General features: G+C 65.9%; 55 protein-coding genes (2 of these 55 only partly in view). 36 read left to right on the forward strand and 19 right to left on the reverse strand.

Annotated features, from left to right (window positions below):
- Positions 1-291, reverse strand: partial view of a cyclopropane-fatty-acyl-phospholipid synthase family protein gene (locus ASF43_RS22260; RefSeq protein WP_056185911.1) — the 5' portion only. It extends 981 nt beyond the left edge of the window; only the first 291 of its 1272 coding nucleotides appear in the window; it begins with the start codon at positions 289-291; its stop codon lies beyond the left edge, outside the window.
- A 125-nt stretch (positions 292-416) separates the two neighbouring features.
- Between ASF43_RS22260 and ASF43_RS22265 the strand changes: the two genes are divergently transcribed.
- The 6 genes from ASF43_RS22265 to ASF43_RS22290 all read left to right on the forward strand — a co-directional run bounded on the left by ASF43_RS22265 (position 417) and on the right by ASF43_RS22290 (position 7423).
- Positions 417-2798: a bifunctional salicylyl-CoA 5-hydroxylase/oxidoreductase gene (locus ASF43_RS22265; protein WP_056185914.1), complete on the forward strand. Its 2382-nt coding sequence runs from the start codon at positions 417-419 to the stop codon at positions 2796-2798.
- 1 nt (position 2799) lies between these two features.
- Positions 2800-3276, forward strand: a complete 477-nt coding sequence (locus ASF43_RS22270) for a MarR family winged helix-turn-helix transcriptional regulator (protein ID WP_056185917.1) — start codon at positions 2800-2802, stop codon at positions 3274-3276.
- The gene (locus tag ASF43_RS22275; RefSeq protein ID WP_056185920.1) at positions 3273-4127 is read left to right on the forward strand and encodes an enoyl-CoA hydratase family protein; all 855 of its coding nucleotides are present in this window, start codon (positions 3273-3275) and stop codon (positions 4125-4127) included. The genes ASF43_RS22270 and ASF43_RS22275 overlap by 4 nt, the downstream gene beginning before the upstream one ends.
- A 92-nt stretch (positions 4128-4219) precedes the next feature.
- Entirely contained in the window at positions 4220-5395 is a 1176-nt protein-coding gene (locus ASF43_RS22280) for an acyl-CoA dehydrogenase family protein (protein WP_056185922.1), read from the forward strand.
- A 4-nt stretch (positions 5396-5399) separates the two neighbouring features.
- The gene (locus ASF43_RS22285; RefSeq protein WP_056185925.1) at positions 5400-7034 is read left to right on the forward strand and encodes an AMP-binding protein; all 1635 of its coding nucleotides are present in this window, start codon (positions 5400-5402) and stop codon (positions 7032-7034) included.
- A complete protein-coding gene (locus ASF43_RS22290) occupies positions 7031-7423 on the forward strand; it encodes a RidA family protein (RefSeq protein ID WP_056185931.1) in 393 nt (130 codons plus the stop codon). Before ASF43_RS22285 ends, ASF43_RS22290 begins: the two co-directional genes overlap by 4 nt.
- Before the next feature lie 40 nt (positions 7424-7463).
- Here ASF43_RS22290 and ASF43_RS22295 read toward each other — a convergent pair whose 3' ends face one another.
- Positions 7464-9014 (reverse strand): gamma-glutamyltransferase family protein, encoded by a 1551-nt coding sequence (locus ASF43_RS22295; protein WP_056185933.1) that lies wholly within the window; start codon positions 9012-9014, stop codon positions 7464-7466.
- Positions 9015-9180: 166 nt separating this feature from the next.
- Between ASF43_RS22295 and ASF43_RS22300 the strand changes: the two genes are divergently transcribed.
- On the forward strand, positions 9181-10290 hold the full coding sequence (locus ASF43_RS22300; RefSeq protein ID WP_235578335.1) for an aminopeptidase: 1110 nt from the start codon (positions 9181-9183) through the stop codon (positions 10288-10290).
- A gap of 30 nt (positions 10291-10320) precedes the next feature.
- Here ASF43_RS22300 and ASF43_RS22305 read toward each other — a convergent pair whose 3' ends face one another.
- The 6 genes from ASF43_RS22305 to ASF43_RS22330 form a co-directional block, all read right to left on the reverse strand.
- A complete protein-coding gene (locus tag ASF43_RS22305) occupies positions 10321-10575 on the reverse strand; it encodes an acyl-CoA-binding protein (RefSeq protein WP_056185936.1) in 255 nt (84 codons plus the stop codon).
- 44 nt (positions 10576-10619) lie between these two features.
- Positions 10620-11063 carry a hemerythrin domain-containing protein gene (locus ASF43_RS22310; RefSeq protein ID WP_056186613.1) on the reverse strand — a complete coding sequence of 148 codons (444 nt, stop codon included), beginning with the start codon at positions 11061-11063 and terminating at the stop codon, positions 10620-10622.
- A 125-nt stretch (positions 11064-11188) separates the two neighbouring features.
- On the reverse strand, positions 11189-11962 hold the full coding sequence (locus ASF43_RS22315; protein ID WP_056185938.1) for a hypothetical protein: 774 nt from the start codon (positions 11960-11962) through the stop codon (positions 11189-11191).
- Positions 11963-11991: 29 nt separating this feature from the next.
- A complete protein-coding gene (locus ASF43_RS22320) occupies positions 11992-12666 on the reverse strand; it encodes a TetR/AcrR family transcriptional regulator (RefSeq protein WP_056185941.1) in 675 nt (224 codons plus the stop codon).
- Positions 12667-12737: 71 nt separating this feature from the next.
- Complete coding sequence (locus ASF43_RS22325) at positions 12738-13145, reverse strand: hypothetical protein (protein ID WP_056185945.1); 408 nt, start codon at positions 13143-13145, stop codon at positions 12738-12740.
- Between the two features lie 19 nt (positions 13146-13164).
- Positions 13165-13698 (reverse strand): phasin family protein, encoded by a 534-nt coding sequence (locus ASF43_RS22330; protein WP_056185948.1) that lies wholly within the window; start codon positions 13696-13698, stop codon positions 13165-13167.
- Positions 13699-13821: 123 nt separating this feature from the next.
- Between ASF43_RS22330 and rfbB the strand changes: the two genes are divergently transcribed.
- From rfbB to ASF43_RS30080, 13 genes are all read left to right on the forward strand, one after another.
- Complete coding sequence (gene rfbB / locus ASF43_RS22335) at positions 13822-14892, forward strand: dTDP-glucose 4,6-dehydratase (RefSeq protein ID WP_056185951.1); 1071 nt, start codon at positions 13822-13824, stop codon at positions 14890-14892.
- Positions 14889-15803 (forward strand): dTDP-4-dehydrorhamnose reductase, encoded by a 915-nt coding sequence (rfbD, locus tag ASF43_RS22340; RefSeq protein ID WP_056185953.1) that lies wholly within the window; start codon positions 14889-14891, stop codon positions 15801-15803. The genes rfbB and rfbD overlap by 4 nt, the downstream gene beginning before the upstream one ends.
- Complete coding sequence (gene rfbA, locus ASF43_RS22345) at positions 15800-16687, forward strand: glucose-1-phosphate thymidylyltransferase RfbA (RefSeq protein ID WP_056185957.1); 888 nt, start codon at positions 15800-15802, stop codon at positions 16685-16687. The genes rfbD and rfbA overlap by 4 nt, the downstream gene beginning before the upstream one ends.
- Positions 16684-17232: a dTDP-4-dehydrorhamnose 3,5-epimerase gene (gene rfbC, locus ASF43_RS22350; RefSeq protein ID WP_056185960.1), complete on the forward strand. Its 549-nt coding sequence runs from the start codon at positions 16684-16686 to the stop codon at positions 17230-17232. Before rfbA ends, rfbC begins: the two co-directional genes overlap by 4 nt.
- A gap of 77 nt (positions 17233-17309) precedes the next feature.
- Positions 17310-18059, forward strand: a complete 750-nt coding sequence (locus ASF43_RS22355; RefSeq protein WP_082498077.1) for an ABC transporter permease — start codon at positions 17310-17312, stop codon at positions 18057-18059.
- A complete protein-coding gene (locus tag ASF43_RS30050; protein ID WP_082498078.1) occupies positions 18049-19410 on the forward strand; it encodes an ABC transporter ATP-binding protein in 1362 nt (453 codons plus the stop codon). The genes ASF43_RS22355 and ASF43_RS30050 overlap by 11 nt, the downstream gene beginning before the upstream one ends.
- Before the next feature lie 11 nt (positions 19411-19421).
- Positions 19422-20459 carry an acyltransferase gene (locus ASF43_RS30055; RefSeq protein ID WP_082498079.1) on the forward strand — a complete coding sequence of 346 codons (1038 nt, stop codon included), beginning with the start codon at positions 19422-19424 and terminating at the stop codon, positions 20457-20459.
- A 21-nt stretch (positions 20460-20480) separates the two neighbouring features.
- A complete protein-coding gene (locus ASF43_RS30060; RefSeq protein ID WP_082498080.1) occupies positions 20481-21569 on the forward strand; it encodes an NAD(P)-dependent oxidoreductase in 1089 nt (362 codons plus the stop codon).
- A gap of 1 nt (position 21570) precedes the next feature.
- Positions 21571-22464 carry a glycosyltransferase gene (locus tag ASF43_RS22360; RefSeq protein WP_056185962.1) on the forward strand — a complete coding sequence of 298 codons (894 nt, stop codon included), beginning with the start codon at positions 21571-21573 and terminating at the stop codon, positions 22462-22464.
- Positions 22464-24374 carry a methyltransferase domain-containing protein gene (locus tag ASF43_RS30065; protein ID WP_162241845.1) on the forward strand — a complete coding sequence of 637 codons (1911 nt, stop codon included), beginning with the start codon at positions 22464-22466 and terminating at the stop codon, positions 24372-24374. Before ASF43_RS22360 ends, ASF43_RS30065 begins: the two co-directional genes overlap by 1 nt.
- Before the next feature lie 37 nt (positions 24375-24411).
- Positions 24412-25305, forward strand: coding sequence for a glycosyltransferase family 2 protein (locus ASF43_RS30070; RefSeq protein ID WP_235578336.1), 894 nt, complete (start codon positions 24412-24414; stop codon positions 25303-25305).
- On the forward strand, positions 25244-26467 hold the full coding sequence (locus ASF43_RS30075; protein WP_162241846.1) for a glycosyltransferase family A protein: 1224 nt from the start codon (positions 25244-25246) through the stop codon (positions 26465-26467). Before ASF43_RS30070 ends, ASF43_RS30075 begins: the two co-directional genes overlap by 62 nt.
- On the forward strand, positions 26448-27488 hold the full coding sequence (locus ASF43_RS30080) for a glycosyltransferase family 2 protein (protein WP_082498083.1): 1041 nt from the start codon (positions 26448-26450) through the stop codon (positions 27486-27488). Before ASF43_RS30075 ends, ASF43_RS30080 begins: the two co-directional genes overlap by 20 nt.
- A 529-nt stretch (positions 27489-28017) precedes the next feature.
- Here ASF43_RS30080 and ASF43_RS30085 read toward each other — a convergent pair.
- Positions 28018-28755, reverse strand: coding sequence for a glycosyltransferase (locus ASF43_RS30085; RefSeq protein ID WP_235578337.1), 738 nt, complete (start codon positions 28753-28755; stop codon positions 28018-28020).
- Positions 28756-28810: 55 nt separating this feature from the next.
- Between ASF43_RS30085 and ASF43_RS22375 the strand changes: the two genes are divergently transcribed.
- From ASF43_RS22375 to ASF43_RS22430, 12 genes are all read left to right on the forward strand, one after another.
- Complete coding sequence (locus tag ASF43_RS22375) at positions 28811-29911, forward strand: glycosyltransferase family 4 protein (protein ID WP_056185969.1); 1101 nt, start codon at positions 28811-28813, stop codon at positions 29909-29911.
- 47 nt (positions 29912-29958) lie between these two features.
- Positions 29959-30864 (forward strand): acetylglutamate kinase, encoded by a 906-nt coding sequence (gene argB / locus ASF43_RS22380; RefSeq protein ID WP_056185972.1) that lies wholly within the window; start codon positions 29959-29961, stop codon positions 30862-30864.
- 16 nt (positions 30865-30880) lie between these two features.
- Entirely contained in the window at positions 30881-31570 is a 690-nt protein-coding gene (slmA, locus tag ASF43_RS22385; protein WP_056185975.1) for a nucleoid occlusion factor SlmA, read from the forward strand.
- A 163-nt stretch (positions 31571-31733) separates the two neighbouring features.
- On the forward strand, positions 31734-33884 hold the full coding sequence (locus ASF43_RS22390; RefSeq protein ID WP_056185978.1) for an Ig-like domain-containing protein: 2151 nt from the start codon (positions 31734-31736) through the stop codon (positions 33882-33884).
- A 110-nt stretch (positions 33885-33994) separates the two neighbouring features.
- A complete protein-coding gene (locus ASF43_RS22395; protein WP_056185981.1) occupies positions 33995-35023 on the forward strand; it encodes an AraC family transcriptional regulator in 1029 nt (342 codons plus the stop codon).
- Between the two features lie 161 nt (positions 35024-35184).
- Positions 35185-36006, forward strand: coding sequence for an SDR family NAD(P)-dependent oxidoreductase (locus tag ASF43_RS22400; RefSeq protein ID WP_056185984.1), 822 nt, complete (start codon positions 35185-35187; stop codon positions 36004-36006).
- Entirely contained in the window at positions 36006-37163 is a 1158-nt protein-coding gene (locus ASF43_RS22405; protein WP_056186622.1) for an acyl-CoA dehydrogenase family protein, read from the forward strand. The genes ASF43_RS22400 and ASF43_RS22405 overlap by 1 nt, the downstream gene beginning before the upstream one ends.
- A 24-nt stretch (positions 37164-37187) precedes the next feature.
- Complete coding sequence (locus ASF43_RS22410; protein WP_056185987.1) at positions 37188-38846, forward strand: long-chain-fatty-acid--CoA ligase; 1659 nt, start codon at positions 37188-37190, stop codon at positions 38844-38846.
- A gap of 27 nt (positions 38847-38873) precedes the next feature.
- On the forward strand, positions 38874-39848 hold the full coding sequence (locus tag ASF43_RS22415; RefSeq protein WP_056185989.1) for a tripartite tricarboxylate transporter substrate binding protein: 975 nt from the start codon (positions 38874-38876) through the stop codon (positions 39846-39848).
- A 10-nt stretch (positions 39849-39858) separates the two neighbouring features.
- Positions 39859-40656: an SDR family oxidoreductase gene (locus ASF43_RS22420; protein WP_056185993.1), complete on the forward strand. Its 798-nt coding sequence runs from the start codon at positions 39859-39861 to the stop codon at positions 40654-40656.
- A gap of 161 nt (positions 40657-40817) precedes the next feature.
- Positions 40818-41594, forward strand: a complete 777-nt coding sequence (locus tag ASF43_RS22425) for an enoyl-CoA hydratase/isomerase family protein (RefSeq protein ID WP_056185995.1) — start codon at positions 40818-40820, stop codon at positions 41592-41594.
- A gap of 233 nt (positions 41595-41827) precedes the next feature.
- Positions 41828-42862 carry an RNA methyltransferase gene (locus ASF43_RS22430; protein ID WP_056185998.1) on the forward strand — a complete coding sequence of 345 codons (1035 nt, stop codon included), beginning with the start codon at positions 41828-41830 and terminating at the stop codon, positions 42860-42862.
- 58 nt (positions 42863-42920) lie between these two features.
- Here the strand turns inward: ASF43_RS22430 and ASF43_RS22435 are convergent, their stop codons facing one another.
- The 8 genes from ASF43_RS22435 to ASF43_RS22470 form a co-directional block, all read right to left on the reverse strand.
- On the reverse strand, positions 42921-43238 hold the full coding sequence (locus ASF43_RS22435) for a type II toxin-antitoxin system RelE/ParE family toxin (RefSeq protein ID WP_056186001.1): 318 nt from the start codon (positions 43236-43238) through the stop codon (positions 42921-42923).
- Complete coding sequence (locus tag ASF43_RS22440) at positions 43235-43504, reverse strand: type II toxin-antitoxin system ParD family antitoxin (RefSeq protein WP_056186002.1); 270 nt, start codon at positions 43502-43504, stop codon at positions 43235-43237. Before ASF43_RS22440 ends, ASF43_RS22435 begins: the two co-directional genes overlap by 4 nt.
- A gap of 90 nt (positions 43505-43594) precedes the next feature.
- The gene (locus tag ASF43_RS22445) at positions 43595-44656 is read right to left on the reverse strand and encodes a malate/lactate/ureidoglycolate dehydrogenase (protein ID WP_056186005.1); all 1062 of its coding nucleotides are present in this window, start codon (positions 44654-44656) and stop codon (positions 43595-43597) included.
- Positions 44657-44666: 10 nt separating this feature from the next.
- Positions 44667-46193: a UxaA family hydrolase gene (locus ASF43_RS22450; protein WP_056186009.1), complete on the reverse strand. Its 1527-nt coding sequence runs from the start codon at positions 46191-46193 to the stop codon at positions 44667-44669.
- Between the two features lie 34 nt (positions 46194-46227).
- Complete coding sequence (locus ASF43_RS22455; RefSeq protein ID WP_056186013.1) at positions 46228-47622, reverse strand: TRAP transporter large permease; 1395 nt, start codon at positions 47620-47622, stop codon at positions 46228-46230.
- Positions 47623-47628: 6 nt separating this feature from the next.
- The gene (locus ASF43_RS22460; protein ID WP_056186015.1) at positions 47629-48186 is read right to left on the reverse strand and encodes a TRAP transporter small permease; all 558 of its coding nucleotides are present in this window, start codon (positions 48184-48186) and stop codon (positions 47629-47631) included.
- 46 nt (positions 48187-48232) lie between these two features.
- Positions 48233-49231 carry a sialic acid TRAP transporter substrate-binding protein SiaP gene (locus ASF43_RS22465; RefSeq protein WP_056186019.1) on the reverse strand — a complete coding sequence of 333 codons (999 nt, stop codon included), beginning with the start codon at positions 49229-49231 and terminating at the stop codon, positions 48233-48235.
- A 26-nt stretch (positions 49232-49257) separates the two neighbouring features.
- Positions 49258-49965: a FadR/GntR family transcriptional regulator gene (locus ASF43_RS22470; protein ID WP_056186021.1), complete on the reverse strand. Its 708-nt coding sequence runs from the start codon at positions 49963-49965 to the stop codon at positions 49258-49260.
- A 109-nt stretch (positions 49966-50074) separates the two neighbouring features.
- Between ASF43_RS22470 and ASF43_RS22475 the strand changes: the two genes are divergently transcribed.
- From ASF43_RS22475 to ASF43_RS22490, 4 genes are all read left to right on the forward strand, one after another.
- Positions 50075-50833 (forward strand): SDR family oxidoreductase, encoded by a 759-nt coding sequence (locus tag ASF43_RS22475; protein WP_056186024.1) that lies wholly within the window; start codon positions 50075-50077, stop codon positions 50831-50833.
- Entirely contained in the window at positions 50830-51576 is a 747-nt protein-coding gene (locus ASF43_RS22480) for an SDR family NAD(P)-dependent oxidoreductase (protein ID WP_056186026.1), read from the forward strand. The genes ASF43_RS22475 and ASF43_RS22480 overlap by 4 nt, the downstream gene beginning before the upstream one ends.
- A 168-nt stretch (positions 51577-51744) precedes the next feature.
- Positions 51745-52596, forward strand: coding sequence for a fumarylacetoacetate hydrolase family protein (locus ASF43_RS22485; RefSeq protein WP_056186029.1), 852 nt, complete (start codon positions 51745-51747; stop codon positions 52594-52596).
- Between the two features lie 353 nt (positions 52597-52949).
- Positions 52950-54395: a hypothetical protein gene (locus ASF43_RS22490; protein WP_162241847.1), complete on the forward strand. Its 1446-nt coding sequence runs from the start codon at positions 52950-52952 to the stop codon at positions 54393-54395.
- A 3-nt stretch (positions 54396-54398) separates the two neighbouring features.
- Here the strand turns inward: ASF43_RS22490 and ASF43_RS22495 are convergent, their stop codons facing one another.
- Both ASF43_RS22495 and ASF43_RS22500 read right to left on the reverse strand, forming a co-directional pair.
- Positions 54399-55082 (reverse strand): glutathione S-transferase family protein, encoded by a 684-nt coding sequence (locus ASF43_RS22495; RefSeq protein WP_056186035.1) that lies wholly within the window; start codon positions 55080-55082, stop codon positions 54399-54401.
- 105 nt (positions 55083-55187) lie between these two features.
- A protein-coding gene (locus ASF43_RS22500) for a tripartite tricarboxylate transporter substrate binding protein (RefSeq protein ID WP_056186038.1) crosses the window boundary here: on the reverse strand, positions 55188-56092 show its 3' portion. It continues 76 nt past the right edge of the window; 905 of the gene's 981 nt are visible here — the last part of the coding sequence; the start codon falls outside the window, past its right edge; it ends in the stop codon at positions 55188-55190.

The following is a 56092-nucleotide window of genomic DNA, read 5'->3' on the forward strand; positions in this document are numbered from 1 at the left end:
CCACCAGCGCGAGGAGCTGGCGCGGCCCGGGTGGCCCGGCAGCAGCCGGGCCGCCACCTCCATGAGGTCGCGCATGCGGCCCTGCAACTGCACGCGGCTTTCGACGAAATCCTCGGCCAGGCGGCCGATCTGACCGCTCGCCATGGTGGCCAGGCTGGACCAGTCCTGGAACGACAGCGTGACGGCGGCCGCAGGGGCGCCCACGCGTTCCCCGGCGGGCAACTGCAGCGCCACCGGGACCGGAAGCCCTTGCAGCCGGGCCTCGATCTGGGGGATGAGGAGATTGCGCATGCAACAAATTCTTGTCAAACGACAAAGACCCCGTCAAGACATGGGCCGTCGGGGAAAGCCCCCACTGCAGCGCCACCGGGTTCGCCGCCTTGACAGTATTTGATTGAAGCCTAAACTATTTCGTCATGAACATCCTGTGCATCGGCGGCGGTCCCGCGGGCCTGTACTTCGGCCTTCTCATGAAGCTGCAGAACCCCGGCCACCGGGTCACGGTGCTGGAGCGCAACCGGCCCTACGACACCTTCGGCTGGGGCGTGGTGCTGTCGGACCAGACGCTGGCCAACCTGCGCGCGGCCGACCCGGTGACGGCCCAGCGCATCGGCGAGCACTTCCACCACTGGGACGACATCGAGGTCTTCTTCAAGGGCCGCAGCGTGCGTTCGGGCGGCCACGGCTTTTGCGGCATCGGCCGCAAGCGGCTGCTCAACATCCTGCAGGACCGCTGCGCCGAGCTCGGTGTCGAACTCGTCTTCGAAACCGATGTGAGCGACGACCAGGACGCCGCACGCCGCCACGGCGCCGACCTGGTCATCGCCTGCGACGGCCTGAACAGCCGCGTGCGCCAGCGCTATGCCGACGTCTACCAGCCCGACGTGGACCTGCGCGCCTGCCGCTTCGTGTGGCTCGGCACGCACAAGCGCTTCGACGCGTTCACGTTCGCGTTCGAAGAGACCGAGCACGGCTGGTTCCAGGCCCATGCCTACCAGTTCGATGCCGACACCTCCACCTTCATCGTGGAGACGCCCGAGTCCGTCTGGAAGGCGCACGGCCTGGACCGCATGGAGCAGCCCGAGGCCATCGCTTTTTGCGAAAAGCTCTTCGCGCGCTACCTCGACGGCGAGAAGCTGATCAGCAATGCCGGCCACCTGCGCGGCTCGGCGATCTGGATCCGCTTCCCGCGCGTGGTCTGCAACACCTGGGTGCACCGCGTGGACATCGACGGCCGCGCCGTGCCCGTGGTGCTGATGGGCGATGCCGCGCACACGGCGCACTTTTCGATCGGCAGCGGCACCAAGCTGGCGCTGGAAGACGCGATCGACCTGGCCAACGCCTTCGCCGCCGAGCCGCAGCCCGATGCCGCGCTGGCCGCCTACGAGGCGCGCCGCAGCGTGGAGGTGCTGAAGATCCAGAACGCCGCGCGCAATTCCACCGAGTGGTTCGAGAACGTGGCGCGCTACAGCGGCATGGAGGTCGAGCAGTTCGCCTACTCGCTGCTCACGCGCTCGCAGCGCATCAGCCACGAGAACCTGCGGCTGCGCGACGCGCGCTGGTTGCGCGGCTACGAGGCCTGGCTGGCCACGCGCCTGCCGGCACCGCGTGCCGATGGCGCGCCCGCTGCGCTCGACACGGCCGCCCGGTTGCCCATGCTGCTGCCGCTGACGCTGCGCGGCCTTACGCTGAAAAACCGCATCGTCGTCTCGCCCATGGCCACCTACAGCGCCATCGACGGCGTGCCGCAGGACTTCCACCTCGTGCACCTGGGCGCCCGTGCGCTGGGCGGCGCGGGGCTGGTGTTCGTCGAGATGACCAGCCCCACGCCCGAAGGCCGCATCACGCCCGGCTGCCCCGGCCTGTGGAACGCGGCGCAGCAATCGGCGTTCACGCGCATCGTCGACTTCGTGCACGGCAACGGCAGTGCCGCCATCGGCCTGCAGCTGGGCCACAGCGGCCCCAAGGGCTCGACCCAGCTGGGCTGGGAGGCGATGGACGAGCCCCTGCCCGAGGGCAACTGGCCGCTGCTGGCCGCCAGCGCCGTGCCCTACGGCCAGCAGAACCAGGTGCCGCGCGCCATGACGCGCGCCGACATGGACGTGCTGCGCGAGCAGTTCGTCGAGTCCACGCGCCGCGCCGCGGCGGCCGGCTTCGACTGGCTGGAGCTGCACTGCGCACACGGCTATCTGCTGTCCAGCTTCATCACGCCGCTGACCAATCGGCGCACCGACGACTACGGCGGCAGTTTGGAGAACCGCCTGCGCTACCCGCTCGAAGTGTTCGCCGCCATGCGCGCCGTGTGGCCGGCCGAGCGGCCCATGAGCGTGCGCATCTCCGCGCACGACTGGGCCGAGGGCGGCCACACGGGCGACGACGGCGTGGCCGTGGCGCGGCTGTTCCATGCGGCTGGCTGCGACATGATCGACGTGTCCTCGGGCCAGACCACGCGCGCCGCCAGGCCCGTGTACGGCCGCATGTACCAGACGCCTTTCGCCGACCGCATCCGCAACGAGGTCGGCATCCGCACCATCGCGGTGGGCGCCATCAGCGAGGCCGACCAGGCCAACAGCATCATCGCCGCGGGCCGCGCCGACCTGTGCGCCGTGGCCCGCCCGCACCTGGCCGACCCGGCCTGGACGCTGCACGAGGTGGCGCGGCTGCAGGCCGACCCACGCGCCAACCACAGCGGCGCCGAGTGGCCGCGCCAGTACCTGAGCGGGCGCGACCAGATGCTGCGCGAGCTGGCGAAACAACAGCAGATGGCGGCCGCGGCGCAAGCCGAAGAAGAAAGCTGACATGGACCTCGAAGCCCGCGCCCACAGCGAACACCCGGACGAGTTGCGCCTGTGGCTGCGCCTGTTGACCTGCACGCAGCAGATCGAGCGCCAGGTGCGCGCCGGCCTGCGCGACCAGTTCGACACCACGCTGCCGCGCTTCGACCTGATGGCGCAGCTGGAGCGCGCCCCCGAGGGCATGAAGATGAACGAGCTGTCGCGCCGCATGATGGTGACGGGCGGCAACGTGACCGGCATCACCGACCAGCTCGTGACCGAGGGCCTGGTCGAGCGCATGGAAGTGGAGGGCGACCGCCGCGCCTACCGCGTGCGCCTGACGGCCAAGGGCCGCAGCCAGTTCCACGCCATGGCGCAGCGCCACGAGCAATGGATCGTGGACGCGTTCTCGGCCCTGGGCGTGCGCGACATCGCCACGCTGCACCGGCTGCTGGGCAAGGTCAAGCAGCACACGCTGAACAATTTCCTGGAGACCTCATGAAGCATTACATCGGCGCGGGCAATCCCATGCGCGCACAGTTCGACGCCAAGGCCGGCTACGTGGCCGCGCATTTCGCCTGGCAGTTCGAGGGCGGCGTTGGCACCATCACGCTGAACCGGCCCGAGCGCAAGAACCCGCTGACCTTCGACTCGTACGCCGAGCTGCGTGACCTGTTCCATGCGCTGCGCTTCGCCACCGACGTGAAGGCGATCGTCGTCACGGGCGAGGGCGGCAACTTCTGCTCGGGCGGCGACGTGCACGACATCATCGGTCCGCTCACGAAGATGACCATGCCCGAGCTGCTGGAGTTCACGCGCATGACCGGCGATCTCGTCAAGACCATGCGCAACTGCCCGCAGCCCATCATCGGCGCCATCGACGGCATCTGCGCCGGTGCCGGCGCCATGATGGCGCTGGCCTGTGACCTGCGCTACGGCAGCGAGGCGACGAAGACGGCCTTCCTGTTCACGCGCGTGGGCCTGGCCGGCGCCGACATGGGGGCCTGCGCGCTGCTGCCGCGCGTGATTGGCCAGGGCCGCGCGTCCGAGCTGCTGTTCACGGGCCGCGCGATGACGGCGGCCGAAGGCCTGGCCTGGGGCTTCTTCAACGCATTGCATGGCCGCGAGGAGCTGCTCGCCAGGGCCCAGGCCATGGCGCAGGAACTGGCGGCCGGCCCGACCTTCGCCCACGGCATGACCAAGACCATGCTGCAGCAGGAATGGGCCATGACCATCGAGCAGGCCATCGAGGCCGAGGCCCAGGCCCAGGCCATCTGCATGCAGACCGAAGACTTCAAGCGGGCCTACGAAGCCTTTGCCGCCAAGCAGAAGCCGCAGTTCGCGGGGGACTGATATGAAACGACCCCCACGCTTCCCCGCTTCGCGCGGTCCGCTGCCCCCCGAGGGGGTGCGTCAATGCCTCCGGGCGGCCGGGCGGCACTGACATGCAGCCGTCTACCGAACACCTGTCGCTGCCGTTCTTCGCGGCCGAGCACCGCGCGCTGGCCGATGCGCTGCTGCCCTGGGCCGCCGCGCAAGAGGTCGACGAGGCCGACGACCGCGCCGCCTGCCGCGACTGGGTGGCGCTGCTGGGGCAGGGCGGCTTCCTGCGCTACTGCGTGCCGCAGGCCTTCGGTGGCGCGCTGGAGCGGCTGGATTCGCGCGCGCTTGTCGTGCTGCGCGAGACGCTGGCCTTCCACTCGCCGCTGGCCGATTTTGCGTTCGCCATGCAGGGCCTGGGCAGCGGTGCGATCACGCTGGCCGGCTCGCCCGCGCAGCAGGCCCAGTACCTCGGCGCCGTTGCGCGCGGCGAGAAGATCGCGGCCTTCGCGCTCAGCGAGGCCGAGGCTGGCTCCGACGTCGCCGCCATGGCCACGCGCGCCGTGCCCGATGGCGAGGGCTGGCAGCTGGACGGCGCCAAGACCTGGATCAGCAACGGCGGCATTGCCGACTTCTATTGCGTGTTCGCCAAGACCGAGCCGCAGGCCGGCACGCGCGGCATCACGGCGTTCGTCGTCGATGCCGATGCGCGCGGGCTGGACACCAGCGAGCACATTGCCGTGATGGCGCCGCACCCGCTGGCCACACTGCGCTTTGAGGCCTGCGGCGTGCCGGCCGCGGCGCAGCTGGGCGAGCTGAACGGCGGCTTCAAGCTCGCCATGCGCACGTTGGACATCTTCCGCGCCTCGGTGGCCGCTGCGGCACTGGGCTTCGCGCGCCGCGCGTTGGCCGAGGCGGTCGCCCATGCCAAGGGCCGCAAGATGTTCGGCCAGACCTTGGCGGACTTTCAGCTCACGCAGGCCCGCCTCGGCGAGATGGCGGCGCTCGTGGAGGCTGCTGCCCAGCTGACGTACCGGGCAGCCTGGATGCGCGACGTGGCCGGCCTGGGCACGCCTGCGCTGGCCCGCGCCTATACGGCCGCCGCCGCCATGGCCAAGATGACGGCCACCGAGAACGCCCAGCGCGTGATCGACATGGCGCTGCAGATGCACGGCGGCCTGGGCGTGAAGGTGGGCACCAAGGTCGAGAGCCTGTACCGCGACATTCGCTCGCTGCGCATCTACGAAGGCGCGACCGAGGTGCAGCAGCTCATCATCGGCAAGTCCGTCTTGCAGGGGTAGCACCATGGCAGCCATTCCCTCACGTGGCACCAGCGCCCAGGTCGACCGCTTCGTGCACGACCGCCTGCCGCCAGCCGCGCAGTGGCCGCAGATGCGCTACGACCTGCCCGAACTGCAACTGCCCGATCAGCTGAACCTGGTCGAGGAGCTGCTGGACAAGGCCGCCGACAAGCCTTGGGCCGACCGGCCTTTGCTGCGCTCGCCGGCCCGCACCCTGAGCTACCGCGCCACGCGCGTGGAGGTCGACCGCATCGCCCAGGTGCTGGTCGAGGACCTGCGCCTGGTGCCCGGCAACCGCGTGCTGCTGCGCGGCGGCAATTCGGTGGAGATGGCGCTGGCCTGGCTGGCCGTTGTGAAGGCCGGGCTGATCGCCGTGGCGACCATGCCGCTGCTGCGCGCCAAGGAGCTGGGCGACATCGTCGAGAAGGCGCAACCCGTCGCCGCGCTGTGCGAGGCCCGGTTGCTCGACGAGTTGCACGCCGCGCAGGCGCAGCACCCGGTGCTGGCGCATGTCCTGGCGTTCCACGCGCCCGGTGACGACACCAGCCTGGAAGCGCGCGCCGCGCGTAAGGCAGGCCAGTTCACGGCCTGCCCCACGGCCGCCGACGACATCGCGCTTCTGGCGTTCACTTCCGGCACCACGGGCAAGCCCAAGGCACCCGTCACCAGCCACCGGGAGGTCATCGCCATGTGCAACTGCTGGCCGCGCCATGTGCTCAAGGCCCGGCCCGAGGACATCGTGATGGGCTCGCCGCCGCTGGCTTTCACGTTCGGCCTGGGGGGCCTGCTGGTCTTCCCGATGTGGGCGGGGGCCAGTGTCTACTTTCCCGACATCCCCTACACACCCGAAGCCATGGTGCGGCTGATCCGGGAGGTGGGCGCCACCATCGTTTACACCGCGCCCACGTTCTACCGGCAGATGGCACCGTTCGCCAAGGCGTTGGGCCTGCCGTCCTTGCGCACCACGGTCAGCGCCGGTGAGGCATTGCCCGACGCCACGCGCCAGCTCTGGAAGGAGGCCACCGGCATCGAGATGCTGGACGGGATCGGCGGCACCGAGGTGTTCCACATCTACATCTCTGCGCCGCCCGACGAGGTGCGGCGTGGCGCCATCGGCAAGGTGGTGCCGGGCTTCACGGCCAGGATCCTCGACGACGAGGGCCGCGAACTGCCGCGGGGCCAGGTCGGCAAGCTGGCGCTGGTCGGCCCGGTGGGCTGCCGCTACCTGGACGACGCGCGACAGACGAGCTATGTGAAGGACGGCTGGAACTACCCTGGCGATGCCTTCGTGCAGGACGAGGACGGCTACTTCTTCTACCAGTCGCGTGCCGACGACATGATCATCACGGCCGGCTACAACGTCGGCGGCCCCGAGGTCGAGGACGCCTTGCTGCAGCACCCGGCCGTGGCCGAATGCGGCGTGATCGGCAAGCCCGACGCCGAACGCGGCATGCTGGTCAAGGCATTCTGCGTGCTCAAGCCGGGCCATGTGGGCGATGCGGCGATGGTGCGGGCACTGCAGGACCATGTGAAGGCCCACATCGCGCCGTTCAAATACCCGCGCGAGATCGCGTTCGTGGCCAGCCTGCCGCGCACCGAGACCGGCAAATTGCAACGCTTCAAACTCAAACAGCTATGAAACTCCTGCAACCACCGGGCTGGACGGCGCCCAAGGGTTATGCCAACGGCGTCGCCGCGCGCGGCACCATGGTGTTCGTCGGCGGCCAGATCGGCTGGAACGCGCAGCAGCAGTTCGAGACCGACGACTTCATCGCGCAGACCGGCCAGGCGCTGCGCAATGTCGTCGACGTGCTGCGCGAGGCTGGCGCCGGGCCCGAGCACATGGTGCGCATGACCTGGTACGTGACCGACCGCGTGGAATACAACAGCCGCCTGCCCGAGCTCGGCAAGGTCTACCGCGAGGCCATGGGCCGCAACTTCCCGGCCATGACCTGCGTGCAGGTCAGCGGGCTCATGGAGGCGCGCGCCAAGGTGGAGATCGAAGTCACGGCGGTGGTGCCGGACTGACAAAAACGTCCGGCCGCGCGCAGTTTGTCAGCGCCCCGCGCTACCAGGCCACGGCATGGGCCTGGCGGCGCAGGTCGGCCACGGCCTCCAGCCCGCCCAGCGGGTGGGCACGGACGGCCTTGACCGAGCCGAAGCACAGCTCCTGCGCCACGTTCTCGACGACCTCCAGGCCCTGGCCGCGCAGCGCGGGCGCCACGGCCGGGTCCATGCCGGGCTCCAGGAGCACGCCGCCCTCGGGGTTCAGGCTCCAGCGCGGGCGGCCCGCGATCTCGCCCAGCGTCGCCTCGGTCTCCAGCGCGCCGCTGGCGAACTGCACACCGCAGGTGGTCTGGTTCACGCCGCCGGGCGACACGGCCGCCAGCTCGGCGCGGTTGCCGTGGACCACGATGTAGGGGCTCAGCGTGTGGGCCGGCCGGATCAGTGGCTGCACGCTGTTCGGCATGCCGGGCTGGGCGACGAAATCGGACATGCGGTTGTTCAGCAACACGCCGGTGCCCGGGTCCACGCAGCCCGAACCCAGGGGCTGGAACACGCTTTGCAGCAGGGCCACGGCATTGCCCTCGACATCCATGGCGACGAAGCCGGACGCATCGGCCGGCATGGCGGCACCCGCATGCGGCCCAGGCGCGGGGCCGGGGCTCAGGTGGCGCTCGCCCAGGTCGAAGTCGGCCGGCATCAGCCGCTTGCGGGCCGGGTCGCCGATGCGCGACCGGTAGCGGTGCAGCACGGCGATGGCGCGCATCACATCGGCGTCGGCAGTCTCGGCCCCACGCGCGGCGCGGGCGGTGGCGCGCAGGTTGAGCTGGCGCAGCATCAGCACGCTGACTGCATTGGGCGGCGCGACATGCACCTCGCGGCCGGCGTACCGCGTGTGCCAGCTCTGCCACCAGTCGGCCTGGGCACGGGCCAGGTCCTCCTGGCCAAGCCAGCCGCCGTGCTCGGCGCAGAAGGCGGCCAGGCTGCGTGCGACCCAGCCGCCGAAAAAGCCGTCCTCGCCGTTCCTGGCAATGGTCTGCAGCACCTCGGCCATGCGCGGCTGGCGCATGGGCTGCCCGGCCGCCAGCAGCTGCCCCTTGCGGCAGAAGCTGTCGGTGAAGCCGGGCTGGGCCGAGACGGCGGGATCGGCCAGGGCCAGATTGCGCGCCAGCTCTTCCGACGTGCCGATGCCACCGTCGGCCGCCGCGATGGCCGGTGCCAGCAACTGGCCCCAGGGCAGGCGGCCGAAGCGCTCGTGGGCACGTGCCCACAGCCGCACCAGGGTCGGCGTCACCGCAGCCTGCACGCCATGGCGCGGCATCACGCCCGCGTCTGCCAGCGCCTGGGCCGGCGTGGCAGCCGGCGCGCGGCCCGTGCCGTTCAGCACCTGCACCTGGTGCGAGGTGGCGTCGAAGTACAGCAACATGCCGCAGCCGCCCAGCGAACTCGCGTGCGGCTGCGTGACTGTCAACATTGCCGACGCCGCGATCATGGCGTCGATCAGCGAGCCGCCCTGTTCCACGACCCGCTGCGCGGTCAAGGTCGACAGGTGGTGGCCGCTGGCGATTGCCGTCAGGCGGCCATACTGGCTCTTGGGGCGGCCGTGGCTGGACATGTCAGGACCACCGCATCGAAAAGGAGTTGAAAAACCGCTGCATGCCCGGCTTGGACGCACGGCGGCAGCCTTGGTTCACCGATGGAGAAAGATTCGCAGCAGGCATGTGCGAAGCACAGCAACCTGCGTGCCAGAACGGCTGGCCAAGCTCCGTAAACTCGCCTCCGTGCCACATCCTTCCATCCGTACCTGGGCCACGACCGCGCGCGCGGCAGGGGCATCGTTGGTGCTGCTGTGCGTGTCGGGCTGTGCCGACATGTCCTACTACTGGCAGTCCGCGCGCGGGCACCTGCAGCTCATGCACGCAGCGCGGCCGATCCAGGACTGGCTGGACGACGCCAAGGCGCCGCCCGAGCTCAAGCGCCAGCTCGAGCTCGCGCGCCGTCTGCGTGCGTTTGCCGTGGATGCCCTGCATCTGCCCGATAACGCGAGCTACCACCGCTACGCCGACCTGGGCCGGCGCGCCGCCGTGTGGAATGCGATCGCGGCACCGCCGTACTCGCTCAAGCTCAAGACCTGGTGCTTCCCGTTCACCGGCTGCATCGGCTACCGCGGCTACTTCGACGAGCGCGAGGCGCAGGCCCTGGCGGCGCAGTTGCGCAGCGACGGGCTGGAAGCCAGCGTCTACGGCGTGCCGGCCTATTCCACGCTGGGCTGGATGAACTGGCTCGGCGGCGACCCGCTGCTGAACACCTTCATCCAATACCCCGAGGGCGAGCTGGCCCGCATGCTGTTCCATGAGCTGGCGCACCAGATGGTGTACGTGCAGGACGACACGCAGTTCAACGAATCCTTCGCGACGGCGGTCGAGCGTCTGGGCAGCGCGCAGTGGCTGGCCACGCACGCCAGTGAGGCCGCCCGGGTCGAGTACGCGCGCTTCGACAGCCGGCGCCGCGAGTTCCGCGCCTTGATGCTGGCCACGCGTAAACAGCTCGAGGCCGTGTATGCCGACGGCGCCAATGCCCAGCCCATGGCCGAGCGCAAGGCGCAGGTGATGGAGGCGTTCCGCACCGATTACGCGCTGCTCAAGCGTGAGCGCTGGCAGGGCTTCGCGGGCTATGACGCCTACGTGGAGCGGGTCAACAACGCCAGCTTTGGCGTGCAGGCAGCCTACGACGGGCTGGTGCCGGCCTTCGAAGCGCTGTTCGAACGTGAAGGCCGCGACTGGCCGCGCTTTTATGCCGCCGTGCGGTCGCTGGCTGCGCGGTCCAAGGCAGAGCGTGACCTGGCCCTCGGCTTGCTCGCGCCGCTCTCCGGGCCTGCAGCGGGGACCTGAGCGGCGCATCGAGGGTTCGGGGTGCCGGCGCTATTCGAGCGCGGACACGGCGTCGATGTACTGCTGCATGGCGTCTTCGCCCGACATGCCCTGCAGCTTGTTCCAGGCGTCCCACTTGGCACGGCCCACCATGTCGGAGAAGCCGGGCTTGGGCGCCTTGTTGTCGCCGGCACTGGCCTGCTTGTACAGCCCGTAGAGCCGCAGCAACGTGGCGTTGTCGGGGCGCTGGCTCAGCTGTTGCGACTGGTGGACGGCGGCCTGGAAGGCGGTCTGGAGTTCGGACATGGCGGGCTCTTGTGGTGGGTGGCGTGGTGCTTGCGCGCCAGCTTTCAGGCCTGGACGCGCTGGGTCGTGAATTCTGCCTCGTAGGCCTTGGCGAGTGCGGTTTTCTGCGCGGCAGATAGCACCTTGCCAGCGAGCTGGAAGAACACCTGCTCTTCCTCGTCCAGGTGGTGGTGCACCTTGTGCCGCAGCGCGCGCGCCTTGACCAGCCAGGCCGGCGACGACATCTCCGTGTCCGCCAGTTCCTCCACCATCTCGTCCATCTCATGGTGCTCGGCGATGCCGTGGCGCGCGGTATCGACCGTGGCGTCGTGCTCGATCAAAGGCACGTAAAAGCAGCGCTCCTCTGCCGTCTCGTGCGCCTGCAGTTCCTTGCGCAGCGCCGTGAACACGACACTGCGTTCGCGGCTGTCGCCCTCGGTGGCGACCAACTGGTCCACCAGCGCGCGCTGGGTCTGGTGGCTGATGCGGAGCGCTTCGAAGATGTTCATGGGGTCGTCCGGCAAGATGTACACAGGTGTGCGCGTGCATGGTGCCCAGCGTGGCCGCCGCGGGCAAGGCCAACCGCCCGTTCCCGCTGTAGGACCAACGCGCATCGCCCACCGGACGGCGCGCGTCAGTTGGCCAGCTCGGCCTGCGCCATCTCCACGTCGAGCCGTTCCGTGGCGTCTGCCGGCGTGGCGGCTGCCGCCTGCTCATACAGGGCTGTCGCCTCCTGCAGCTTGTCGTCGCCATCGAGCATGACCAATGCGTTGGCGTACTCCACCAGCCCGATCACGGAGCCCGGGTGCAGCCTGAGCGCCTGCTGGAACATGCGCAGGCCCACGTCCCGCTTGGCGCCGTAGGTCATGCTGCCGATCAGCGAGCCGACCTTGTCGATCACCTCGGCGTGGAAGGTGCCCAGCGCAATGTGCGCGTCGGCATGGCTGGGCGCCAGGTCGATCACACGCTCCAGCGATTCCTTGACCCGCGTGCCCAGCCCCTGGGCCAGCGCCTTGGCCACGCTGATCCCCTGGCTGTAGCGCCCCAGCGCATAGGCGCGCCAGTACCAGGCGTTGGGGTTGTGCGGCTCGGCCAGCAGCTGCTTCTCGGCCCGCTCGGCCACGTCCTGGAACAGTGCGAGCCGCGTCTTCTCGCGAGGTTCGAGGTAGTTGGCGTAAATCGCCGTCGCCTTGTTGGCCACCGTGATGCCGGCGCCGCCGGCCTTGAGCCCGGCCTCGCAGGCCTGGCGAAACTCACCGTTGTGGAACAAGGCCCAGGCATGCAGCACGGCCTGGTCGTGCGGCGCAGGCTCGACATCGGCCACATGCAGGCGCGACCACGCCTTCAGGACACTGGCGCCGTCGAAACTGAACGCGCCGACGTAGGGGAAAGCGGTCCATTCGCCCATCGTTGTCTCCTTCTTGCGGTTGCGCCAGTCTAAATTTTTTGCGTGACAGCCGCTTGCTCGTATGCAGATACTAATGAAGCCAGGTGTTCGCGCTGCTCCGCCGCCAGATAAGGCAGCAGCAAGGCCAGCACATGGGTAGCGCCGCGCAGCACGGCGCCTTGTGCGGCTTCGGGTTCCATGGCGCCGCGCGGGGCCAGCGCGTATTCGAAGCTGAGCCAGTAGGTCAGCACTACGACCATGCTGGTGGCGGTGGTCTGCGCTTCGGTCGGCGCGATCTGCAGTGCGCCGTGGTGACCCATGGCCTGCAGCATGCCGCGCACGGCGCGCGACTTGCCTTGCAGTACGGTCTGCACATGCTGCTCCAGCCGGCGGTTGTTGCTCAGCAGGTCGTTCAGGTCGCGGTACAGGAAGCGGTACTCCCAGATGCGTTCGAAAACGCTGTGCAGGAAGAACCAAGCGTCTTCCACATCACGCACCTCCTGCCCCGCATCCAGCAGTTCGCCCATCGCCTGGGCATAGCGGTCGAACAGCGCGCCCAGCAGTTCGTCCTTGGCGGGGTAGTGGTAGTAGAGGTTGCCGGGGCTGATGTTCAACTCGGCCGCAATCAGCGTGGTGGACACGTTCGGCGCGCCCAGGCGGTTGAACAGCGCCAGCGTGACTTCCAGAATCCGTTCGGCCGTCCGGCGTGGGGCCTTCTTCGCCATTTGTTGTCTCCCCTCGGGCTGCTGGTCGGCCTGGCTGCGGCCCAGCATGCACCAGGCGGGGAGATTCGGCGCTAGGTCTTTCCCGGTGTGGCGACCACGAGCGCAGGGTCGACGCGGCGGATGCGCTCTTCCTCGAAATAGCCGCCGGTCTCGGCATAGCGCACGAAGACCGTGGCGCACACCCGGCACCGCCACACGCTGCAGCGGTTGTAGGGGAACCAGCCCAGCGCGATGGGCGCATCGGCCGACCAATAACGCGTGCCGTTGGGGTGGTACTCGTCCAGCGTCGCTCCCGCCAGATCGGTGGCGGCGGCGGGGTAGAGCGTGCCCACGGGCTCCAGCCGCGCGCGGTCGAGCGACGAGGGCATGGCTTCCCAGCCGCCGGAGGGCAGCGTGCGGCACGAGTCGCAGGGCGGCGTCGCTGCCTGCGCGGCCAGCGCCTGCAGTGCCGCAGCGCTCCATTCGGTTTCCGGGGTCATGCGGTCCTTGCGTACGCAATCAGTCGGCGGAACGGGGTGCGCGTTTGCGCGGTGTGCGCTTGGCCAGTGCCGGCTGGGGCTCGGCGGCAGTGGCTGCGCTCTTGCGGCCCGCTCGCCCGCCGGCCTTGGTGGTGCCCTTGGCGCTGGCGGCGTGTTGCTCCAGCGCACGCGTCAGCGCGTCGATGCGCGCACTCAGCTGCTCCAGGTCGCTCGCGGTCGGCACGTCGAGCTTTTTCAGCGCCTTGGCCACCCGGTCTTCGAAAATGTTCTCCAGCTTGTCCCACTGGCCCGCGGCCCGCGCGCCGAGGCCGCTGGCCATGCTGCCCATGCGGCTGGCGGCCTCGCTGAGCTTGTCTTCCGCGGTGTCCTGCGTCTTGCGCTGCAGGCCCACGCCTTCCTTCACCAAGGTGTCGAAGACCTTGGTGCCTTCCTCCTGCGCCTTGGCGAAAGCGCCCAGGCCGGCCAGCCAGATCTGCTGCGCCGAGTCGCGGACAGCCTCGCCGAGCTGCGCTGCCGTCAGGTTGTCGCCGAAGGGGTTGAACTTCTTGGTCATGGCATTTCTCGCGGAATCCGTGTGTTGCACACTGTAAGTCCACGACACCCCGGCCGTACGGGGGGGTGGTCCGCAAAGCCGGCACGGCGATAATCGCGCGCTTGTCTTTTGCACAGTACACACATGATCCTCGTTACCGGCGGTGCCGGCTTCATTGGCACCAACTTTGTCCTGGACTGGGTCGCGGCTGTCGGTGAGCCCGTTGTCAACCTCGACAAACTCACCTATGCAGGCAATATCGAAAACCTGGCCAGCCTGCAAGGCGATGCCCGGCATGTGTTCGTGCAAGGTGACATCGGCGATACGGCCCTCGTGGCCCGCCTGCTGGCCCAATACCAGGTGCGGGCCGTGGTGAATTTTGCGGCAGAGTCGCACGTGGACCGCTCCATCCACGGCCCCGCCGCCTTCATCGAGACCAACGTGGTCGGCACCTTCGGCCTGCTGGAGGCCGTGCGCCAGTACTGGGGCCAGCTGCCCGAACCTGAGAAGGCTGCATTCCGCTTTTTGCACGTGTCGACCGACGAGGTCTATGGCTCGCTGCGCGCCAGCGACCCGGCCTTCACCGAAGAAAACAAGTACGAGCCCAACAGCCCTTACTCCGCCAGCAAGGCAGCCAGCGACCACCTGGTGCGCGCTTACCACCACACCTACGGCCTGCCGGTGCTGACGACCAACTGCAGCAACAATTACGGCCCGTTTCATTTCCCTGAAAAGCTGATCCCGCTCATGATCGTCAACGCGCTCGCAGGCAAGAGCCTGCCGGTGTACGGCGATGGTCAGCAAGTGCGCGACTGGCTTTACGTGCGCGACCATTGCAGCGCCATCCGGGCTGTGCTCGAAGCGGGGCGGCTGGGCGAGACCTACAACGTGGGCGGCTGGAACGAGAAGCCCAATCTGGAGATCGTGCACACCGTCTGCGCCTTGCTCGATGAGCGCCGCCCGCGCGCCGACGGCCAGTCTTACGCCACGCAGATCGCCTACGTGACGGACCGCCCGGGGCACGACCGGCGCTACGCCATCGACGCCCGCAAGATCGAGCGCGAACTGGGCTGGAAACCCGCCGAGACCTTCGACACCGGCATCCGCAAGACGGTGGACTGGTATCTGGAGAACCCGGAATGGGTGGCGCGCGTGCAGAGTGGCGCGTACCGTGAATGGGTGTCCACCAACTACAGCGAACGGACGACCGCATGAAGATCCTGCTGTTCGGCAAAGGCGGGCAGGTCGGTTGGGAACTGCAGCGCAGCCTGGCGCCGCTGGGCGAACTGGTGGCGCTGGATTCCCACAGCACCGAGCTGTGCGGTGACTTCAGCAACCCCGACGGCGTGGCCGCGACGGTGCGCCAAGTGGCCCCGGACGTGATCGTGAATGCCGCTGCCCACACCGCCGTGGACAAGGCCGAGAGCGAGCCCGAGTTCGCGCGAACGCTCAACGCCCTGGCGGTGGGCGCCATTGCGCAAGAGGCCGAGAAGCTGGGCGCCTGGATGGCCCACTACTCCACCGACTACGTGTTCGACGGCAGCGGCACCATACCGTGGACCGAGCAAAGCCCGACCGGCCCGCTGTCGGTCTACGGCAAGACCAAGCTCGAAGGTGAGCAACTGCTGCAACAGCGTTGCAGCCGGCACCTGATCTTTCGCACCAGTTGGGTCTACGCGGCACGCGGTGGCAACTTCGCCAAGACCATGCTGCGGCTGGCCGCAGAGCGTGACGCGCTGACCGTGATCGACGACCAGATGGGCGCGCCGACCGGTGCGGAGTTGCTGGCCGATGTGACGGCGCTGGCCCTGCGGCAGGTTCGTGCGCGTGGCGCCGATGGCCAGGGCCTGTCCGGCCTCTATCACCTGGCCGCCGCGGGAGAGACGTCTTGGCACGGCTACGCGCGATTTGTCATCGACTTCGCGCAGAGCAAAGGCGTGGCGCTCAAGGCCACTGGCGACGCCGTCAGGCCGGTGCCCTCCAGCGCCTTCAAGACAGTCGCTCCGCGCCCTGGCAACAGCCGCATGGACACCCGCAAGCTGCAGGCCGCCTTCGGCGTGCGCCTGCCGCACTGGCAGGCCGGCGTCACACGCATGCTCACCGAGACTTTGGAGCGCAACACATGAAAAGCCGCAAAGGCATCATCCTGGCCGGGGGCTCGGGCACCCGGCTGCACCCGGCCACGTTGGCGATCAGCAAGCAGTTGCTGCCGGTGTATGACAAGCCAATGATTTATTACCCGCTGAGCACGTTGATGCTGGCGGGTATTCGCGACGTGCTCATCATCAGCACGCCGCAGGACACGCCGCGGTTTGAGCAGTTGCTCGGTGATGGAAGTCAGTGGGGGCTGAATCTGCAATACGCGGTGCAACCCAGCCCGGATGGGTTGGCTCAGGCGTTTTTGATCGGCGAGAAGTTCCTGGATGGCGCCCCCAGTGCGTTGGTGCTGGGTGACAACATTTTTTATGGGCATGACTTCGCCCAACTACTTGGTGGTGCAGATGCCAAGTCGCATGGCGCAACCGTGTTTGCCTACCATGTGACTGATCCTGAGCGCTACGGTGTGGTGGCTTTCGATGCGAAAGGCAAGGCCCGCAGCATTGAGGAGAAACCAGCTAGGCCGCAAAGCAGCTATGCCGTCACGGGCCTGTACTTCTATGACGATCAAGTCGTGGACATTGCCAAGGCTGTCAAGCCCAGCGCGCGTGGAGAACTCGAGATCACGGCGGTCAACCAAGCCTATCTCGACTTAGGGCAATTGAACGTGCAGATCATGCAGCGCGGCTACGCGTGGCTGGATACGGGTACGCATGAGAGTTTGCTAGAGGCGGGACAGTTCATTGCGACGTTAGAGCACCGCCAAGGACTCAAGATCGCGTGCCCTGAAGAGATCGCCTGGCGGGCTGGCTTTATCGATGGTGAGCAGTTGGCCACGCTCGCTGCGCCGTTGCAGAAAAGCGGCTACGGAAAATACTTAAGTCAATTGCTTGCTGAGGGATCCAGCCCATGAACGTCACAGCCACACACATTCCAGATGTGCTGATCTTCGAGCCCAAGGTGTTTGGGGATACCCGCGGCTTCTTTATGGAAAGCTTCAATGGCAAGCAGTTCGGCGCCGCCGTAGGGATGAGCGTCAATTTTGTCCAAGACAATCACTCCCGTTCCTCCAGGGGCGTGCTGCGCGGGTTGCATTACCAGATTCAGCAGCCGCAAGGCAAGCTCGTGAGGGTCGTGCGTGGAGCAGTATTCGATGTCGCGGTGGACATCCGCAGGTCGTCTTCGACATTTGGACAGTGGGTAGGCGTGGAATTAAGCGAAGAGAATCATCGGCAGCTCTGGGTTCCGCCAGGATTTGCACATGGGTTTTTGGTCTTGAGCGAGACGGCCGATTTTCTTTACAAGACTACAGACTATTACGCGCCCGCCCATGAGCGCAGCATTGTTTGGGACGATCTAGATATTGGGATTATGTGGCCAGACATCGGCATGCCACCTGCACTTTCAGCGAAGGACGCAGCAGGATCCACTATGGCTGCGGCAGAGGTATTCAGTTGATCGCTGCGGGTCCTCTTGACGTTGCGAAACCAAGCTTTGTACAGACTCTTCGCAGCAATCGCAAACTGCTACTGCAAATGATTCGTCGGGAAGTTGTCGGCCGCTATCAAGGTTCGGCGGCGGGGGTACTTTGGTCATTCCTGAACCCGTTGTTCATGTTGGTAGTCTACGCCTTCGTCTTCTCAGTGGTTTTTAAAGCGCGATGGAACGTGACTGGCGACGAAAGCCGAACGCAGTTCGCGCTCGTGCTTTTTTCGGGACTCATTGTCCACAGCTTTGCATCAGAATGTTTAATGCGCGCACCGCGTCTGGTGATTGACAATGCCAACTACGTCAAGCGCGTCGTATTCCCGCTGGAAATACTGCCCATCGTCACAGCAGGGTCGGCTTTATTTCATGCAGCGGTCAGTTACGCAGTACTGCTGGCCGGCCTCCTTTTTTTTAATGGGGACTTACCTGTTACCGCAGCATTATTGCCACTGGTGCTTGCCCCACTTTGTATCGGTCTGCTTGGATTGATGTGGTTTTTCGCGTCCCTCGGTGTATTCGCACGCGACATCCAGCAGCTGATCGGTATGGCAATGACAGCGTTGCTGTTCCTGACACCAATTTTCTTTCCCGCAACAGCGCTGCCGGAAGACTTCAGAGTGTGGATGTATTTGAATCCTCTGACTCTGTTCGTCGAGCAGTCGCGTGACGTTTTGGTCTGGGGCAAGGTGCCAGCGTGGGCCCCACTGCTGCTGGCATATGTGGCGGCGATCGTGTTGGCGAGATTGGGTTACGCCTGGTTCCAAAGGACTCGCAAGGGCTTTGCAGATGTCCTTTGAGCCAATCATCGAAGCCGTGAGACTCGGCAAAAGATATCAGCTCTACGACGCTCCGCGCGACCGTCTCCGGCAGTTTATATTGCCACGCCTGCGCCGTCTGCTACGACTGTCCCCAAAGAAATATTACCGAGAGTTCGCTTCTTTGGCGGACGTGAGCTTCTCTGTAATGCCGGGAGAAACCCTTGGGATCGTGGGGCGTAACGGCGCTGGCAAATCGACCTTACTACAAATGCTGTGCGGCACGTTGACGCCTAGCGATGGAGTAGTAAAGGTGCGTGGACGCGTTGCAGCCTTGCTCGAACTCGGTGCTGGTTTCAACCCGGAGTTTAGTGGGCGTGACAATGTTTATATGAACGCTCGCCTGCTGGGACTGGACGAGCGGCAAATTGAAGAGCGCTTCGATTCCATTGCCGCTTTTGCAGATATCGGTGCGTTCCTTGAGCAGCCCGTCAAGACATATTCCAGTGGCATGTATGTGCGTTTGGCATTTGCCGTCATAGCGCACGTCGACGCAGATATTTTGGTGATCGACGAAGCACTGGCGGTCGGTGACGCCTACTTCTCGCAACGTTGCATGCGGTTCCTGCGCAGCTTCAAAGAGCGGGGGACGTTGCTGTTCGTCAGTCATGATGCGTCAGCCGTGGTGAGTCTTTGCGACCGCGCGCTATGGCTCGACAAGGGGCGCTTGGTCGGTCAAGGCAGCGCCAAGGAGGTGATGCAGTCTTATCTAGAGGAGCTTTATGGTGCAACCACAAGTCGTGCACTAAGTGACGCTCCGACGGTGGCGGGCGCTCCTGGGATAGAAGAAGGGGCGTCAGATGATGCGGTTATGGTTGAACCGACGCGGACGCTGGCGCTTGAACCTGACCTATCCATTCATACGGACGGGCGGCAGCGCTTCGGAACCAATCTGGCAAGAATCGACGAAGTTCGCTTGCTGGCTCGAACAGGCGAATCGTTGCGTTGGGTTGAGGGGGGAGAGCCGGTGTCAATCACTGTGCGTGCTTCGACAACGATTAATCTTGATGCGCCGATCATCGGGTTTATTGTCAAAGATCGCCTAGGTCAGCATCTCTTTGGGGATAATACCTACGAAAGCCAGAGGCTAAGGCCTTCTAGATGCACGAAGGGCGATATTCTTAATGCGTCGTTTGAGTTCAAGATGCCAATCCTGCCAAAGGGTGAATATTCAATTGCAGTGGCGTTAGCGGACGGTACCCAGACAGATCACGTCGTGCATGAGTGGTTACATGAGGCTTTGCTGTTTCAGTCGCATTCCGCGTCCGTGGTGACTGGGCTCGTAGGCATACCAATGTCAAAAATTTCCTTGGCGGCTAGTTCCATGGGCTGACGCAGCAAACAATGAAGTCTTCGAATAACTTCGATGTGGTGCGATTGCTTGCCGCGCTCCTCGTCGTATACGGGCACGCGTACCCACTAACGGGTTCTGTGAGTCCTTTTTTTGCGGGAAATTCCGTCCAAAGCATCGGCGTTAAAATATTTTTCGTCGTTAGCGGTTACTTGATTATTGGAAGCTGGCAACGCGATCCCTCCATCGGGCGTTTTTTTCAGCGACGTGCGCTACGAATCATGCCCGGCCTGTGCGTTGTCATTGTGCTCAGCGCGTTCATTTTGGGTCCATTGGTTAGCGTATTGCCGATGAGCGAGTACTTTGAAAGTCCGCGCTTGTGGACTTACGTTATGAACAATTTCGCCTTCAGGCCGCAATACGACTTGCCTGGCGTGTTCGGTTCTAACCCGTACCCAGTGGCCGTCAACGGATCACTTTGGAGTCTGCCGGCCGAAGTCGCGATGTATTTTATCGGCCCGATGGTCTGCGTTCTTGGTGGTTTACTCTTTCGGTCGGCAAGATGGGGGGTATTTCTTGGCTCTTTTTTATTAATGGGACTGTCGATTTGGTTTGTGCGTATTGCACCTCCGTCGGCCCACCCTGTTTTTTACGGAACAAGCCTGCTTTCATTTCTTGATGTGGCACCTTATTTTCTGATCGGGGCGCTTTACACGCTTTTCAAATGGGACTTGAAAGTTAGTCCACTTTTGGCTGCGGCGATGTGGATGTCATTATCTTTGGTGCAGTTTCCGGGAGTGTCGGCGGAATTGGCTTTATACGCCGTTCTGCCATACACGGTACTAGCATTGGGGCTACAGCACACAAATTTCTCAAGCAGACTCCATCAATTTGGTGATGTTTCGTACGGCGTGTACCTTTATAGTTTTCCGCTGCAACAACTTTTTGCTTACGTTTTTCCGCTTGGACATGCGAGTCCCTGGATAAATACTGCATTGACATTGCCGGCCCTTTTGATTTTGGCAACAATGTCGTGGCGCCTTGTGGAAAGGCCGTTGCTTAAGTTCAAGATTGCCCCAGCAATAACGTAGAAATATCAGATAGGTCAGATTATGAGTTCCAATTCCTCCTTTCAGAGCACTTGCTTGGTCACCGGCGGGGCCGGATTTATCGGTTGCGCCTTGTCCAGTGGACTGGCTAATAGATACGAGCGTGTTGTTGTCGTCGATAACTTGCATCCTCAAATTCACAAGGTACGTGAACGCCCGCCTGCGCTCGATGTGCGCTGTGAACTCGTGGTAGGAGACGTCACCGACGCATCTACTTGGGACGCTGTGTTGCGTGACTTCAGCCCGCAAGCTGTCGTCCACTTGGCGGCCGAGACGGGCACCGGGCAGTCGTTGACTGAGTCCACTCGCCACGCCATGGTGAACGTGGTTGGGACAAGCCAGATGCTTGACGGGCTCACGCGCCACCAGTCTGTGCCACAGAAATTCGTGTTGAGCAGCAGCCGGGCCGTCTACGGCGAAGGCGTTTGGAGGCGTGGAAACGGGGAACTGTTTCACCCGGGTCAGCGCACCCAGCAGCAACTCGCAGCCGCGCAATGGGACTTTGCCGGAGCCACGCCGTTGCCTTTTCGCGGGGCATTGACGCCGCCAGCGCCCACCAGCGTCTACGGTGCAACCAAGCTTGCGCAAGAACATGTCCTGAACTCCTGGGCACTTGCACGAGTTAGTTCTCCGCGGATTCTCCGCCTGCAAAACGTCTATGGCCCGGGCCAGTCGCTGTCCAATCCATACACCGGAATCGTGTCGCTATTTGTCCGCCTCGCGAAAGCTGGCAAGGCTATTCCGTTATATGAGGACGGCGAGATGTCACGCGACTTTGTGTTCATTGACGATGTGGCGGCGGCATTGCTAGCTGCCTTGGACGCGCCGACTGGCGGCTTTGTGCATGACGTCGGTACTGGCGTTGCTGCGTCTATTCGTCAAGTTGCTGAGTTGATCGCCGAGCGCTACGGCTCACCGGCCCCCGTCGTTACCGGTCAATTCCGCAATGGCGATGTCCGCCATGCTGCTTGTGATATTCAGGACACTGTTAAGTCGTTGGCGTGGCGGCCTCAGGTCGACCTGCGGACGGGCTTGAATCTGCTGTGTGACTGGATCGACGAGCATCTGAATCCTGCGGTGGGTACTGTTTGACATGACGACGCTGCGCGTTCAATCGGTGTTATTCCACAGCGATGCGGATTCTGTGGTGCGGGCCTTCGATGCGCTCGCACACGCAGGTTTGCGTGCTCTGAAGTCCGGCGATTTCACCGCGATCGAGATGGCCTATGGCGATTGTTCGTCCATGCCCATTTTCGATGCGGCCAGGCTTAACGGACTCGTCGAGAGGCACCCGCATGTCAAAGTGCAGTATCAGTTCTTCGAAGACAACCTGGGCTCAGCCAAAGGACACAACACCTTGCTGGCGACCGCTTCGACAGACATGGTTCTGATCATGAACCCTGATGTCATGTTGGCTCCGGACACGCTGATCGAACTGGCGCTCCCGTTTCAGAGTGACCGGGTCGGCATGGTGGAAGCCAGGCAACTGCCGGTGGAACATCCAAAGGAATATAACGTTCTGACTGGCGAGACAAGCTGGGCAGCCACAGCATGCGCGCTGATGCCTACATCTGTTTGCCGAGAAGTGGAAGGGTTCGATCACGAAACCTTCTTCCTCTATTGTGACGACGTCGATTTTTCGTGGCGCATCCGGCTGGCAGGCTACAAGGTGATCTACCAGCCCTCTGCCGTCGTGTTCCACGACAAGCGATTAGGTTCAGGGGGGCGGTGGGTTGCTGGCTCGGCCGAGCAGTATTTCTCGGCCGAGGCTGCCTTGCTGCTATCGTGGAAATGGTCACGTCCTGACATCACCGACCGCCTGCTGACCATTTTCAGGGGTGCTGCCGAAGCCCACCTGCAAAAGGCAGCCGCGACGTTTGAGCAGCGGCGCGCTGAAGGGAGACTGCCTTGTCCGCTGGACACTGAACACCGCGTTGCGCAGTTCGTTGATGATGCGTACGCGGCGCACCGTTTTGTGATTGCATGATGAAGCAGAACTACGACAACGCATATGCCTACGACAACGTCTACGGGCATGTTGTGGAGCTACTCAGGCGTCACCGGCCGTTCAAGGCCGAAGATGGCGTGCACGTGGATCTGGGGTGCGGCTATGGAAGGATGGGAGAGGCTGTACAGGGCGAATTGGGGCGGCACTATATTGGGTTCGACATCGATGCGCAGGCTGTGAGTTCGTTGGCGTCGCGCGGGCTTGAAGCGCATGTGCTTGATTTCAACGCACCTGTGGCGTCCATCCGACAGATCATCGATGGGCATTTGGCAGGACGCAAGGTCCTTTCTATTTCGATGGTCGACGTGCTAGAGCATGTTCATCCACCTGCGCTTGCGCTGGAAGTTGTGCGTCGGCTAGTCGCAGACCACGGCGCTCTAGCAGTTTTAAGCGTTCCGAACTTGGCACATCGCGATGTGGGATTCAAGCTGGCCTTCGGCCGCTATGACATAACCCATGCCGGATTGCTGGACCACACCCACGTGAATCCATTTACTGCCGAAGTCCTGGATGACATGCTGGTCCAGAACGGCCTGCACACCATTGACCGGTTCGATGTCCGTATGGGTGATAGTGACCAACATTTTCCTGGTTTTCATCCGGCGTTGGCGTCCAAGTCCGTTCTAGCAACTTACTTACGCGGGCTGCGCGATCAGATCGACGGGCACGCCACGACAAACCAACTTGTAGTGGCGTGCCTGGCCGGTCCCGAGCAAGGGGCGCGGTTCCGCGCTGCAGAGGACGAGCGCCGACATGTCAAAAGGCCATTCCTTTCTATCGTCACCCGCACTCAAGGGCGACGTCGCTCGACTCTGAATGATCTCTTCCTTGCACTGTCTGCACAAAGTTGCATGGACTATGAGGTGGTCTTAGTAGGCCATATGCTGGAGGTGCAGAAGCAGATCGTTGTGGAGGAAGTGATCGAGCAACTGCAGCCACACATGCAGGCCCGCGTGAACTTCATTCGGGTGGATCACGGCAACCGCACCACGCCCTTGAACGCCGGTTTTAGCGCGGCGCGCGGTGAGTACGTGACGATCCTAGACGATGACGATTTGCCCATGGCGCACTGGGTTGAGGTCTTCCAAGAACTTGCCTTGCGAGCTCCTGGCCGGGCGCTGAGATCAGTTGCCGTTCGCCAGGAATTCGATGAGGTGGGCAACGAGAAAAGTCACCTTGTTCCGCGGTCTCTGAGCGGCTTCAAGTACGACTATCCGGACCGGTTCGATCTGTTGGCTCACCTGCGTGATAACTTCACGCCAGGCCTTGCCATTGCCCTGCCGCGCAGCGCTTTCCAGGACATGGGCATTCGCTTCGACGAGAGCCTGACAACGGCCGAAGACTGGGACTTCATCATGCGGTGCGCTTTGCTTTGCGGCGTGGAGTCATCCCCGCAAGTCACGTGCATATACCGCTGGTGGCTGAGTGCGGACAGCTCGCGTGCCTTGCACCGCCCTGAGGAGTGGCGAGCAAACCACCAGCGGATCTGGGACAAGATGGACAAGGCTCCGCTGCTCTTGCCTCCTGGCAGTGCTCGCCTCTTGCGCGACCTGATGGAGGAGCGAGACAGTCTGAATGCAGCTGTTGCCGGTCTCAGAATCCAGCTCCAAGACCTCCATGCGCAGCGCGCCGACACCGTCCCGTTGCCCCCCGGATTTGAGCCGACTGAAGCGCATCGCATGTTGATGTTGGCCATCGGGTCGTGGTCGTGGCGGTTGTCTGCGCCTCTGAGGGCTGTCACGGCAGCATTGGCGCGGCGACCCTTGCCTACCTTCAACATCTCGCACATGACGGAGACGCAAGCCAGGGAGATTCTGAACGCCGTCCATCGCTCGAGCTCCTGGCGCCTTACTCAGCCTTTGAGGACCGTGAAAAGGTGGTTTCAATGACGAAGCCGTGGATTGGTCGGTGGTCGAGGGGCGCCGCGTGAGTACGCTGCGTATCCAGTCCATCCTTTACCGAAACGAGCCGCAATCGATTCAGCGAGCGGTGCGTAGCGTGAACGCGGCCATGGACGCTGCTGTTGCGGCTGGCGTCTTTGAGTCTTGCGAGCTCGCGTATGGGGATTGCTCGCCAGAGCCGCTGTTCGACAACATGGCGCTCGAGGCGCTCGAACGTGAGAGCGGACCGCGGGTAAGGCTGCATTACCGTCACTTCGGCGCCAATCTCGGATCAGCCAGGGGGCACAACACGCTCTTCGAAGGATGCGTGGCCACCTACGTGCTGATCATGAATCCCGACGTCGTGCTTGCTGCAAATGCATTAGTTGAGCTTTCGATCCCGTTCAATGACGACAAAGTAGGGCTTGTAGAAGCTCGGCAGCTACCGATCGAGCATCCGAAGGCGTACGACCCCGTGACGGGTGAGACTGGGTGGGCAACGACGGCTTGTGCGCTGATTCCCGTAGACGACTTTGTCAGCATCGGCGGTTTCGATAGCCAAACGTTTTTTCTGTATTGCGACGACGTCGATTTTTCTTGGAGGCTCCGGCTCGCAGGAAAGAAGGTCATATACCGACCAACTGCGGCCGTGTTTCACGACAAGAGGCTTGCCCAAAGCGGAGCCTGGCAGCCTTCGGCGGCCGAACAATACTATTCTGCCGAGGCCGCCCTGATGCTGGCCTACAAATGGTCGCGTGAGGATCTTGCCCGCCAACTTGTGCGAGCGTTCAACGCGTCAGCGCTACCTTATCTCCAAAAGGCAGCACAGGAATTTCTGCGACGTGAGGCTGCGCAAGTTCTTCCCCAGCCCCTTGACGGTGATCATCGAATTGGTGAATTCGTTGGCGACGGCTATGCACAACATCGGTTTGGGCTCTGAAGTGCAGGACACTTACGCGGGCTCGCGACCACCATTTCTGACAGTTATCACGCGTACTCAAGGTAAGCGTCCGGTCACTTTGGGCGACGTGTTGGTAGCGCTTGCGGCGCAATCCTGCGACGACTTTGAGTTGCTGATCGTAGGCCACTGCCTGGATATGGAATCTCTAGCTATCGTTCAACAATTGATTGATGGAGCGCCTGTAAGTCTACGAAGGCGTACTACCCTGCTGTCGGTCGATCGTGGTAATCGGACTGCTCCGCTGAATGAGGGTTTCTCTGTTGCGCGGGGAGAGTACATTTCCATCCTGGATGACGACGACGTTCCGATGGCACACTGGGTCGAAACTTTCAAGGATCTGGCACATCGAAATCCCAAGAACGTTCTGCGCGCAGTTGCGATTAAACAGCAATTTGATGAGGTGCATTCGCCCCACAGTTCCTTCGTCGCTCCCCGTGCGATTACTGGCTTTGATAAGGAATACCCGTCGCACTTCGAGTTTCTTGATCATCTACGCATCAATCAGACGCCCCCGATCGCACTGGCATTCCCTCGAATTGCATTTGTCGAATTAGACATAAAGTTTGATGAAAGCCTGACGACGACGGAGGATTGGGATTTTCTGATGCGGACAGTAAATGCCTGCGGGATCGCGTCGACTTCAGAAATAACCGCAATTTATCGTTGGTGGACGCATGCCGAAAGTTCACGGTCGGTTCACCCGCAAGAGGAATGGAAAAAAAACCACGCGCATATTCTCAAAAAAATGGACTTGGCACCACTTCATTTGCCAGTTGGATCAGCGCGCAAGCTGCGTGATTTGCTAGATCGGGTCGACCGTTTGACTGCGTTGACCTTGGAGATGAATTCGCGTTTGGCGCGCCATGGACAGGCCATAGATCTCCAAGAGTTTCAAGATGTTGACACAGACGCACGGGCAGAATTACTGGCGCTGTTGCAATCCCGGTCATGGCGCATAAGCGCGCCACTGCGGCTGGCGAGGAGACTGTTGCGCGGCCTGCCACCTAACGTCATTGACGTCGGCGCGATGTCTACTTCGCAAGTAAACGAGGCAATTCGCAGTATTCGAGCATCTTCGTCTTGGCGGATCACAGCTGTCATGCGCAAGTGGAAAACGGGCAATGGTCGGTCGTCCGGTTGATTCCCGCTCAGGCACTTGCGCACTGCCCGCATCAGTGGTTGTATCAGTTGCGCTCTGCACGCACAACGGCGCGAACTACCTGGGGCGGCAGGTCGCAAGCATCTGTGAGCAAACCCGGATTCCCGACGAGATCGTGTTGTCAGATGACGCATCGTCCGACGCCAGCGTTCGAGTGGTTCAATCAGAGATCGCGCAAACTGCTCGCAGTCCGATCCCGCGCCTGCGCATTCTGCGAAACACCAAAGCGCTGGGGATCACAGCAAACTTCGAACAGGCTGTGCGTGCTTGTAATGGAGATGTGATCGTGTTGTGCGATCAGGACGACGTTTGGCTTCCGAACCGTGTAGAGCGCGCCTTAGCGGCGTTCAGCCAGCGGCCAGATCTCCTGCTGGTGCACTCGGACGCAGTCCTGATTGATGCATTTGATCGACCCATTGGGCGTGGACTATTTCACGCATTGGAAGTGCATGCGTACGAGCTTTCTTGGCTTCACCAAGGGCGTGGTTTCAACGTTTTTCTACGGCGCAACTTGGTCACAGGAGCGACTGCAGCTTTCAGACGGCAGTTGCTTGACAGCGCATTGCCGTTTCCTGCCGGATGGCTGCACGATGAATGGCTTGGTGCTGTCGCCGCCACCGTGGGCCAGGTGGATGTGCTGGAAGAACCGCTCATCGCATATCGCCAGCATGGCGGCAACGCTGTAGGTGCTCGCAGGCTGACACTATTCGAGCTGGTGCAGCGTGCGTTTGCTGCGCGTGGCCAGACCCATATCGACCGGGCCCGGAAGGCAGAGATCTGGCTCAATCGGCTCAACCTTTTGAAGGCTTCTGGTATTGAAGTTGAACCGATCAAGCAGCAGGCACTTGTCCAGCGATTGGCACATCAAAAGTTTCGTGCAGAACTTCCAACAAAGCGGCTTCGAAGAATTTGGCCTATTTGGCGAGAGGTCCGATCCGGTAATTACGCCCGCTTCGGTCGCGGTGCGCGCGGTGTGTTTCGCGATTTATTCGAATCCGCCTGAAATTTTTCATTGGCTGAACTATGCCCGAACGCTCAGCTACCAAAGGACGAATCACGTCGAACGTAGGTGACTGTGATTTTAAGCACGTATGTGGAAGTACCGGCGAACATGAGCTAACACTGGCATTAAATATCAACAGTCATCATGCCACACTCTGCGCCTATGGAATTTCTGTCATCTTTTATGAGGCTTCAAGTTGCCAAGTGCAACCGCAGGCCCTGAATGAAAAGGCACTCAGCTGTGAAAAATTTTCTAACCATTGTGTGGAAAGAAGAGCAAAGTTCGTGTAGGGATCATCAATGACGTGTTTTTTCTGAAGTTTTCTTCATTACATGGATAATTCTTCGCTTTCAGTTTTTTCCCATATCAGCGCGAATTCTGCATTTCAAGCGTAAAACAATTCCACACCCTCATGGGTTTGGATGTGCATCAAACGGTGAAAGCGAGGATATGAGTCCATGGGGTCAACTGAACTGATTTTATTTTTGTAATATCGGGCGTTCATTGCTCTATAGCCAGTATCTCGCTGTTAGTCTTTGCATTTCTGCCTCGATCGATATTTCCAGAAGGCACCTGAAAACCAAACGCTGATCAAGCTGTTAATATGCCACAGCTTGTGGCGCCACAATCTCTGGCTGGCGCGTCGGGCATCATGGTAGGCAAACAGATGTTCAGCAGTTGAAATCTGCCATCCCTTAAGCTTTAACCGGATGCACAAATCGAAATCTTCCCCGTACATAAAAAAACGTGGATCAAAGCCATTGACGTCTTTATAGGCGTAGGCCCGCAGGAGCATAAACATACCTGGTACCCAAGTTGGCTTCGCCGGCGGTCGATACCCTGGCGATTCGCGCTGCAAGATTTCCAGTGGCGTCAGCAACCTACGATGGGGCTCAGGACACTGTTTGCCTGGCTCAAAAATCCGGGGGGCCAATAGTCCATCGTTGGGCAACGCGTGTGCAAGCAGTGATTGCAATACATCTCGGTTAAATCTCACGTCTGGATTGAGGACGAGAAACCAGTCGGTCTTGCACCGTGCGAAGGCTGCGTTGTGGTTGGCGCCAAATCCTTTCGGCCTGTTGTTCTCGATGCGTACAACCGGAATGCATCCATTTCGGCCGGCGAGCAAATCCGGCTCTGGCGTGTTAATTGTCACAACAATTCTGGCAATGAACTCGGAAGACAGCGCGTCCAACTGGTCCAGCAACGGGAGGAGCAGCTCCTGTTGCCCATGGCTCACGATGGAAACGGTGATCGGGCGGCGCATGGCAGTCGGCATGGTCTAATTTCGCGCCCGGGATCCTAGGTTTCCCTGTGCTCCCATGATCGCGCTCCTCACAATAAGTTTTTTGGTTTCGGCCGTTGCCGTCATGCTGTTCATGCGCATGGCGCGTCGTCATGCGCGGCGTTACGGGGCGGACATGCCTCAGCGCTTCCACCTGGGCCATGTCCCGCGCCTCGGCGGTGCCGGCATTTTGATCGGTGCAGCCTGCGCGTGGCTGGTGGCTGGCATCACGGGCTCGGCGCCATTCAACACCGGATGGTCGTGGCGCCCGGTCATGCTGCTTTTGGTGGGAGTGCTGCCCGCCGCATTGGGAGGCATCGCCGAAGACGTCACGCAGCGCCTTCCGGCCCGCATTCGCCTCCTCTTGACCACCTGCTCCGCCGCCCTTCTGTGCTGGACCCTTGGCCTCGGTGTCCACCGGCTCGGCATCCCGTGGGCCGACCAATGGCTGCACACCGTTCCCCTGCTCGCCGTCTGGATCGCCATCCTCGCCATCAGCGGCCTGCCGCATGCCTTCAACCTCATCGACGGCTACAACGGCCTGGCTGGCACGGTCGCCATGCTGATCTGCCTGGCGCTCGCGCATGTCGCGCTGCAACTCGGCGACCGGCAACTGGCCGCCATGCTGGTCTGCCTGATCGGCGCCACGCTGGGCTTTTTGTTGTGGAACTACCCGCACGGCAAGATCTTCGCTGGTGATGGCGGGGCCTACATGTGGGGCCTGGTGATCGCGGTCGGCTGCATCCAGCTGGTCCAAAGGCACCAGGCGGTGTCGCCCTGGTTCCCGATGCTGCTGCTGATGTACCCGGTGTGGGAGACCATCTTCTCGATCTACCGCAAGGCGGCGCGCGGCATTTCGCCGGGCACACCGGATGCCCTGCACTTTCACCAGCTCGTGTTCCGGCGCATCGTGCGCGCGGTGATCCATGAGGATGGTGAGGCCAGAGAGCTTCTGGCGCGCAACAACCGCACCTCGCCCTACCTGTGGATGTTCTGCGCGATGACGGTCGTGCCGGCCGTGCTGTTCTGGAACAACACGCCGGTGCTGATGCTGTTCTGCGCCTTGTTCGCGCTCAGCTACGTCGCGGCCTACCTCATGATCATCCGGTTCAAGGTGCCGCGCTGGCTGCGGAAGTGACACAGGCGGACCCTACAATCCGCCGAGTTTTTTTGGGAGCGCCCGCCATGCCGACGAACACCGACCCCGACCTGTCTTCCATCGCACCGCGCGACAAGGCCGAGATCCTGGCCCAGGCCCTGCCCTACATCCGCAAGTTCCACGGCAAGACCATCGTCATCAAGTACGGCGGCAATGCCATGACGGACCCGGGCCTGCAGGCCGATTTCGCCGAGGACGTGGTGCTGCTCAAGCTGGTCGGCATGAACCCGGTGGTCGTGCACGGTGGCGGCCCGCAGATCGAGACCGCGCTCAAGCGTCTGGGCAAGACGGGCAAGTTCATCCAGGGCATGCGCGTCACCGATGCCGAGACCATGGAAGTCGTCGAATGGGTGCTGGCCGGCGAGGTGCAGCAGGACATCGTGGGCCTCATCAACCAGGCCGGTGGCAAGGCCGTGGGCCTGACGGGGCGCGACGGCGGCCTGATCCGCGCGACGAGACTGCGCATGCCCGACAAGGACGATCCCAGCATCGAACACGACGTCGGCCAGGTGGGCGACATCCAGGCCATCGACCCCAGCGTGGTCAAGGCGCTGCAGGACGACCAGTTCATCCCCGTCATCAGCCCCATCGGCTTCGGCGAGGAGAACGAGAGCTACAACATCAACGCCGATGTGGTGGCGAGCAAGCTGGCCACGGTGCTGCAGGCCGAGAAGCTGATGATGCTGACCAACATCCCCGGCGTGCTGAACAAGGCGGGCGAGCTGCTGACCGAGCTGACCTCGCGGCAGATCGACGAGCTGATCGCCGATGGCACCATCTCCGGCGGCATGCTGCCCAAGCTGGCCGGCGCGATCGACGCGGCCAAGAGCGGTGTGAACGCCGTGCACATCGTCGACGGCCGAGTGCCGCACGCGATGCTGCTCGAGATCCTGACCGACCAGGCCTACGGCACGATGATCCGGGCACGCTGAGCAGGCGGCGGCCGCGATGTCCGACGGCGTCCTGCTCCCCGCGATGGATGGCGCTGGCGAGGGCGCTGCCGCCGCACCGGCCCGCAAGCGGCCCAAGCCCGGCGAGCGGCGCGTGCAGATCCTGCAGGCGCTGGCGACCATGCTGGAGCAGCCCGGCACCGAGCGTGTCACCACCGCAGCGCTGGCCGCCCGGCTGAAGGTCAGCGAGGCCGCGCTGTACCGGCATTTCGCCAGCAAGGCGCAGATGTTCGAGGGGCTGATCGCGTTCATCGAGCAGAGCGTCTTCACGCTCGTCAACCAGATCACGGCCGATGCCGGCGATGCGCCCGCCGACCCGCAGGCCGGCAGCCGCCAGGCCCAGCACATCGTGACCGTGCTGCTGCAGTTCGGCGAGAAGAACCCCGGCATGACGCGCGTGATGGTCGGCGATGCGCTGGTGTTCGAGAACGAGCGCCTGCAGCTGCGCATGAACCAGTTCTTCGACAAGATCGAGGCCAGCCTGCGCCAGTGCCTGCGCACGCTGGCGAGCGATGACGCCGTGCCCCAGCCCATGGTGGACGCCACCGTGCAGGCCTCGGTCATGACGGCCTTCGTGATTGGCCGCCTGCAGCGCTTCGCGCGCTCGGGCTTTCGGCGCCAGCCCACCGAGCACCTGGACGCCAGCCTGCAGCGTCTGGTGCGCACCACGGCCAATCCCCCGGCCTGATCGCACCGGCTGCAAGCGCGGTCGTGGCCGCGCGTTGTCACTTTTGGCCAATGGCGCGGCACGTTCCGGCCATTGTGGCTGCGGCGCGGTGCTTTTCATACTCGGCGCCCACGGCCCGCAAGCCGGGCCGGCCGCACGACAGGCCATCAGGAGACAAGACACCATGCCAGCCACCACCACCTTGCAGCGGCTCGCGGGCACCGCGCTCGCCGCCGCACTCGCCATCGCCTTGCCCGCCTGCGGCGGCTCCGGCGAGGACAGCAGCGACGTCGCCGTGCGCTTTCCCACCAGCGACCCGGACGCCACGCCCTTCCCGAGCGACCGCTTCACTGTGGCCGACACGCGCCACCTCACGCAGCGGCGCGTGGCCCTGCCGCTGCCCGACTGCGCCGTGCGCGTGAGCGACTGCCAGGACACCAACGAGCTCAACACGCTGGACGGCTTCTCGGTCTGGCCGCGCATCACCGTGCCGTTCACGGGTGACATCGATCCGGCCACCGTCACGAGCAACAGCGTCTACCTGCTGCAGGTCGGCGGCGCGGGCGAGAAGATCGGCATCAACCAGATCGCCTGGGACGCACCCGCGCGGCTCCTGTCGTTCAAGAGCGATGCCTTGCTGCGCGAGCACACGCGCTACCTGCTGGTGGTGACCGACCGCGTGCGCGACACGGCCGGCAAGCGCCTGGGTGGCGGCGAGTGGATCGAGCCCGCCAGCGGCCTGCCCGTGGGCCGCGCCGCCGACACCGGCGACTACCGCGATGCGCTGCGCCAGGCCCTGGCGCTGGCACCGGCCGATGGCGGCAAGCCCGTCGCCGCCAGCGTGTTCACCACGCAGACCGCCACCGCCGAGCTGGCCGCCATGGCCGGCGCCGTGAAGGCGCGCACCACGGCCGGCATCGACTTCATGGTCGCCAGCCAGGCCGGCAGCGCCACGCGCGCCGTGTTCGACATCGCGCAGCTGCAGTCCGGCACCTTCCGCCGCCAGACCGGCACCGCGCCGCAGTTCACCGACAGCGCGTTGCGCCTGGCCGCGCTGCAGCTGGTGCCGGGCAGCGTCGCGCGCGTGGGCTTCGGCCGCTACACCTCGCCGACCTTCATGGATGCCAACGTGCGCATCGCGCCCACCGGCACGGCCGCCACGCCGCCCGTCGTGTCCGAGCAGCCCGTGACGGTGCAGATCTTCGTGCCCGCCGGCGCCAAGCCGCCCGGCGGCTGGCCCGTCGTGCTGTTCGGCCATGGCTTTGGCAGCAACATGCACGACGCGGCCTGGTCCATCGCCTCGGTGCTGGCCTCCCACGGCCTGGCCACGGCGTCCATCCACGTCGTGGGCCACGGCGGCGGCGCGCAGGGCAGCCTGCAGATGACGACGACGGCCGGCACGGTGGTCAGCGTGACCGCCCCCGGGCGCGGCATCGACCAGAACGGCGACGGCCAGATCGCGGCCACCGAGGGCAGCACCGCGCCCGCACCCTATGGCGTGATCGGCGCGCGCGACGCATTGCGCCAGACGGTCGTCGACCTCATGGAGCTCGCGCGCCGCTTCAAGGCCGGCGTGGACATCGACGGCGACGGCCAAAGCGACTTCGACGGCAGCCGCGTGAGCTACAGCGGCCAGTCCTTCGGCGGCGTCTACGGCACCATGCTGCTGGCCGTGGACAAGGACCTCGTCGCCGGTGTGCCCAACGTGGGCGGCGGCAGCCTGATCGAGGCCACGCGCCTGGGCGGCTTCCGCCCGCTGCGCGCCGCCCCGCTGGCCGCGCGCGCGCCCTCGCTGGTCAACTTGCCACCGGCGGCCAATGGCGCGGTGCAGTTCGATGAGAACCTGCCGCTGCGCAACCAGCCCGTGCTGACCCGGCACGTGGATGGCGCGCTGGCCATCGCCAAGGCCTTCGAGGGCAGCGACTGGGCCCAGCAGGCCGGCGTGGCCACCGCCTACGCGCCGCTGCTGCGCATGCGCCCGCTCGCCGGCCACGCGCCCAAGCCCATCATTTACCAGCTGGCCAAGGGCGACACCATCATGACCAACCCCAGCTCGACCATGGTCGTGCGCGGCGGTGCGCTGGCCGACCGCGTGAGCTGGTTCCGCCATGACCTGGCGTTCGCGGCCAACGCGGCCGTGGCGCGCAACCCGCACGGCTACCTGCTCGACATCGCCAACCCGGCCACGCTGGCGCATGCGCTGGCCGCGCAGCACCAGATCGGCACGTTCCTGGCGAGCGGCGGCAGCACGTTCACGGACGCCGACGGCGCGCAGCCGTTCTTCGAGAACGGCGTGAACGTGAACGAGCTGGACGCGCTGAACTTCCTGCCTTGACGACATCGAGACCGGCGATGCAGGCACAGGGCCGGTGGGTTGCACCGGCTCCTACAATCCGCCGCACCTGCGCCGGGCCCCGAGACAGGCCCGGCGCAGCGCCCCGCGCCATGCAGCATTCCCCATCCAGCGGCAGCACCCGACCCACCATCTCCATCCAGCAGGTGGAGCAGATCCTGCTGGGCGCACGCCACGCCGGCCACGATTGCGACCGGTTGCTGCAGCGTGCCGGCATCGCCCCCGAGCTCATGCAGGCGCAGCTCGCGCGCGTGAGCCAGGCGCAGTTCGCCGCGCTGGTCGTGCAGCTGCGCCATGTCACGCGCGACGAGCTCTGGGGCCTGTGCAGCCGGCCGCTGCCGCTGGGCAGCTTCGAGGCCGCCTGCCGCCTGGCGGTGGGCTGCGAGACGCTGGAGCAGGCCCTGCGCGCCGGCCTGCGCCACTACCGCCTGCTGCTGGCCGACTTCACGCCGCGCCTGCAGGTGACCGACGGGGTGGCGCAGCTCTCGCTGCTGCCGCGCAGGCCGGCCGATGGGCTGCTGGTCTACGCCCAGCGCGCGTTCGCCTTCCTGGCCTACGGCCTGGTGTGCTGGCTGGTGGCACGGCGCCTGCCGCTGGTCGCGGTGGACCTGCCGCAATCCGAGGCCCAGCGCCCGGGCGACGCGCCCGTTCTGTTCCAGGCGCCGCTGCTGCACGGCGTGCGCACGGGCTGGCGCTTCGAGTCGCGCTGGCTCACCTTGCCCGTGGTGCAGACCGCCGAGAGCCTGGTGCCCTTCCTGCAGCAGGCACCCGCCAGCCTGCTGCTGAAGTACCGCGACGACAGCCGCCTCACCGAGCGCATCCGCCGCATCCTGCGCCGCCACCTGGGCGGCGCCGTGCCCTCGCTGGAGGCCGTGGGCGAGCTGCTCGCGATGACGCCGCAGACGCTGCGCCGGCGCCTGCGCGAAGAGGGCCGGGGCTTCCGCGAGATCCGCGACGACCTGCTGCGTGACGCCGCCATCGACTACCTCACGCGGCCCGACCTGACCCTGCCCGAAATCGCCAGCCTGCTGGGCTTCTCCGAGGCCAGCACCTTCCACCGCGCGTTCAAGCACTGGACCGGCGTCGCACCCGGCGCCTACCGCCAGACCCGCCTCGGGTAAGCCCTGAGGCGCGGTGCGCCTGCGCCGTATTTGATCGTTCAGGCCAACACGAAGCATCGCTTCGGCCATGGGCCGTGCGCGCGGCTTTTCCTAGACTTTCCGCACGCTGGACGGCGCCTGCAGCGCGCGCCCTTTCCCTGTTCTCCAACGCTCATTTCGCCATGACACTCAAACTGCAAGACAAGGTTGCCCTGGTTTCGGGCTCGGGCCGCGGCATCGGCCAATCCATCGCGCTCAAGCTCGCCTCCGAAGGCGCGCGCCTGGTCATCAACGACCTGGACGAAGGCCCGGCGCACGAGACCGTGGCCGCCATCCGCGCCGCGGGCGGCCAGGCCGTGGCCTGCGTGGGCAGCGTGACCGATGCCGACTTCGGCACGCGCTTCGTAGGCACCGCGCTCAAGGAATTCGGCGGCGTGGACATCATCGTCAACAACGCCGGCTACACCTGGGACAACGTGATCCAGAAGATGACCGACCAGCAGTGGGAAGACATCCTGGCGGTGCACCTGACGGCGCCGTTCCGCATCCTGCGCGCCGCATCCGACTTCATCCGCGAGGCCGCCAAGAAAGAGGCCGACGCACCGGTGTTCCGCAAGGTCGTGAACATCTCCTCCACCTCGGGCGTGTACGGCAACGCAGGCCAGGCCAACTACGCGGCGGCCAAGGCCGGCATCAACGGGCTGACGAAGGCCATGGCCAAGGAATGGGGCCGCTACAAGGTCAACGTGAACAGCGTGGCCTTCGGGCTGATCCAGACGCGGCTGACGCAGCCGCTCACGGCCGGCGAGGCCAGCGTGGACATCGGCGGGCGGACCATCGCAGTGGGCGTGCAGCCGGACCGTTTGAAAGCCGCCGAAGCCACCATTCCCCTGGGCCGGGGCGGCACGGCGGAAGAGGCAGCGGGGGCGGTCTACATGTTCTGCATCCCCGAGTCCAACTACGTGAGCGGGCAGGTGCTCGTGTGCGGCGGAGGCCGGCCATGATGCAAGCCCCTCGCGCCTGGATGACGCCCGAGCTCGAACTGGTGCGCGACACCGCGCGCCGCTTCTTCGAGACCGAGTGCGTGCCGCGCCACCGCGACTGGGTGGCGCAAGGCCATGTGGACCGCGCCATCTGGCGCCGGGCCGGCGAGCTGGGCCTGCTGTGCGCCGGCATTCCCGAGGAGTACGGCGGCGGTGGCGGCAGCTTCCTGCACGAGGCCGTGATCTGCGAGGAGCAGATGCGCGCGCTGGTCAACAGCTTCTCGATCAACGTGCACAGCGGCATCGTGGCGCACTACCTGCTGGCCTATGGCACCGAGGCGCAGAAGCAGCGCTGGCTGCCGCGCATGGCGCAAGGCGAGATCGTGGCCGCCATCGCCATGACCGAGCCCGGAGCCGGCACCGACCTGCAGCGCATCACCACCAGCGCGGTGAAGGATGGCACCGACTACGTGATCAATGGCGCCAAGACCTTCATCACCAATGGCCTGCTGGCCGACATCATCGTGGTGGCCTGCAAGACCGACCCCACGGCCAAGGCCAAGGGCGTGTCGCTGGTCGTGATCGAGACGAAGGACCTGGAGGGCTTCCGCCGTGGCCGCCTGCTCGAAAAAGTGGGCCAGCAAGGGCAGGACACGGTGGAGCTGTTCTTCAACGACATGCGCGTGCCGCAGGCCAACCTGTTGGGCGGCGAGGAGGGCAAGGGCTTCGCCCAGCTGATGCTGCAACTGCCGCGCGAGCGCCTGGTGCTGGCCATCGGCTGCGCAGCCACCATGCAGCGCGCCGTCGACGAAACGCTGGCCTACACACGCGACCGCAAGATCTTCGGCGACTCGCTGCTGCACCTGCAGAACACGCGCTTCAAGCTGGCCGAATGCCAGACCAAGGCCACCATCGCGCGCAGCTTCCTCGACGACTGCGTGGCGCGGCTTGCGCGCGACGAGCTGGACATCCCCACGGCCGCCATGGCCAAGTGGTGGGTCAGCCAGGCCACCTGCGAGGTGGTGGACGAGTGCCTGCAGCTGCATGGCGGCTACGGCTACATGCAGGAATATCCCATCGCCCGCATGTACGCCGACGTGCGCGTCTCGCGCATCTACGGCGGCGCGAACGAGGTCATGAAGGAAATCATCGCGCGCGCGATGGAAAAGGGCGACTGACCCCACCCGGGGACGGAGAGACACATGACCCCACGCACATCACCCTGGCACCGCCACTGGCCGCGCGGCTTCCCACATGCGCTGGCCGTGCCGCAGAGCACGCTGTTCGACCACCTGGCCACCAGCGCCGCGCGCTACCCGCAGCGCCCGGCCATCGTCTACTACGACAGCGTGCTGACCTATGCCGACTTCCTGGCGCAAGCCGAGGCGCTGGCCGGCCACCTGCAGCGCGCCGGTGTCGCGCAGGGCGATCGTGTGCTGCTCATGAGCCAGAACTGCCCGCAGTTCAGCATCGCCTTCTTCGCCATCCAGCGCTGCGGCGCCGTGGTCGTGCCTGTCAACGCCATGTGCACGGCCGGCGAGGTGGACCACTACCTCGAAGACAGCGGCGCGCGCCATGCGGTCGCCGCGCAGGAGCTGCTGCCCGCCATGGCGCCGGCCCTGCAACGCGGCGTGCTGCGCGAGGTCGTGGTGATCTGCTATGCCGATGCGTTGACGGCCCCCACCGCACTCAACGTGCCCGAGGTCGTGCGCGCCCCGCGCCAGCCGCTCGACCAGCCGGGCTGCACGGCCTGGGCCACGGCGCTGGCCGGTGCCCCCGCGCCGCCCGTGGCCGTGAAGTCCGGCGACCTGGCCGTGCTGCCCTACACCTCGGGCACCACGGGCCGGCCCAAGGGCTGCATGCACACGCACCAGAGCCTCACGGCCTCGAGCACTGGCGCCGCGCTCTGGCGTGGCCTGCACGCCGAATCCGTGGTGCTGGGCGTGGCGCCGCTGTTCCACCTGCTGGGCCTGCAGAACGCGCTGCTGATGCCCGTGTGGCAAGGCGCCACCGTGGTCATGCTCGCGCGCTGGGACGCCGCCGCCGCAGCCGCGCTGATCGAGCGCTACCGCGTCTCGGTCTGGGCCTCGCCGCCGGCCATGCTGATCGACTTCTTCGCGCACCCCGAAGCGCAGCGGCGCGACCTGTCCAGCCTGGCCATGCTCAACGGCGGCGGCGCGGCCATGCCCGAGGCCGTCTCCGCCATGCTCAAGGAGCGTTTCGGCATCACCTACATCGAAGGCTATGGCCTGACGGAGACGGCCTCCTTCCTGCACTGCAACCCGCTGCAGGCCAGCAAGCGCCAGTGCCTGGGCATCCCCACCTTCGGCGTGCATTCGCGCATCGTGGACCCCGAGACGCTGGCCGAGCTGCCGGTGGGCGAGACGGGCGAGCTGGTCACGCGCGGCGCCCAGGTCATGCAGGGCTACTGGCGCGACGAGGCCGCGAACCGCGCGGCCTTCATGACCCTCGACGGCGAGCGCTACTTCCGCACCGGCGACCTGGCGGCCATGGACGCCGACGGCTACTTCTTCATGCGCGACAGGCTCAAGCGCATGATCAACGTGAGCGGCTACAAGGTCTGGCCTGCGGAGGTCGAGAGCATGCTGTACGAGCATGCCGCGATCCACGAGGCCTGCATCGTGGCGCGGCCCGATGCCAAGCAGGGCGAATCCGTCTGCGCCGTCGTCGTGCTGCGCCCCGGCCACGCGCTGGACGAGGCCGCGCTGATCGCCTGGTGCCGCGAACGCATGGCCGTCTACAAGGCGCCGCGCGCGGTGGAGTTCCGCGCGGCACTGCCCAAGTCCAACACCGGCAAGGTGGCCTGGCGCGAGATCCAGGAAGCCTACGCCAGGCCCTGACAACCACGACCCACAGGAGACAAACGCATGCAAGACATCACGCGCCGCCAGGCCCTGGCCCTCACCACGCTCGGCCTGGCCGGCCTGCCCGCGCTGGCGCAGCAGGACTTCCCGAGCCGGCCGCTGCGCATCGTCGTGCCCTATGCCCCGGGCGGCGGCACCGACACCATCGGCCGCCTGATGGCGACCAAGCTCGGCGAGAGCCTGAAGGCCACGGTGTTCGTGGAGAACAAGCCCGGCGCGGGCGGCGTGATCGGCAACGACATGGTGGCCAAGGCCGTGCCGGATGGCACCACCATCCTCATGGGCATCACGGTCATGGTGCAGCACCCGGCCATGATGCCCAAGCTGCCCTACGACCTGCTCAAGGACTTCTACCCCCTGGCCGTGGCCGCGCGCTCGGCCGACCTGCTGCTGGTGCACCGCGACGTGCCGGCCAACACGCTCGAAGAGTTCGTCAAGCTGGCCAAGGCCAACCCGCGCGACTACGCACTGGGCTCCTACGGCAACGGCACCTCGGGCCATGTGCACGCGGCCATGCTGAGCAGCCAGGCCGGGCTGGACCTGGCCATCGCCCACTACAAGGGCGCCGGCCCGCTGATGGCCGACCTGCTCGGCGGCCAGGTCAAGGTGGCCTTCCTGGATGCGACCACGGCCGCGGCGCAGATGGGCGGCGGCCGCGTCAAGGTGCTGGGCGTGACGGGCGCGCGCCGCTCGCCGCTGGCGCCGAATGCGCCCACCTTCACCGAGCTGGGCTACAAGTCCTTCGAGCCCTATGGCTGGTTCGCACTGTTCACGCAGGCGGCCACGCCTGCGCCCATTGCCAAGAAGCTGTCCGACGAGCTCAACGCCATCCTGGCCCAGCCCGAGGTGCGCAAGCGCCTGGAAGAGCTGGGCCTGCTGCCCGGTGGCGAGCCGCAGGCCGAGTTCGCGCAGGAGATGCGGCGCGACCTGGCCATCTGGGGCAGGGTGATCAAGGAAGCCAACATCCGTGTGGACTGAGGAGAGCAAATTGACAAAAGACAGACCCGACCCCTTCGACTTCACCGGCCGCAACGTCTTCGTGGCCGGTGGCTCCAGTGGCATCAACTTGGCGATTGCCGACGCCTTCGCCGAGGCCGGCGCCAACGTGGCCATCGCCAGCCGCTCGGCCGAACGCGTGGCCGGCGCGGTCGAGCAACTGCGTGCCCACGGCGGCCAGGCCGAGGGCTACAGCGCCGACGTGCGCGACGCCGAGGCCATCGAGGCCGCGCTGCGCGCCGCGCACGAGCGCTTCGGCCCCATCGACGTGCTGGTCTCCGGCGCGGCCGGCAACTTCGTGGCGCCGGCCCTGGGCATGTCCTCCAAGGGCTTCAAGACGGTGGTCGACATCGACCTGATCGGCGGCTTCAACGTGGTGCGCGCCGCCCATGCCTTCTTGCGCAAGCCCGGTGCTTCGGTGCTCAACATCTCGGCGCCGCAGGCGGCCAACCCGACCAGGCTGCAGGCCCACGTGTGCGCGGCCAAGGCCGGGCTGGACATGATGGTGCGCGTGCTGGCCATGGAGTGGGGCGCAGACGGCATCCGCGTCAACTCGCTCGTGCCCGGCCCCATCGGCGGCACCGAGGGCATGCGCCGGCTGGCGCCCGATGCCGCGGCCGAAAAGCGCGTGACCGATTCCGTGCCGCTGGGCCGCATGGGCACGACGCGCGAGATCGCCGACATGGCGCTGGTGCTGGCGTCACCGCTGGCCAGCTACGTGACGGGCGCGATCCTGAATGTGGATGGGGGAAGTTCGCTGCCTGGGGGGCGCGAGCTGGGCGCCAGCTGATCAGGCCGTGGCCCCTCACCCCAACCCTCTCCCCAGAGGGGCGAGGGAGCTTGGCCGCGCTCTTGCTTTTACTCCTTCTCCCTCTGGGAGAGGGTTGGGGTGAGGGCCCGCACGGCCTCCGTCACCCCCCCCACCGCAATGACTCATCGAAAGACACCACCATGCCCCTGACCCGCTTCGACCTGCAAGGCGCCACCGCCGTCCTCACCCTGGACGACGCCGCCACGCGCAACGCCATCGGCCCCGACATGCGTGTCGAGGTCGCCCAGGCCGTCGAGCGCGTGCGCACCGACCCGGCCATCCGCGCGCTGGTCATCACCGGCGCCAACGGCCACTTCTGCTCCGGCGGCGACCTGCGCAATATCGCCAGCGCGGGCCTGGACAACGCCGGCTGGCGCGACCGCCTGCACCTGCTGCACAGCTGGCTGCGCGACCTGCTGAGCCTGGACAAGCCCGTGATCTGCGCGGTGGACGGCGCGGCCTTCGGCGCCGGCTTCGGCCTGGCGCTGGCCGGCGACTTCGTGCTGGCCACGTCGCGCGCGCGCATGTGCGTGTCGTTCCTCAAGGTCGGCCTGGTGCCCGACTGCGGCATCTTCTACACACTGCCGCGCATCGTCGGCCCGCAGCGCGCGCGCGAGCTCATGCTGTCGGCGCGCGAGGTGAACGCCGACGAGGCCCTGCGCCTGGGCATCGCGATGGAAGTGCACGCGCCCGAAGCCTTGCTGCCGCGCGCACTGGCGCTGGCCCGGAGCTTCGAAGGCGCCTCGGCCATGGCGGTCAGCCTGATCAAGCGCACGACCGCGTCCACCGGCGACCTGGCCCTGGCGCTGAGCCTGGAGGCCGACGCGCAGGCGCTGGCCATGGGCTCGCCCGAGCACAAGCGTGCGGTCAACGACTTCCTGGAAAAGCGGCCACCGAAGTTCTCGTGGCCGGCGTGACACAGAACTTGTGCGTCACGCCCACGCCGTAGCGTAGCTGCTCCCGCGTGGTGCTGGTGCTGGCGCAGGCCACGTCCGGCTGCCGCCTGCCGTCCCGGTGCGGCTGCCCTGCGGGCCGCAGCGCCCGAAGAAGCCGTGCACCACGTCGGCCCCTCGTTGGCTCCCGCTGGCGCCTTGCGCGCCTGCGGCGACAATCCGCGCCCCGCCACCGCCACCTGTCCGCCCGCGCAAAGATGACCCTCACCGAACTGCGTCAACGCCTGCGCGCGCTGGGCGCGCTGCCGCTGCACGAGGGCCGCGTGCTGCGCCAGTGGGCCCAGGGCCGCCCGCTGATCGACGGCGCACGGCGCTGGCACGACGACTTCTTTCCGCAGCGCGTGCGCGCGGACCTGCCACAGCTGACGCGCGACCTGGCCGCGCTGGCGACGCTGCAGTCGCAGCACCCGGCCGAGGACGGCTCGGCCCGCCTGCTGGTCGGCCTGCAGGACGGCCAGTCCATCGAAAGCGTGCTGCTGCCGCGCGACGGCCTGTGCGTGTCCTCGCAAGTCGGCTGCGCGGTAGGCTGCCAGTTCTGCATGACCGGCCGCGAAGGCCTGGTGCGCCAGGTCAGCAGCGCCGAGATCGTGGGCCAGGTCGCGCTGGCGCGCGCGCTGCGGCCGGTGAAGAAGGTCGTCTTCATGGGCATGGGCGAGCCGGCGCACAACCTCGACCAGGTGATGGAGGCCATCGAAGTGCTGGGCCTGCACGGCAACATCGGCCACAAGAACCTGGTGTTCTCCACCGTGGGCGACCCGCGCGTGTTCGAGCGGCTGCCGCTGGGCCCGGTGAAGCCCGCGCTGGCCCTGTCGCTGCACACCAGCAAGCGCGCACTGCGCGAGCAACTGCTGCCGCGTGCGCCCAGGCTCGCGCCCGAAGAGCTGGTCGACGCGGGCGAGCGCTATGCGCGGGCCACCGGCTACCCGATCCAGTACCAGTGGACGCTGCTGGACGGTGTGAACGACGGCGAGGACGAGATCGACGGCATCGTGCGCCTGCTGAAGGGCAAGTACGCGCTGCTGAACATGATCCCGTACAACACCGTCCCGGGACTCGCGTTCCAGCGGCCGGCCTGGGACAAGGCCAAGGCCATGGCGCGCGCGCTGCACCAGCGCGGCGTGCTGACCAAGCTGCGCGACTCGGCGGGGCAGGACATCGATGGCGGCTGCGGCCAGTTGCGGGCGCGGGCGGAGAAGCCGGTGCGGCTGGTGCCGCGGGGCGCGGCGGGCTGAGGGTTGGGACAAGCACCGACGGCGCTTGGCTTCGACCCGCAGTGACGCTCCTGGATGATCAGCCGGGCTGCGAGTCGTCGCGCAGCAGCGACTCGTAGTCCTGGCCGCCGTAGAAGATTCCGATGACGGAGACCACATCGTCGTCGACTGCAAACGCGATGACGGTGCGCCTGCGGTAGTTGGTCGTGCGCAAGCCAGGGCGGATGTCGTCTCGCCGGGTGCCCCGCTGAGGGAAGGTTTGCAGGCTCTCGCAGTATTGGATGATGGCCTGCGTGTATCCAGGGGCGACGCTGGGCGAAGCCGCAGCGGCGATGTAGCGGTACAGCGCAACGAGTTGTTCTTCTGCGTCTGCAGAGAAAACCACCCGGTAGTTCATTTCATCGCGGCGTGCTCGTCGGCCAATCTGGCTTGGACCTGCCCCACGGTGCGGGCGCGGGACGGATCGGCTTGCAGGGCGTCGTACGCGGGGCCAACCGTGCCGTGTAGCCAGCCCTCCACAGCCCGGTCACGGGCCATCAATGCGCGCAGGCCATCGCGGATGACTTCGCTTTCAGACGCGTACTCGCCTGTTGACACCTTCGCCTTGACCGCGTCCGCCATCTCCTTCGGCAGGGTGACGCTCAGTTGATGTGTGGTTCGCATGGGCGGCTCCGTGACTTTTAGGCACTCGATCCTACTCGGGCATGCCGGGCGCGTGGTCGCTGTAGATGGCGGTGCGCGCCTCCAGGCGACTCAGACCCCGACCACACAGCCGACCTTGGCGCCTGCCTCGACGATCTCCGCCCAGGTCTGATCGTCCACGACGATGCCTGCCGCCGCGCGCGCTGTGCGGTAGGCGCGCTCGGGTTCGCCGGCGACCAGCACCTTGTCGTAGCCCTCGCCGGGCGGCCCCTGGCGCAGCCAGTCGATGAAGGCAACGGCCTCCTGCTCGAAGCGGGCCTGCGTGCCCAGCCTGGCCGGGTCGATCAGCACCGTCAGCATGCCGTTCAGCACCGTGCGCGCCTGGTCGGCCGGCCGGTGCCAGGTGCCGCCGCCGCTCAGCGCGCCGCCCAGCAGTTCGCAGGCGACTGCCATGCCGTAGCCCTTGTGCTCGCCGAAGGTCATCAAGGCGCCGAACAGGCCGTTGCTCTGCGGCACGACGACCACGCCGGGGTCGGTGGTGGGGCGGCCATGCTCGTCGATCAAGGTGCCCGGCGGCACGCGCTCGCCCTTGTTGTGCGCCACGCGCATCTTGCCTTGGGCCTGGCGGCTGGTGGCGAAGTCGAGGATGAAGGGCTCCTGGCCTTGCAGCGGCACGCCGATGCAACAGGGGTTGGTGCCGAAGCGCCCGTCGCCGCCGCCGAAGGGTGCGACCACGGGGCGCGACAGCACATTGACGAAATGCATGGACACCAGGCCCTGGGCCACCGCCATCTCGGCAAAGTGGCCGATGCGGCCCAGGTGGTGGCTGTTGCCCACCGTCATGATGCAGCTGCCGTGCGCCTGCGCGCGCTCGATTCCCAGCTGCATGGCCTGCTCGCCGACCACCTGGCCGTAGCCGCGCTGGCCGTCCAGCGCGAGCATGGTGCCGATGTCCAGCGTGGCTTTCGCCCCTGTGTTGGGCTTCAAGCCGCCTTCGAGCACGGCATCGACATAGCGCGGCACCATGCCCACGCCATGCGAGTCGTGGCCGCTGAGGTTGGCGAGCACGAGGTTGGACGCGACCTTCTGCGCTTCGGCCTCGGTGCTGCCGGCCGCGGCGATGACCCTGGCGACCTGCGCGGTCAGCAGTTCCGGGGAAATGGTTTTGCTCATGGCATCGTCCTCACATCACCGCGCCGACCTGCCAAGGCACGAACTCGTTCTGCCCATACCCGTGCTTCTCGCTCTTGCTCTGCTCGCCCGACGCCGTGGCCAGTACCAGCTGGAAGATGCGCTCGCCCATCTCCTGGATGCTGGCCTTGCCGTCCACGATCTCGCCGCAGTTGATGTCCATGTCTTCTTCCTGGCGCTGCCACAGCACGCTGTTGGTGGCCAGCTTGAGCGAGGGCGACGGTGCGCAGCCATAGGCCGAGCCGCGGCCGGTGGTGAAGCAGATCATGTTCGCGCCGCCCGCCACCTGGCCCGTCGCGCTCACCGGGTCGTAGCCCGGCGTGTCCATGTAGACGAAGCCGTGCGCCGTGACCGGCTCGGCGTACTCGTAGACCGCCTCCAGGTTGCTGGTGCCGCCCTTGGCCACCGCACCCAGCGACTTCTCCAGGATGGTCGTCAGCCCGCCCGCCTTGTTGCCGGGCGAGGGGTTGTTGTTCATCTCGCCTTCGTTGATCTCGGTGTAGCGCTCCCACCAGTGGATGCGCTCCACGAGCTTCTCACCCACCTCGCGGCGCACGGCGCGGCGGGTCAGCAGATGCTCGGCGCCGTAGACCTCGGGCGTCTCGGAGAGGATGGCCGTGCCGCCGTGCGCGACCAGGATGTCCACCGCCGCGCCCAGCGCCGGGTTGGCGCTGATGCCCGAGTAGCCGTCCGAGCCGCCGCACTGCAGGCCGATGGTGATGTGCGCCGCGCTGCAAGGCTCGCGCCACACGGCGTTGGCGCGCGGCAGCATTTCGTTGATCAGCGCGATGCCCTTGTCCACGGTCTTGCGCGTGCCGCCCGTGTCCTGGATGTTGAAGGTGCGGAAGTTCTCGCCCTCGGCCAGGTGGCCGGTGGCCAGCCAGGCGTTGATCTGGTTCGCCTCGCAGCCCAGGCCCACGACCAGCACGCCGGCGAAGTTGGGGTGCGTGGCATAGCCCGTCAGCGTGCGCTCCAGGATCTGCATGCCCATGCCCTGCGTGTCCATGCCGCAGCCCGTGCCGTGCGTGAGCGCGACCACGCCGTCCACGTTCGGGAATGCGGCCAGTGCCTGTGGGTTGCTGCGGCGCGAGAAGTGGTCGGCAATGGCGCGCGCGGCCGTCGCCGAGCAGTTCACGCTGGTCAGCACGCCGATGTAGTTGCGCGTGGCCACGCGGCCGTCGGCGCGCTTGATGCCCATGAAGATGGCCTCGCGCTTCGCGGGGGCCGGCTTCACGTCGGCACCGAAGGCGTAGTCGCGTGCGAAGTCGCCCTTGTCCGGCCCCATGTCCAGGTTCTGCGTGTGCACGTGCTCGCCCTGGGCGATGGGCCGGCTCGCGAAGCCGATGATCTGGTTGTAGCGGCGCACGGGCGCGCCCTGCGCGATGTCGTGCGAGGCGACCTTGTGGCCGGCCGGGATCAGGCCGCGCACGGTGAAGTTCTCGACGGTGGCGCCGCCGACCAGCTGGCTGCGCGCGATCACCACGTCGTCGTCGGGATGCAATCGAATAAAGGGGGTCATCGTGGGGCCTCTTTCGGGCAAGGGAATCGGGGGGTTAGAAGAACATCTTGGGCAGCCACAGCACCAGCGAGGGCACGTAGGTGATGATGGCCAGGCTCAGCAGCAGGGGCACCAGCCAGGGCAGGATGGCCATGGTCGTGCGCTCGAAGGAGAGGCCCGCCACCCGCGCCAGCACGAACAGCACCAGCCCCATGGGTGGGTGCAGCAGGCCGATCATCAAATTCAGCACCATCACCAGGCCGAAGTGCACCGGGTCGATGCCCAGCTGCAGCGCGATCGGCAAGAGGATGGGCACGAGGATGGTGATGGCCGCCGTGGGTTCCAGGAAGCAGCCGACGAACAGCATCAACAGGTTGGCCAGCAGCAGGAACACCCAGGCCTCCCGGGTGAAGCCCAGCACCCAGGCCGCGATGTCGGTGGTGACACCGGTGGCCGTCAGCATCCAGCCGAAGATGGACGCCGCCGCCACGATGAACAGCACGGTGGAGGTGGTCTCGATGGTGTCCAGGCAGACCTTGAGGAACATCTTCCACTTGAGCGTGCGGTACCAGGCAAAGCCCAAAATCATGGCCCACAGGCAGGCGGCGATGGCGCCCTCGGTGGGCGTGAACAGGCCGGTGCTCATGCCGCCGATCAGCAACACGGGCGTCATGATGGGCAGCAGCGCCTCGAACCTGAAGATCTTGTCCAGCACGAACAGCGAGGCCAGGCCCGCGAACACCGTGGGCTGGGCCGGCAGGTCGAACTTGCTGACCAGCAGCCACAGGCCCAGCGGCCAGCCGACCACGACCGCCAGTTCCGACAGCGCCTTGATCAGCCGCGGCGCCGAGAACTTGGTGTCGCTGCCCCAGCCGTTCTTGTGCGCGTAGTAGGCCACCGTGAGCATCATCAGGATAGTCATGAGCAGGCCCGGCATCAGCCCCGCGAGGAACAGCGCGCCGATGGACACGTTGCCCATCATCCCGTAGATCACGAACGGCAGGCTGGGCGGGATGATGGGCCCCAGCGTGGCCGACGCGGCCGTGACGCCCACCGCGAACTCGGTGCTGTAGCCATGCTCCTTCATGGCCTTGATCTCGATGGTGCCCAGGCCTGCGGCATCGGCAATGGCCGTGCCGCTCATGCCGGCGAACACCACCGAGCCCACGATGTTCACGTGGCCCAGCCCGCCCTTGAGCCAGCCCACCAGCGCCAGCGCAAAGTTGTAGATGCGCGTGGTGATGCCGGCGTTGTTCATCAGGTTGCCGGCCAGGATGAAGAAGGGCACGGCCAGCAGCGGAAAGCTGTCGATGCCGCTGACCATGCGGTGCACCACCACGAAGGGCGGCAGGTTGCCGGTGATCAGGATGTAGACCAGCGAGGCGCCGGCCATGGCGATGGCCACCGGAATGCCGCCGGCCATGAAAAACAGGAACAGGATTTTCAGCATGGCGGTTCAGTGGTCCTGCATGGTGGATTCGGGGCGCTCGAGCACGCTGTAGCCGCGCGCCCAGTGGGCGCGTGCGACCTGCACCGAGCGCCAGGCCATGGCCAGGAAGCCGATGCAGCACACGCCGTAGACGATGTTCATGGGCGCGTCGATGACCGTCATGCGCGTCATGGCGCCGATCTTGAGCATCATCTGCACCGTCATCACCGCGGCGGCCACGAAGAAGGCGATGCGCACCACGTCGACGATCCGCGACAGCCACCGGCCCATGGCGGCCGGCATGTGGCGGTAGAAGAAGTCGACCTGGATGTGGTTGTTCTTGTGCACGCCGATGGCCGCGCCGATGAACACCACGCCGATGAGCATGTAGCGCGCCACCTCCTCGGTCCACGCGGCCGAATCGTTCAGCACATAGCGCGTGATGAACTGGTAGAGCACGGTGGCGCCGAGCAGCCAGAACAGGGCCAGCGCGGCCCAGCCTTCGGCGATGGTGCCCGACAGGTCCACCTCCTCGTCTTCCACGTGGAAGTTGCCTTCGTCATCGATGATCTTTTGTTCTTGCATGCTGTCTCCAACGACGGCGCCCGCGTGCTGCGGGCGCTGGCGGGCGTTACTTGATGGCGGTGATGCGGTCGTAGTCCTGCTGGCGGTAGCCGTGGTCGGTGGGCTTGGTGTTCTTCAGCACGGCCTCGCGGAAGGCGTTCTTGTCGACCGTGATCACGTTGTTGCCGCGCTTCTTGAACTCATCCACCAGGCGTGCCTCGGAGGCGATGATGTCGCGGCCCGTTTTGTCCGCGGCCTCCACCATCACGTCGCCGAAGATCTTCTTCTCGTCCGCGCTGAGCTTGTTCCACAAAGTGCCCGAGACCACCGTCAGCAGCGAGTCGACGATGTGGCCGGTCAGCGAGATGTTCTTCTGCACCTCGTAGAACTTCTTGGCCTCGATGGTGGGCAGCGGGTTTTCCTGCGCGTCCACGGTGTTGTTCTGCAGCGCCAGGTAGACCTCGGCGAACGCGATGGGCGTGGCATTGGCGCCGAGCGCGCGCGGGAAGGCCAGGTAGGCCGGCGCATCGGGCACGCGGATCTTCAGCCCCTTCATGTCCTCGGGCTTGCTCACCGGCTTGGCCGCACTGCTGGTCACATGGCGCGCGCCGTAGTAGCTGAGCGCGGTGATGTGGTTGCCGGTCTTGTCGTCGTAGCCCTTGGCGAGTTCCTTGAACACGTCGCTGGTGGCGTATTTCAACTGGTGCTCGGCGTCGCGGAAGATGAACGGGAAGTAGCTGATCGACAGCGGCGTGTAGCTGCGGCCCGCGAAGCTGGCGCCGGTCAGCACGATGTCCACCGTGCCCAGCGTCAGGCCCTGGTTGATGTCGGCCTCCTTGCCCAGCGTGGAGGCCGGGAACACGGTGATCTCGTACTTGCCGTTGGTGCGCTTCTTGATCTCCTCGCCGGCCCACACCGAGTACTTGTGGAAGGGCTCGGAGGTCTCGTAGACGTGGGCCCATTTGAGCTTGGTCTGGGCCTGGGCCAGGCCGCTGGCGCCCAGCGTGCAGGCCAGGGTGGCGGCGAGCGCCAGGGTCTTCAGGGTATGCCGCTTGAAGCTGTGCATCGTGTGTCTCCTCGGTGGGTGGTGGATCAGGGTTTCTGGGCGCGCGCCCAGCTGGCGGAAAAGCGTTGGTGCGACTTGTCCATGTGGGTGTGCATGGCGGTGCGCGCGGCGGCGGCGTCGCGCGCGGCGATCGCCTCGCGGATGGCCTCGTGCTCGGCGATCGCCATGCGCCAGGACGTGACGGTCTCGAAGTAGCCGCCCAGCCGCGTGAAGATGGGGCCGCGGCGCGAGTCCCAGAAGCCCTGCACGGTCTCGGTCAGCACCTGGTTGTCGCAGGCCTGCGCGATGGCCAGGTGGAACGCGCGGTCGCCCTCCAGCGGCATGACCTTGCGCGCGGCCATCTCGCGCATGTCCTCGATCGCGCGGGCCATGGCATCCAGGTGCACGCGCTTGCGCTGCTGGGCGGCGATGGCGGCGGTCTCGCCCTCGACCACGCGGCGTGCGCGGATCAGCTCGAGCGGGCCCCATTCGGCTTCGGCCACGGGCGCGGCCGCGCGGCGTTCGCGCTCCAGCACGTAGACACCCGAGCCGGTGCGCACCTCGACCCAGCCCTCCACCTCCAGCGCGATCAGCGCCTCGCGCACCGAGGGGCGGCTCACGCCCAGCTGCTGCGCCAGCTCGCGCTCGGCCGGCAGTCGCGCGCCCACGGCGAACTCGCCCTGCGCGATCAGGGCACGCAGCTGGTCCGCGATCTGGCGGTACAGGCGTTGCGGGGCGATGGACTGCAGCGGCACGGCGTTCTTAGGGCTTGTACTGAATTGGCCAAGTGGTCTGACCAATTGATAATTCCACAGCTTCCGGAGAGCACCCATCCGGCGAAACCCTCAAACACAAGGAGATGCGATGCGACTGCAGGGCAAGAGAGTGCTGGTGACCGCCGCCGGCCAGGGCATAGGCCGCGCGGCGGTGGAGGCACTGGCGCGCGAGGGCGCCGAGGTCTGGGCCACCGATGTGAACCACGAGCTGCTGCAGGCTGCCTATGCAAACCAGGCACGCGTGCACGCCAAGCGGCTGGACGTGCTGGACAAGACCGCCATCACGGCCGTCATCGCCGGCATGCCAGCCATCGACGTGCTGTTCAACTGCGCGGGCGTGGTGCACAACGGCAGCATCCTGGACGCCAGCGACGACGACCTGGAGTTCGCGCTGAACCTCAACGTGCGCGCGCAGTTCTGGGCCATCCAGGCCGCGCTGCCGCGCATGCTGGCCAATGACGACGGCCAGGGCGGCCAGGGCAAGGGCAGCATCATCAACATGGCCAGCGTGTGCAGCAGCCTGAAGGGCCTGCCCAACCGCTGCGTCTACGGCACCAGCAAGGCGGCGGTGGTGGGCCTGACCAAGAGCGTGGCCGCCGACTACGTGGCCAAGGGCATCCGCTGCAATGCGATCGCGCCCGGCACCGTGGACACGCCCTCGCTGGGCGAGCGCATCAACGCCTATGCCGACCCGGCCGAGGCACGCAAGGCCTTCGTCGCGCGCCAGCCCATGGGGCGCCTGGCGCAGGCGGCCGAGATCGTGCCCATCGTGGTCTACCTGGCCAGCGACGAATCGGTGTTCGCCACGGGCCAGATCTTCTCCGTCGACGGCGGCATGACGATATGAATCAGCTCGACCTGAAGGGCCGCCACGCCGTTATCACGGGCGGCGCCGTGGGCCTGGGCTACGGCATCGCGCAACGCATGCTGGCCTCGGGCGCCAGCGTCACGCTGTGGGACCAGAACGCCGAGGCACTCGCCAAGGCGCAGGCTGTACTCGGTGCTGGCGTTGATACGGTGCAGGTCGACGTGGCCGCGCACGCCAGCGTGGCGGCCGGCGCGCGCGAGACGGCTGCGCGCCACGCGGCCGTGGACATCCTCGTCAACAGCGCCGGCATCACCGGCCCCAACGTGAAGCTGTGGGACTACCCGCCCGAGGAATGGGCGCGTGTGCAGCAGGTCAACCTGAACGGCCTGTTCCACTGCTGCCGCGAGATCGTGCCGCTGATGCGCGCCAGGAACTACGGCCGCATCGTCAACATCGCGTCCGTCGCCGGCAAGGACGGCAACCCCAACGCCAGCGCCTACAGCGCCAGCAAGGCGGCCGTGATAGGCCTGACCAAGTCGCTGGGCAAGGAGCTGGCCGACACCGGCATCCGCGTCAACTGCATCACCCCCGCAGCCGTGAAGACGCCGATCTTCGACCAGATGACGCCCGAGCACATCGCCTTCATGCTGTCCAAGATCCCCATGGCGCGCTTCGGTACAGTCGAAGAGGTCGCGGCCATGGTCAGCTGGCTGTGCACGGAGGATTGCTCCTTCACCACGGGCGCGGTGTTCGACCTGTCGGGCGGCCGAAGTACTTATTGACCCACCCCAGTCTCCGCGCTGCGCGCTTCGCCAACCCCCTTGCGGGGGCACCGCCAGCGGCCGGTCAGAGCCCGTTCCGCGGCCACCGGAAGTGTTCAGTGCAGCCCGCGTAGGATGCGGGCGCTCCGGAAAGCTTTGTTTACAGAGAAGAGAAAAGGAAGGCAACACATGAAACTCGTCCGCTACGGCAACCCCGGCAAGGAGAAGCCCGGCCTCATCGACGCCAACGGCCAGCTGCGCGACCTCTCGTCCGTCGTGCCCGACATCGGCCCGGCCCAGCTCGGCGATGCAGCCCTGGCCAAGATCGCGAAGGTCAAGGCCGACAAGCTGCCGCTGGTGCGCGGCAAGCCGCGTTTGGGCACACCGGTGTCGGGCACGCAGAAGTTCATCGCCATCGGCCTGAACTACGCCGACCATGCGGCCGAATCCAACATGCCCATCCCGGCCGAGCCCGTGGTGTTCACCAAGGCCAACAGCTGCATCCAGGGCCCGAACGACCCGGTGATGCTGCCCAAGAACTCTGTCAAGAGCGACTGGGAAGTGGAGCTCGGCGTCGTCATCGGCACGCGCGCGCGCTGCGTCTCGCAGAAGGACGCGCTCAACTATGTGGCCGGCTATGTTGTCATCAACGACGTGAGCGAACGCGCCTGGCAGCTCGAACACGGCCTGACCTGGGACAAGGGCAAGGGCTTCGACACCTTCGGCCCCATCGGCCCCTGGCTGGTCACGCGCGACGAAGTGCCCAACGCGCAGAAGCTGGGCATGTGGCTGGACGTGAACGGCGAGCGCATGCAGACCGGCAACACCAAGACCATGATCTTCGGCGTGGCCAAGCTCGTGGCTTACGTGAGCCAGCTCAACACGCTGATGCCGGGCGACATCATCACCACCGGCACCCCGCCCGGCGTGGGCATGGGCAAGAAGCCCGCTGCCATCTTCCTCAAGAAGGGCGACGTGATGACGCTGGGGATCGACGGCCTGGGCGAGCAGCGGCAGGACGTGGTGGCGTTCAAGCTGTGACGTGTGGCTGACGTTCGCCTGCGGCGGACCTGGTCAAAAAAGAGAGCCTTGGGGCTCTCTTTGCGTTGTGGGTTCGCGGTCGTTCCCGCGACGCAAAAAACTGCGCGCGTTGATGCCCCATCCTCGTTGTGCGCGCAAATAATCCCGGTTACATGATGTTGCATTGAGGCGTCCATCGACGTACTGCAACGCATCACAGGAGGGGTTGAGGGATGGCGCGTTGGTGGTGGGCTTTCGGCATTGCTTTGGCAGTGGCCGGTTGTGGCGGTGGTGGTGGTGGCGGTGATGCGGCGGGCCCTGCGCCGGTGGTCCAGGGGCTCAGCATCCGTGCGGTGCAGTGCAATACCCCGGCCATGACAGAAGCGTTGACCTGCGTGGTCACGGGCAGCGGGCTGACCTCGTCGCTGCAGATCGAGGCGCAGGACTGCACGCCCTTCGTCGAGCAGGCAGAGGCGACGTCGAGCCAGCGCAGTTACCGCTGCCTGCCCCAGTCCGAGGGCGCCAAGGCCGTTCAGGTCAGTGCAGGCGGGGCGGTGCAGGCCCGGGCGAGTGCGCAGGTCCAGCCCTTTCCCGAACGCGGCACCTCGGCGGTGTCGTGCACGCCCGCCTTCGCAACCTCCAGGCTGACCTGCACCGCGCGCGGCGATTTCGCGCGCGCGTCATCACTGCAAGGCGAAAGCTGTGGCGCGAGCTCGACCCAGCCGTTCGCCGGCGGGATCGACCTGAGCTGCACGCCGTCGCAAGCAGGCGTGCTGGCGCTGGTGTTGACAGCCGATGGCGCGTCCTACGCCATCAAGGTCACCGCGCGCGAGGAGCCGGGGGTCGTGGCCATTTCGGCCAATGGCTACATCTCCATGGCGGTCAAGGCCGATGGCTCCCTGTGGGTCTGGGGCGACCAATACCAGGCGTTTCCCTACATGAATCTGGACAAGCCGCGCCAGATTGGCCAGGGCTTCAGCGCGGTGGCGGTCGGCCAGTATTACTACGCCGCGCTCAAGCCCGACGGCAGCCTCTGGGCGTGGGGACCCGCCCGAACCAATGCGACCGTTCCCGTTCAGATATCGCCGCCCGGCATGGTGTTCACCAGGATCGCCATCGACAGCCATCTGCTGGCCATCCAGGAAGGGGGCACGCTCTGGGCCATGGGCTTGAACGACTTCGGCCAGCTGGGAGACGGCACGACCCAGGAACGGACCAGCCTGGTGCAGATCGGTAGCGGGTTTGCCGAGGTGTCTGCTGGCAGGCAGCACTCGTTCGGCGTCAAGACAGACGGGGCATTGTGGGCCTGGGGCACCAATGCCTATGGCCAGTTCGGCGACGGGACGACGCTGCCCAGCGCCGTGCCCAAGCAGGTCGGCACTGGATACGTAAGCACCGTGACGGCGATGTTCTCGCCTGCCTATGGCGTGGCCGCAGACGGCAACCTGTACGGCTGGGGCGCCTCTTCCTGGGGGGCGTTGGGCTTGCCCGATGGCGCCCACCCCAATCCCGTGCTGTTGACCACCGGCGTGCGCGAGGTCGCCACGTCTGCTAGCCACACGCTGGCCGTGAAGACCGATGGTGGGTTGTGGACCTGGGGCTTCAACAATGCGGGCCAGGTCGGTGACGGCACGCTGAACAACACGGCCGTGGCTGTGAACGTGGGCACGGGCTTCACCAAGGTGGCGGCCGGCGCCTTCCACAGCATCGCCTTGAAGACCGATGGCAGTGTATGGACCTGGGGCGGCAATGACCGGTACCAGCTCGGCGATGGGACCACGACACCCCGAGCCGTGCCGACGCAGGTGTGGCTGCGCTGAGCTTCAGCGCCCCAGCCGATACGGCTCCTCGAAATCGAGGAACGCCTTCTCCGCCAGAGCGCCCTCGATCCAGCGCTGCACGCCCGGCAGTTCGCGCACGCGGTCCACGTAGGCCGCGATCGCAGGCGGCAGCGGCAGCGCGTAGGTCAGCAGGCGCATGCAGACGGGCGCGTAGTAGGCGTCGGCGATGCTGAAGGCGCCGAACAGCATCGGGCCGCCGTGCGCGGCCAGCAATTCCTCCCACATCGCCACCAGGCGCGCCACGTCGGCGCGCACACCGGGTTTGTCGCGCCAGATCAGCTGGCCGGTCTCGGGCAGGCGGGCCTCGATGTTCATGGGGCAGTTCGAACGCAGCGCGCCGAAGCCCGCATGCATCTCGGCACAGATGCTGCGCGCGCGGGCGCGGGCCTTGGCATCTGTGGGCCACAGCTGCCTGTCGGGGAATCGCTCGGCCGCGTATTCGGCGATCGCCAGCGTGTCCCACACGGCCAGGTCGCCGTCCACGAGCACGGGCACCTTGCCCACGGGCGTGATGCCGGTCAGCGCATTCTTGAACTGCGAACCGGGGTCGAACGAGTCGAAGCCGACCATGACTTCTTCGAACGGGATGCCGGCCTGGGTCAGCAGCACCCAGGGCCGCATGGACCAGGACGAGTAATTTTTGTTGCCGATGTAGAGCTTGAGCATGCGGACTCCTGGTGCGTTGGGTCCGCGATGCTAGCGCGCCGACGCCGCGCGATCGATGCCGAAAGCGCGGGCGATTGATGCGCGGCCCGCAAGGCCGCGCCGCGCTCAGCGCAGTGTCAGCCCCGCTGTCTTGATGGCCCGGCTGTACTTGGGCTGATCGGCCCGCAGGCTCGCCGCCAGCGCCTCGGGCGTGCCGCCGGCGATGCCGAATCCGAGCTCCAGTAGCTTGCTGCGCACATCGGGCGCCTGCAGCACGGCCTGGATGTCGCGGTTGATCTTGCGCACCACCTCGGGCGGCGTGCCGGCCGGGGCGAAGTAGCCCTGCCAGCTCTCCACCGAGAAGCCCGCGGGGCCGCCCGCCTCGGCGATGGTGGGCACGTCGGGCAGGGCCGGCGAGCGGTAGTCCGTGGTCACGGCCAGCGCGCGCAGCTTGCCGGCGCGCACGTAGTCGGTCACCGCGGCCAGCGTGATCAGCGTGGCGTTGGTGTGGCCGGCCAGCACGTCCAGCGTGGCCGGGCCGCCGCCGCCGTAGGGGATGTAGTTGACCTTGGCGCCGGTCTCCTGCGCCAGCATCTCGTGCGCCACATGGGCCACGCCGCCGTTGCCGGGCAGCCCCAGGCTGATGCTGTCGGGCTGGGCCTTGGCGCGGGCCAGGTAGTCGGCCAGCGTGTTCAGGCCCGTGCCCGGGTGCACCACCAGGATCTGCGGGTTGACCACGGCCTTGATGATGGGCGCGAAGCTCTGCGCGCCGTAGGGCAGCTCCTGGAACAGGATGCTGTTGAGCGTGAGGCCCTCGCCCTGTTGCAGCAGCGTGTAGCCGTCGGGCGCGGCCTTGGCCACGCGCGCCGCGCCGATGGTGCCGCTGGCGCCGGCCACGTTCTCCACCACCACGTTCTGGCCCCACAGCGCGGTGAGCTTGTCGGCGATCAGCCGCGTGAGCTTGTCGGCACTGCCGCCGGGCGCCACGGGCACGACGATGCGCACGGGCTTGGTCGGGAAGTCGGGCGCGG

This window comes from Pseudorhodoferax sp. Leaf267 (assembly GCF_001422405.1).
Classification (GTDB): Bacteria; Pseudomonadota; Gammaproteobacteria; order Burkholderiales; family Burkholderiaceae_C; genus Pseudorhodoferax.

Bases quoted from the DNA above. Each gene is read 5' to 3' on its own strand.
- ASF43_RS22265 (WP_056185914.1), top strand. From the start codon at position 417: ATGAACATCCTGTGCATCGGCGGCGGTCCCGCGGGCCTGTACTTCGGC.
- ASF43_RS22270 (WP_056185917.1), top strand. From the start codon at position 2,800: ATGGACCTCGAAGCCCGCGCCCACAGCGAACACCCGGACGAGTTGCGC.
- ASF43_RS22275 (WP_056185920.1), top strand. From the start codon at position 3,273: ATGAAGCATTACATCGGCGCGGGCAATCCCATGCGCGCACAGTTCGAC.
- ASF43_RS22280 (WP_056185922.1), top strand. From the start codon at position 4,220: ATGCAGCCGTCTACCGAACACCTGTCGCTGCCGTTCTTCGCGGCCGAG.
- ASF43_RS22285 (WP_056185925.1), top strand. From the start codon at position 5,400: ATGGCAGCCATTCCCTCACGTGGCACCAGCGCCCAGGTCGACCGCTTC.
- ASF43_RS22290 (WP_056185931.1), top strand. From the start codon at position 7,031: ATGAAACTCCTGCAACCACCGGGCTGGACGGCGCCCAAGGGTTATGCC.
- ASF43_RS22295 (WP_056185933.1), bottom strand. From the start codon at position 9,014: ATGTCCAGCCACGGCCGCCCCAAGAGCCAGTATGGCCGCCTGACGGCA.
- ASF43_RS22305 (WP_056185936.1), bottom strand. From the start codon at position 10,575: ATGTCCGAACTCCAGACCGCCTTCCAGGCCGCCGTCCACCAGTCGCAA.
- ASF43_RS22310 (WP_056186613.1), bottom strand. From the start codon at position 11,063: ATGAACATCTTCGAAGCGCTCCGCATCAGCCACCAGACCCAGCGCGCG.
- ASF43_RS22315 (WP_056185938.1), bottom strand. From the start codon at position 11,962: ATGGGCGAATGGACCGCTTTCCCCTACGTCGGCGCGTTCAGTTTCGAC.
- ASF43_RS22320 (WP_056185941.1), bottom strand. From the start codon at position 12,666: ATGGCGAAGAAGGCCCCACGCCGGACGGCCGAACGGATTCTGGAAGTC.
- ASF43_RS22325 (WP_056185945.1), bottom strand. From the start codon at position 13,145: ATGACCCCGGAAACCGAATGGAGCGCTGCGGCACTGCAGGCGCTGGCC.
- ASF43_RS22330 (WP_056185948.1), bottom strand. From the start codon at position 13,698: ATGACCAAGAAGTTCAACCCCTTCGGCGACAACCTGACGGCAGCGCAG.
- rfbB (WP_056185951.1), top strand. From the start codon at position 13,822: ATGATCCTCGTTACCGGCGGTGCCGGCTTCATTGGCACCAACTTTGTC.
- rfbD (WP_056185953.1), top strand. From the start codon at position 14,889: ATGAAGATCCTGCTGTTCGGCAAAGGCGGGCAGGTCGGTTGGGAACTG.
- rfbA (WP_056185957.1), top strand. From the start codon at position 15,800: ATGAAAAGCCGCAAAGGCATCATCCTGGCCGGGGGCTCGGGCACCCGG.
- rfbC (WP_056185960.1), top strand. From the start codon at position 16,684: ATGAACGTCACAGCCACACACATTCCAGATGTGCTGATCTTCGAGCCC.
- ASF43_RS22355 (WP_082498077.1), top strand. From the start codon at position 17,310: ATGATTCGTCGGGAAGTTGTCGGCCGCTATCAAGGTTCGGCGGCGGGG.
- ASF43_RS30050 (WP_082498078.1), top strand. From the start codon at position 18,049: ATGTCCTTTGAGCCAATCATCGAAGCCGTGAGACTCGGCAAAAGATAT.
- ASF43_RS30055 (WP_082498079.1), top strand. From the start codon at position 19,422: ATGAAGTCTTCGAATAACTTCGATGTGGTGCGATTGCTTGCCGCGCTC.
- ASF43_RS30060 (WP_082498080.1), top strand. From the start codon at position 20,481: ATGAGTTCCAATTCCTCCTTTCAGAGCACTTGCTTGGTCACCGGCGGG.
- ASF43_RS22360 (WP_056185962.1), top strand. From the start codon at position 21,571: ATGACGACGCTGCGCGTTCAATCGGTGTTATTCCACAGCGATGCGGAT.
- ASF43_RS30065 (WP_162241845.1), top strand. From the start codon at position 22,464: ATGAAGCAGAACTACGACAACGCATATGCCTACGACAACGTCTACGGG.
- ASF43_RS30080 (WP_082498083.1), top strand. From the start codon at position 26,448: ATGGTCGGTCGTCCGGTTGATTCCCGCTCAGGCACTTGCGCACTGCCC.
- ASF43_RS30085 (WP_235578337.1), bottom strand. From the start codon at position 28,755: ATGCGCCGCCCGATCACCGTTTCCATCGTGAGCCATGGGCAACAGGAG.
- ASF43_RS22375 (WP_056185969.1), top strand. From the start codon at position 28,811: ATGATCGCGCTCCTCACAATAAGTTTTTTGGTTTCGGCCGTTGCCGTC.
- argB (WP_056185972.1), top strand. From the start codon at position 29,959: ATGCCGACGAACACCGACCCCGACCTGTCTTCCATCGCACCGCGCGAC.
- slmA (WP_056185975.1), top strand. From the start codon at position 30,881: ATGTCCGACGGCGTCCTGCTCCCCGCGATGGATGGCGCTGGCGAGGGC.
- ASF43_RS22390 (WP_056185978.1), top strand. From the start codon at position 31,734: ATGCCAGCCACCACCACCTTGCAGCGGCTCGCGGGCACCGCGCTCGCC.
- ASF43_RS22395 (WP_056185981.1), top strand. From the start codon at position 33,995: ATGCAGCATTCCCCATCCAGCGGCAGCACCCGACCCACCATCTCCATC.
- ASF43_RS22400 (WP_056185984.1), top strand. From the start codon at position 35,185: ATGACACTCAAACTGCAAGACAAGGTTGCCCTGGTTTCGGGCTCGGGC.
- ASF43_RS22405 (WP_056186622.1), top strand. From the start codon at position 36,006: ATGCAAGCCCCTCGCGCCTGGATGACGCCCGAGCTCGAACTGGTGCGC.
- ASF43_RS22410 (WP_056185987.1), top strand. From the start codon at position 37,188: ATGACCCCACGCACATCACCCTGGCACCGCCACTGGCCGCGCGGCTTC.
- ASF43_RS22415 (WP_056185989.1), top strand. From the start codon at position 38,874: ATGCAAGACATCACGCGCCGCCAGGCCCTGGCCCTCACCACGCTCGGC.
- ASF43_RS22425 (WP_056185995.1), top strand. From the start codon at position 40,818: ATGCCCCTGACCCGCTTCGACCTGCAAGGCGCCACCGCCGTCCTCACC.
- ASF43_RS22430 (WP_056185998.1), top strand. From the start codon at position 41,828: ATGACCCTCACCGAACTGCGTCAACGCCTGCGCGCGCTGGGCGCGCTG.
- ASF43_RS22435 (WP_056186001.1), bottom strand. From the start codon at position 43,238: ATGAACTACCGGGTGGTTTTCTCTGCAGACGCAGAAGAACAACTCGTT.
- ASF43_RS22440 (WP_056186002.1), bottom strand. From the start codon at position 43,504: ATGCGAACCACACATCAACTGAGCGTCACCCTGCCGAAGGAGATGGCG.
- ASF43_RS22445 (WP_056186005.1), bottom strand. From the start codon at position 44,656: ATGAGCAAAACCATTTCCCCGGAACTGCTGACCGCGCAGGTCGCCAGG.
- ASF43_RS22450 (WP_056186009.1), bottom strand. From the start codon at position 46,193: ATGACCCCCTTTATTCGATTGCATCCCGACGACGACGTGGTGATCGCG.
- ASF43_RS22455 (WP_056186013.1), bottom strand. From the start codon at position 47,622: ATGCTGAAAATCCTGTTCCTGTTTTTCATGGCCGGCGGCATTCCGGTG.
- ASF43_RS22460 (WP_056186015.1), bottom strand. From the start codon at position 48,186: ATGCAAGAACAAAAGATCATCGATGACGAAGGCAACTTCCACGTGGAA.
- ASF43_RS22465 (WP_056186019.1), bottom strand. From the start codon at position 49,231: ATGCACAGCTTCAAGCGGCATACCCTGAAGACCCTGGCGCTCGCCGCC.
- ASF43_RS22475 (WP_056186024.1), top strand. From the start codon at position 50,075: ATGCGACTGCAGGGCAAGAGAGTGCTGGTGACCGCCGCCGGCCAGGGC.
- ASF43_RS22480 (WP_056186026.1), top strand. From the start codon at position 50,830: ATGAATCAGCTCGACCTGAAGGGCCGCCACGCCGTTATCACGGGCGGC.
- ASF43_RS22485 (WP_056186029.1), top strand. From the start codon at position 51,745: ATGAAACTCGTCCGCTACGGCAACCCCGGCAAGGAGAAGCCCGGCCTC.
- ASF43_RS22490 (WP_162241847.1), top strand. From the start codon at position 52,950: ATGACAGAAGCGTTGACCTGCGTGGTCACGGGCAGCGGGCTGACCTCG.
- ASF43_RS22495 (WP_056186035.1), bottom strand. From the start codon at position 55,082: ATGCTCAAGCTCTACATCGGCAACAAAAATTACTCGTCCTGGTCCATG.